The organism is Bradyrhizobium sp. BRP20 (genome assembly GCF_020194215.1).
Taxonomy (GTDB): Bacteria; Pseudomonadota; Alphaproteobacteria; order Rhizobiales; family Xanthobacteraceae; genus Bradyrhizobium; species Bradyrhizobium yuanmingense.
The window spans coordinates 1-57,671 of the sequence record NZ_JADYVY010000025.1 but is presented as its reverse complement, the minus strand read 5'-3'; the positions used below and the strand labels follow the sequence as shown (position 1 = coordinate 57,671).

35 protein-coding genes and 6 pseudogenes (1 of these 41 running past the window's edge) are annotated in these 57,671 nt (G+C 59.5%); 12 read left to right on the top strand and 29 right to left on the bottom strand.

Annotation, left to right across the window (positions count from 1 at the left end; genetic code table 11):
* The 4 genes in view from I6F33_RS34490 to I6F33_RS34475 are tightly spaced (at most 2 nt apart) and all read right to left on the bottom strand, a layout consistent with a single transcriptional unit that may run on beyond the window.
* A protein-coding gene (locus tag I6F33_RS34490) for a Wadjet anti-phage system protein JetD domain-containing protein (protein WP_225145484.1) crosses the window boundary here: on the bottom strand, positions 1–559 show its 5' end (the start). Its footprint begins 611 nt before the window's first position; only the first 559 of its 1,170 coding nucleotides appear in the window; its start codon is at positions 557–559; the stop codon falls past the left edge of the window.
* A gap of 2 nt (positions 560–561) precedes the next feature.
* Positions 562–3,996, bottom strand: coding sequence for an SbcC/MukB-like Walker B domain-containing protein (locus I6F33_RS34485; RefSeq protein WP_225145483.1), 3,435 nt, complete (start codon positions 3,994–3,996; stop codon positions 562–564).
* A complete protein-coding gene (locus I6F33_RS34480; RefSeq protein ID WP_225145482.1) occupies positions 3,993–4,631 on the bottom strand; it encodes a DUF4194 domain-containing protein in 639 nt (212 codons plus the stop codon). The genes I6F33_RS34485 and I6F33_RS34480 overlap by 4 nt, the downstream gene beginning before the upstream one ends.
* Complete coding sequence (locus tag I6F33_RS34475; RefSeq protein ID WP_225145481.1) at positions 4,621–6,150, bottom strand: Wadjet anti-phage system protein JetA family protein; 1,530 nt, start codon at positions 6,148–6,150, stop codon at positions 4,621–4,623. Before I6F33_RS34475 ends, I6F33_RS34480 begins: the two co-directional genes overlap by 11 nt.
* Positions 6,151–6,487: 337 nt before the next feature.
* Here I6F33_RS34475 and I6F33_RS34470 point away from each other — a divergent pair, with 337 nt between their 5' ends.
* The 4 genes and pseudogenes from I6F33_RS34470 to I6F33_RS34455 all read left to right on the top strand — a co-directional run bounded on the left by I6F33_RS34470 (position 6,488) and on the right by I6F33_RS34455 (position 9,892).
* The gene (locus I6F33_RS34470; RefSeq protein WP_225145480.1) at positions 6,488–7,654 is read left to right on the top strand and encodes a GSU2403 family nucleotidyltransferase fold protein; all 1,167 of its coding nucleotides are present in this window, start codon (positions 6,488–6,490) and stop codon (positions 7,652–7,654) included.
* A gap of 53 nt (positions 7,655–7,707) precedes the next feature.
* Positions 7,708–8,052, top strand: coding sequence for a hypothetical protein (locus tag I6F33_RS34465; protein ID WP_225145479.1), 345 nt, complete (start codon positions 7,708–7,710; stop codon positions 8,050–8,052).
* Between the two features lie 271 nt (positions 8,053–8,323).
* Entirely contained in the window at positions 8,324–8,575 is a 252-nt protein-coding gene (locus I6F33_RS34460) for a helix-turn-helix domain-containing protein (RefSeq protein WP_225129751.1), read from the top strand.
* Positions 8,575–9,892: pseudogene (locus tag I6F33_RS34455) on the top strand (type II toxin-antitoxin system HipA family toxin). Before I6F33_RS34460 ends, I6F33_RS34455 begins: the two are co-directional and overlap by 1 nt.
* Before the next feature lie 173 nt (positions 9,893–10,065).
* Here the strand turns inward: I6F33_RS34455 and I6F33_RS34450 are convergent.
* The 8 genes and pseudogenes from I6F33_RS34450 to I6F33_RS34415 all read right to left on the bottom strand — a co-directional run bounded on the left by I6F33_RS34450 (position 10,066) and on the right by I6F33_RS34415 (position 22,324).
* On the bottom strand, positions 10,066–11,595 hold the full coding sequence (locus I6F33_RS34450; protein ID WP_225145478.1) for a DUF87 domain-containing protein: 1,530 nt from the start codon (positions 11,593–11,595) through the stop codon (positions 10,066–10,068).
* Positions 11,592–12,005 (bottom strand): hypothetical protein, encoded by a 414-nt coding sequence (locus I6F33_RS34445; RefSeq protein ID WP_225145477.1) that lies wholly within the window; start codon positions 12,003–12,005, stop codon positions 11,592–11,594. Before I6F33_RS34445 ends, I6F33_RS34450 begins: the two co-directional genes overlap by 4 nt.
* Before the next feature lie 39 nt (positions 12,006–12,044).
* Positions 12,045–12,395: a hypothetical protein gene (locus tag I6F33_RS34440; protein ID WP_225145476.1), complete on the bottom strand. Its 351-nt coding sequence runs from the start codon at positions 12,393–12,395 to the stop codon at positions 12,045–12,047.
* A 539-nt stretch (positions 12,396–12,934) separates the two neighbouring features.
* Entirely contained in the window at positions 12,935–16,477 is a 3,543-nt protein-coding gene (locus I6F33_RS34435) for a YhaN family protein (protein WP_225145475.1), read from the bottom strand.
* A 3-nt stretch (positions 16,478–16,480) separates the two neighbouring features.
* Positions 16,481–17,752 carry a DNA repair exonuclease gene (locus I6F33_RS34430; protein ID WP_225145474.1) on the bottom strand — a complete coding sequence of 424 codons (1,272 nt, stop codon included), beginning with the start codon at positions 17,750–17,752 and terminating at the stop codon, positions 16,481–16,483.
* A gap of 1,867 nt (positions 17,753–19,619) precedes the next feature.
* Positions 19,620–20,735, bottom strand: a pseudogene (locus I6F33_RS34425) (type II toxin-antitoxin system HipA family toxin); the annotation flags it as partial.
* 73 nt (positions 20,736–20,808) lie between these two features.
* Positions 20,809–20,976, bottom strand: a pseudogene (locus tag I6F33_RS34420) (transcriptional regulator); the annotation flags it as partial.
* A 613-nt stretch (positions 20,977–21,589) separates the two neighbouring features.
* Entirely contained in the window at positions 21,590–22,324 is a 735-nt protein-coding gene (locus I6F33_RS34415) for an aspartate/glutamate racemase family protein (RefSeq protein WP_225145473.1), read from the bottom strand.
* A gap of 163 nt (positions 22,325–22,487) precedes the next feature.
* Here I6F33_RS34415 and I6F33_RS34410 point away from each other — a divergent pair, with 163 nt between their 5' ends.
* Entirely contained in the window at positions 22,488–22,952 is a 465-nt protein-coding gene (locus I6F33_RS34410) for an Lrp/AsnC family transcriptional regulator (protein ID WP_225145472.1), read from the top strand.
* A 117-nt stretch (positions 22,953–23,069) separates the two neighbouring features.
* Here I6F33_RS34410 and I6F33_RS34405 read toward each other — a convergent pair whose 3' ends face one another.
* Positions 23,070–23,543 (bottom strand): prolyl oligopeptidase family serine peptidase, encoded by a 474-nt coding sequence (locus I6F33_RS34405; protein WP_225145471.1) that lies wholly within the window; start codon positions 23,541–23,543, stop codon positions 23,070–23,072.
* A 273-nt stretch (positions 23,544–23,816) separates the two neighbouring features.
* A complete protein-coding gene (locus I6F33_RS34400) occupies positions 23,817–24,923 on the bottom strand; it encodes a hypothetical protein (RefSeq protein ID WP_346657226.1) in 1,107 nt (368 codons plus the stop codon).
* A 969-nt stretch (positions 24,924–25,892) separates the two neighbouring features.
* Here I6F33_RS34400 and I6F33_RS34395 point away from each other — a divergent pair.
* Positions 25,893–26,151, top strand: a pseudogene (locus I6F33_RS34395) (AAA family ATPase); the annotation flags it as partial.
* Between the two features lie 541 nt (positions 26,152–26,692).
* Here the strand turns inward: I6F33_RS34395 and I6F33_RS34390 are convergent.
* The 4 genes and pseudogenes from I6F33_RS34390 to I6F33_RS34375 form a co-directional block, all read right to left on the bottom strand.
* Positions 26,693–26,899: a cold-shock protein gene (locus I6F33_RS34390; protein WP_225145470.1), complete on the bottom strand. Its 207-nt coding sequence runs from the start codon at positions 26,897–26,899 to the stop codon at positions 26,693–26,695.
* Between the two features lie 741 nt (positions 26,900–27,640).
* A complete protein-coding gene (locus I6F33_RS34385; RefSeq protein WP_225145469.1) occupies positions 27,641–29,764 on the bottom strand; it encodes a prolyl oligopeptidase family protein in 2,124 nt (707 codons plus the stop codon).
* Positions 29,765–30,917: 1,153 nt separating this feature from the next.
* A pseudogene (locus I6F33_RS34380) lies at positions 30,918–32,566 on the bottom strand (trehalose-6-phosphate synthase).
* Positions 32,567–33,604: 1,038 nt separating this feature from the next.
* Positions 33,605–34,726 carry a PLP-dependent aminotransferase family protein gene (locus I6F33_RS34375; RefSeq protein WP_225145468.1) on the bottom strand — a complete coding sequence of 374 codons (1,122 nt, stop codon included), beginning with the start codon at positions 34,724–34,726 and terminating at the stop codon, positions 33,605–33,607.
* A gap of 803 nt (positions 34,727–35,529) precedes the next feature.
* On the opposite strand from I6F33_RS34375, the gene I6F33_RS34370 reads away from it, so the two are divergent.
* Positions 35,530–36,354: a class I SAM-dependent methyltransferase gene (locus I6F33_RS34370; RefSeq protein ID WP_225145467.1), complete on the top strand. Its 825-nt coding sequence runs from the start codon at positions 35,530–35,532 to the stop codon at positions 36,352–36,354.
* A 434-nt stretch (positions 36,355–36,788) separates the two neighbouring features.
* Here I6F33_RS34370 and I6F33_RS34365 read toward each other — a convergent pair whose 3' ends face one another.
* The 7 genes from I6F33_RS34365 to I6F33_RS34335 form a co-directional block, all read right to left on the bottom strand.
* Positions 36,789–37,850 carry a hypothetical protein gene (locus I6F33_RS34365; RefSeq protein WP_225145466.1) on the bottom strand — a complete coding sequence of 354 codons (1,062 nt, stop codon included), beginning with the start codon at positions 37,848–37,850 and terminating at the stop codon, positions 36,789–36,791.
* Between the two features lie 30 nt (positions 37,851–37,880).
* A complete protein-coding gene (locus tag I6F33_RS34360; protein ID WP_225145465.1) occupies positions 37,881–39,098 on the bottom strand; it encodes an extracellular solute-binding protein in 1,218 nt (405 codons plus the stop codon).
* A 164-nt stretch (positions 39,099–39,262) separates the two neighbouring features.
* Entirely contained in the window at positions 39,263–40,114 is an 852-nt protein-coding gene (locus I6F33_RS34355) for a carbohydrate ABC transporter permease (RefSeq protein ID WP_225145464.1), read from the bottom strand.
* A complete protein-coding gene (locus tag I6F33_RS34350) occupies positions 40,111–41,085 on the bottom strand; it encodes a carbohydrate ABC transporter permease (protein ID WP_225145463.1) in 975 nt (324 codons plus the stop codon). Before I6F33_RS34350 ends, I6F33_RS34355 begins: the two co-directional genes overlap by 4 nt.
* Positions 41,082–42,260: an ABC transporter ATP-binding protein gene (locus tag I6F33_RS34345; protein WP_225145462.1), complete on the bottom strand. Its 1,179-nt coding sequence runs from the start codon at positions 42,258–42,260 to the stop codon at positions 41,082–41,084. The genes I6F33_RS34350 and I6F33_RS34345 overlap by 4 nt, the downstream gene beginning before the upstream one ends.
* A gap of 906 nt (positions 42,261–43,166) precedes the next feature.
* Positions 43,167–44,651: an alkaline phosphatase family protein gene (locus tag I6F33_RS34340; protein WP_225145461.1), complete on the bottom strand. Its 1,485-nt coding sequence runs from the start codon at positions 44,649–44,651 to the stop codon at positions 43,167–43,169.
* Positions 44,651–45,796: a PLP-dependent aminotransferase family protein gene (locus I6F33_RS34335; RefSeq protein ID WP_225145460.1), complete on the bottom strand. Its 1,146-nt coding sequence runs from the start codon at positions 45,794–45,796 to the stop codon at positions 44,651–44,653. Before I6F33_RS34335 ends, I6F33_RS34340 begins: the two co-directional genes overlap by 1 nt.
* Before the next feature lie 1,672 nt (positions 45,797–47,468).
* On the opposite strand from I6F33_RS34335, the gene I6F33_RS34330 reads away from it, so the two are divergent.
* From I6F33_RS34330 to I6F33_RS38550, 3 genes are all read left to right on the top strand, one after another.
* Entirely contained in the window at positions 47,469–48,614 is a 1,146-nt protein-coding gene (locus tag I6F33_RS34330) for a pyridoxal phosphate-dependent aminotransferase (RefSeq protein ID WP_225145459.1), read from the top strand.
* Positions 48,615–48,649: 35 nt separating this feature from the next.
* Positions 48,650–49,498: an isocitrate lyase/phosphoenolpyruvate mutase family protein gene (locus I6F33_RS34325; protein ID WP_225145458.1), complete on the top strand. Its 849-nt coding sequence runs from the start codon at positions 48,650–48,652 to the stop codon at positions 49,496–49,498.
* A gap of 354 nt (positions 49,499–49,852) precedes the next feature.
* On the top strand, positions 49,853–50,206 hold the full coding sequence (locus I6F33_RS38550; protein WP_346656710.1) for a LysR family transcriptional regulator: 354 nt from the start codon (positions 49,853–49,855) through the stop codon (positions 50,204–50,206).
* An 825-nt stretch (positions 50,207–51,031) separates the two neighbouring features.
* Here I6F33_RS38550 and I6F33_RS34315 read toward each other — a convergent pair.
* Positions 51,032–52,537: a porin gene (locus I6F33_RS34315; protein WP_225145495.1), complete on the bottom strand. Its 1,506-nt coding sequence runs from the start codon at positions 52,535–52,537 to the stop codon at positions 51,032–51,034.
* Positions 52,538–53,422: 885 nt separating this feature from the next.
* Here I6F33_RS34315 and I6F33_RS34310 point away from each other — a divergent pair.
* Complete coding sequence (locus tag I6F33_RS34310) at positions 53,423–53,722, top strand: helix-turn-helix domain-containing protein (protein WP_225145457.1); 300 nt, start codon at positions 53,423–53,425, stop codon at positions 53,720–53,722.
* On the opposite strand, the pseudogene I6F33_RS34305 reads toward I6F33_RS34310, so the two are convergent.
* A pseudogene (locus tag I6F33_RS34305) lies at positions 53,680–53,937 on the bottom strand (transposase); the annotation flags it as partial. The gene I6F33_RS34310 and the pseudogene I6F33_RS34305 overlap by 43 nt on opposite strands.
* A gap of 446 nt (positions 53,938–54,383) precedes the next feature.
* Here I6F33_RS34305 and I6F33_RS34300 point away from each other — a divergent pair.
* On the top strand, positions 54,384–55,331 hold the full coding sequence (locus I6F33_RS34300) for a toll/interleukin-1 receptor domain-containing protein (protein WP_225145456.1): 948 nt from the start codon (positions 54,384–54,386) through the stop codon (positions 55,329–55,331).
* Positions 55,332–55,361: 30 nt separating this feature from the next.
* Here I6F33_RS34300 and I6F33_RS34295 read toward each other — a convergent pair whose 3' ends face one another.
* Complete coding sequence (locus I6F33_RS34295) at positions 55,362–55,604, bottom strand: hypothetical protein (RefSeq protein ID WP_225145455.1); 243 nt, start codon at positions 55,602–55,604, stop codon at positions 55,362–55,364.
* Positions 55,605–57,434: 1,830 nt separating this feature from the next.
* A partial coding sequence (locus tag I6F33_RS34290; protein ID WP_225145454.1) for a hypothetical protein occupies positions 57,435–57,671 on the bottom strand: 237 nt, incomplete at its 5' end.

The window sequence follows — 57,671 nt, the reverse complement described above, 5'->3', positions numbered from 1 at the left end:
TGCCGCTCAAAAGCCGGACCAGGGCCCCCTCGATGCGCTCGAGTATCTTGCTGTGCCCCACCGTACGTCGCGAGAAAGTTTTGTAGTCGACGTCCAGATGCTTGTTATCGAGGATCGCCTGGGCGAGAACGAATGCGTGGCGCAGCGTGTCGACGTCGGACGAGCCGAATCCGTGCCACGTCTTACCCCGCGCCCACACCTCTGCGATTTGAGAGCCGCTGTTCTTCAGGGACTCGTGCAGCGCCACTCCGGCTACAAGCCGGACGGCGGCATGCTCCGCGATGCGTGAGGCCGGGGTGCGGCCGAGATATCGGTATAAGATCTCCGCCGAGGACAGCCGCACATGTGCCACTTGGTCGCGCATGGGGCCGCGCCCCCAACCAAGGGAGACTGCGCCGGCACTTTCGGCTTCCCTGATGTGTTTCAGGAAGGCGTCCGCCGCGACGACTGATGGGAAGGCGGGGTAGTCCGGGTGGGCGATCGGGCTTGCGGCCCCGGCCTCGAAGCGGTTGAGCAGGTCGTTCAGCAGGCCGATCGCATCCGTGAAACGCCGAGCCATGGCTACTCGGCGGCCAGACGGGTGGCGAGCTCATCTTCGGACATCAGGTCGGGATCGATAGCCATCAGTTCGCGCTTGGCCTTCTCTTTCAGTTCCACCACGGTAGCCCTGGACTGCTCACCGATGCGGTCCACCTCCACGATGGTGTCCATGTGCTCGAGCACGGCGACGCGCTTCTCGAACGGCGCCGCGATCACGAACTGCAGGCCGAGGTTTTTGTAAAAGCTCATCATCTGCCGCTGGTTCTTGCCGTCCATCTTGGAGAAGGCCTCATCGAACATGGCGAGCGCGAAACCGGCGGGCTTGCCGGCACGACGCTCCGCGCTGCCGTAGACGGCGGCCAGCGAAGCGCCGATGGCAACGTAGATAGGCACCTGCTGTTCGGCGCCAGACCCGGTGCCGCGCCGCTGCTCCCAGCGGGTGGAGCGGCCGGTGGCGACATCCTCCATGTGGATCTCGAACGTGTAGAAGTTGCGGTAGTCCTCGAACTGGGTGAAATCCTTGTCGGGGTCCTCGAGCAGCGCCTCGAGTGCGACGATCGTATCCTTGTGCGGGAAGTCATCGGGCACGTCACCCCGGAACAGCATATCGAGCGCCTCCGGAGAGGTTTTGGCGATCTCGATGATCTTCAGGATGGGCTGGAATTCCACCATCTGGGTGCGGTGGAATGAGTATCGCTCGTTATGGAAGGGATGTGCGTAGAGGCTACGGTTCAACGATTGCAGCTCCCGCTCCATCTTTCCGATCCGGGCCGTGAGCGCGTTGATGAACTCGCCGCGCAGCAGGGTGGACGCCTTCTCCGCCGCTTCCCGCGCCTGCCGTTCGTACTGGCGCAGCTCATTGGATTCGATATCCGAGATGAGCTGTTCCATCCACGGCTTCACCTCCCGCAGCGGCTCGCTTTCCCCGCCGACCTGCGAACTCATCCCGAACTGGTCAAAGTAATCGTAAAGAAGCTCGCGGACCCGTCGCTCGATCCGGGCGCGCTCGTTGTCGGACGCGTTCGCATCCTTCAAGGCCTTCTCGGCGATGGCGCGGTGTTTCTCCGCGAAGCCCTTCTGGGCTGCGGCATCGAGGCGGTCGCGGTAGACGGCCCTGCCTTTCGCGGTGGAGTAGAGTGAGAAGAACTTGCGGTATATCGACCGCGCGACCCTGAGGTTGAGTTCGGAGCCGGGCACGTTCTCGCCCTCTCCGAGCCTCCTCTCCGCCGACCTGACCTCGCCGTCGTGCTCGCCAAACGCCTTCTGCTGCGTCTTTCTCTCCTCCAGCCTCTTCTCCTTCAGCTTCTGCTGCGCCCTCTTTTTGTCGCGAAGCCCGCCGTCCCCCGCGCCGTCGAGAGCATCGAGCCTGGCCTGAGCTTCAGCGATCTCAGTCTGTGCGGCCGCGAAAGCGGCCGCGCAAGCCGCGAGGTCATTACGTTCCTCGCAGATGTTCTTCAGAGCGGCAAAAGCCTGCTCCGCGGCATGGGCCTCCTTTCCCTTGTCGGTCAGAATCCGACCCAGTTCCTCGGCCTGATCCTGCAGGGAGCGCAGGGCGTTCGCCTGGGCCGCGTTTCCGATCTTATGCTGCGAGGATTCGATCCAGCGATGGCTCCGGACGAGTCCGTCGTCGTAGAGGCCGTCCTTCATGATAGCCCGGCCGGGCCTGTTGAACTGGTCGAGCGTGTCCGCGAGACGGACATTGCCGTAGCGGCGCATGATGAAGGCCATCGCGTCCGGATCCTGGCTCCGGAAGATGGAGGGAAAAGTGCCGCGCTCCGGCTTGGCCCTGAACTGCTCGAGCTTGTTTAGGCTCACTAGCGATGCATGGCGAAACTCGCGGCGACCTTCCTTGAAGATTGACGTGGCGGCGCTGATATCCGCTCTGTCCACGAACACGGCTTCCCGGTCGCGGCCGAGGAGCGCCTCGGCGGCTCCTATCCACTCGGGTTCGGCGACGTCGATGATGTCGCAGAGCACGCGCGGCACCATTCCCCTCTGCCGCAGCCTGCGGCAAAGAAGTTCAGTGTCGTCGCCGAGATAGGCGCGCGCCCCTCCGGCGGCGTGCTGTCGGATCCGTTCGAGCACCTCGTCGCGGCGGCCTCGGAGCCCGGAAAGCTCCGCGATGATCGTTTGACGCGCTTCGTCGATCTTCGGCAGCCATTTGGCGCCGCTTGCCGCGAAGGACTTCTCGGCCGCGGTGACCTCGTCGGAGACGCCCTCGATGTCCGCCCCGGCGGTGGCCGTCACAAGACGCTCAAGCGCAGGAACGAAGTCCTCGAAACCGTCCGCGCACATCGCCCTTAGCGGCTCCAGGCGACGGATGTTCTCCATGCGAGCCTTGAAGTCCGCCGAGGCGCGGTGCGCCGCCTGCCCGGCCACATCGGCGGTCTGCTGCAGGGACTTTCTGCCGGTCTTGGCATCGTGCTCGGCGATCGCGGCCATGAGGCGTTCGATCTCGTTATCGATGGCCTTGACGTCGTCGTCGATGAATTCGAGTTCTTTTGCTGCGGCGTCCCGGCGCGCCATCTCGGTACGCCGCTTGGTCTTGAAGTCCAGGTTTGTCGCGCGCGCCGCGAGCCAAGTCGCGCGTTTTGCGATCCACTCTTCCCTGAACTTGGTCTCGAGCGCCTCTTCAAGCGCGGCGAGGACGCCCCGAAGCGCCCTCAGGGCTTCGAGCCTGAGGCGCATTTTCCGGATGGTCTCGCTGATGTTGCGGTATGTCTGGATCGACTCGCGCAGCTCCTTGATGCCGATCGGACTGTCCTCGAGGATGTAGTTCCGCACGAACTGCGTCGCCGTCTGGTTGTGGTCGAGCGTCATCGCGTTGACGATTGATTTCTGCAGGGCGCTGGCGTTCTGCTCACCATAGGGCGAATGCGGCAGAAGATGGCGCATGTACTCGCGGACGTAGTCGCTCGCCCGGTCGCGATGATTGACGAAGTTGCCTTCGCCGACCGCCGCAACGATCCGGGCGCGCACGTCCTCCCACTGCGCCGGGAATTGCGACTTTCCTCGCTGCTCGATGAAGTCCTTGGAGCTCAGAACGGTCCCGAGGGCGACGAACAGTGCCAGCACAGTCTCCCTGCTGTCGGATTTGCGCGCCTCGAGCGCCATGCCGATCGTGACCGGTGGCCGGGCGCCTTCCCTATCTTCGAAACCGAGCGCGATGTAGGTGCGCGCCTCGTCGCGCCGGCGCTGGTCTTCGCCGAGCGTCCCAAGGCAATAATCGACGACGCTGCGCTTCGAGCCGCTGCGCGATTTTCCGCTATCGCCGGCGACCGCGTTCAGGCGCAAGAACCGCCGGCTCCCGCCGGTGAGGACGACCTGCGCCATGTCGAGGATCGTCGATTTGCCGGACCGGTTCTCGCCCAGCACCCCGACGTGTCCTGTCACGTCGATGTCGGCGACGTCGAACAGGTGCCAGTTCACCATCGTGAGGTGTCGCAGCTCCATCATGCCTCGTCTCCTGCGGGCTGCGGAAACCGCGCCTCCTCGCTACGGACGTAGCGCTCAAGCCGTTGGAGAGCATCGCCGCCACTGATCAGCTTGATCATCGGGCGGATCCTGATCTCGCAGTCCTGCTGCTCGTCGTCAAAATCACCGATCTCCACCAAACTGCGTTGGGCGGCCTCGCGCAGGATGTCCCGGAAGCGGGCGGGCGAGATCGCGCCACCGCCGCCGTGTTGGGCCATCTCGCGGTAGCGATCGAACAGGTCGTTCAAAGTGGCCACTACGACGGCCCGGTCCTCGACTGCTCCGACGTTCACCTCCTGCTGCCAGTATGCCGCCAGCACCAGCATCACGATGGTTTCGTCGAGCTTCATCCGGGGCAGCGGCACGTCCTCGTCCATGGCGACGATGCCGGCCCACTGCGCCTCCGGATCGCGATGGACGCGGTATCCGCAACTATCGAAGAAGCCGTCGACCACGTCGCGGAAGCGGCCATCCATGATCGTGTTGTAGACTGCCCCGGTCCGGGGGTCTCCCGCGAACACGAACTGCCGCCGTAGCAGGAAGTGCAGCGCTTTGCGGAGGTCGGCTGCCTTTTCCGCGCCGAAGGAGCGCTCGACGTTTTCGAATTCACTGAGCATGAGCCGCCCTCGCCTTCCGGAGTGCGCCCGATCGCTTGACCAGGAAGTTTGCGCAACGGAGCCATTCGCTGTCGTGTGGTGGCGTGTCGGGGTACGGTTCGAGTTCGAACCCGGCCGCGACCTGCGCCGGAATCTCGCCCGTCAACGCATATCGGCGGGCGCAATCGAAGGCGAGAAAGTCGTCCACGGTATCGATTTCCATGAAGCGGGCTTCCCTGGTCGTGAAGGGCGGCACCTGGCCCTCGAGGAATCGTCTGACATCCTCGGGACGGGGCGCGATGCGAGCGATGTACTCGAGGCGGAGCTTCTTCCGCAGTTCGTACAACGGATCCGACGGCGGCTCGGAGAGCTCCCTTGCTTCGACGGGACGGCGTGGCTGCCTGGCCGTCGCCTGATGGTGCTCCGACCAGGGGGATCGCAGCGGCTCGATGCTCCATTCGATTGTCGCCTTGTGGTGTCTGCCGTCTCGCAGTAGGGCATCCAGGCGCCGCACCAGGTCGCCGGCCCGGCCGACGAGTCCCTGCCCGCCCCGCTCGGCGTACTTAATGGTGTTGCGGACGCGGGCTTCGAGCTGCCTGCGGAAGGCCTCGATCCTATCGAACATCTCCCCAATCTGATCGAAGATGCTTTCGATGGCCAGCAGGTCGTCGGCCGCGGCCATTCGACCGTCCTCGATGTCGGCTGCCATGCTGGAAGCTGTGTACTCCTCGGCGAGGACCTGCATGGTTTCCGGGGTGTAGGAGATCCTCCGCGCGAGATCGACGATGGCGTCGCGGAAGCGGTACGGATGGTTGACAGTGAGGATGGACTCGAAATCCTTCAGCAGGAGCTGGTCGACGAACTCCTCGAAAAAGGCTTCCAGGCGGGTAGCGACTGTTTTCGACTCCATGACGGTCCGTCGGACGCGCTTCAGGTCGGCCAGAATGGCCCGCAGGCTCTTAGTGAACTGGTCGGCCTGATTGCGCGCCTCGCGGACGGCGAGCGCGGCTTCGCGCTGCTTGCGGTCGGTGATCTCGGGCCTCAGTTTTTCGACGGCCTCCAGGTTGAGGCGGATTTGCACGATCAAGCCGCCGAACCGCTGCGAGAGATCCTTGTTGAGGCTCGCGAACCGCTGGATCACGAGCAGCGGTCCCATAGCCATGTCCACGGTGACGCGAAGCCCGTATTCCTCCTCTTCAAGCCATCCCCAGGCGAGCAGCCGGGCGTACAATTGTCGGGCAAGACCGAGCGCCTTGTCGCCCTTCTCGGAAGCGAGCGCGACGTCGGCCTTCCGGATCCGGCGGCGTCCCGCGGAAATCATTTCCGGCAGGCTGCCGAAATCATCGCCCTCGTTCCAGAGGACGGGGTTGGCGCGCATGACGTCGTAGATGGCGTGGACCACCTGCTGCGGCGTCGGGAACGACGGGGCGCCTGAAAAGAAGCGTTCGTGTAGATCGAGCAGACACGCTGCGTACAGGTGCTTGTGATCGCGCGAAAAAGCTAGAAACGCGTCGTCATGCAAATGGCGGAACAAGGTCAATGACGCGGCTCCTGGGCCCGACTTCATGCTGAGATGGCGACGCTAAACGCATGATGTGCCGGACAACATTGTTATTGAGAGTGGGTCTTGAAAATACAACCGGAAGATCGGTTCTTAGTATGTTCTAATATAACTTTCCAGCTCAGTCGCTGTCGAGACTCCGAAAGTCCGATCGGAGCCTAGGAGTTCGGTCTTAAGATCCGGAACAATCCGGCCTCAAGTCATTGAATTCATTGTTGTTACCATTATGGCAAAATGGATACAAATTTGCTACCATTTTGGCAGGATGGATACAAAAACCATTGTTACCACTTCGCCAAAATGGTAACAAATACCTATGAAGCAGTTTTCCAACATCGACCAAGTCATGTTCTCCGACCTGGTTCAGAAGGCGACCGACGCGGATTTCGACGAGAACTTCCCGGAAAACGGGACCTTTCTCAAACAGAAGCGAGCCAACCGCGAATACTATTACTACAAGGCCTACGAGCCCTCCGGTGGCGAGGGACCGACGAAGACGACTCTCAAATATGTCGGTCCGGCCGATGATCCCGAGATTGCCAAACGCGCGGAAGCTTTCCAGCGCACCAAGATTGGCTATCGCGCGCGACGCGAGCTGGCAGCGAAGTTGAGGCGGGCCGGCTACCCTGCCCCTCCCCACATTGAAGGTCTCGTCGTCAACGAACTCGCGCGCGCGGGACTCTTCCGGCTTCGCGCCACGCTCGTCGGTTCGATGGCCTATCAGACATACAGCGGCGTACTCGGCGTCAAGCTGCCCGACGAGCTCGTGACGACCGAGGATCTGGACATCGCGAAATTCTACGGCATCTCGATCTCGATCGATGAAAGCATGCCCGACATCGAAGAAATCCTGAAAAAGGTGGATCCGACATTTGCGCCCTCATTCTCCCCCGATGAAACCAAGCTGTTCAGCGGTTTTGCCAATGCCACCGGCTTCAAGGTCGAATTCCTTACACCAAACCGTGGCGACGAGGACTACTCCTCCAGACTGACGCAGATGCCTTCATTGGGACCGTCTGTAGGTGCGCAGGTGTTGCGGTTCCTAGACTACCTGATCCATGAGCCCATCCGCTCTGTGGTCTTGCACGACGCCGGAGTGCCGGTCCTTGTACCGGCCCCGGAGCGCTACGCCGTCCACAAACTGATCACGGCGACCAAACGGAATGTGTTCTTTGCGGATAAGGCCAAAAAGGACATCAACCAGGCTGGCGCGCTCATTCAAGCATTCAATGCCGTCAAACGTAGTAGCGACCTAGGCTTTGGGTGGATCGAAGCTTGGGAACGCGGAGCCAGATGGCGACGACGGCTTGGTGTTGGCGCCCTGCGTCTTTCGGACGACACTTTCGACATGCTCGCGAAGGGCGTAGCCGAAGCGGCCAAACTCGACGGCAAGCCGGCAGAGGAGTACGGGCTTACGGGAGGCAAGGAAGGTCTTCTGGCGCGCGTTTCAATTGCGAAGCCGACGGCGTCGCCAACGCCGTGATGCCAATTCGGTCGACGAGGCTCTCTCGCCCATCATCGGCGACGGGCGCGCCGGTGCTGCTGCTGATCATCGGCGGCGTCGGCATGCCGAATCACGTGATTGGCTCGCTGATCATCTCGCTGCCGATGCAGCTGACCATGCCGGTGATGTGCATCATGCCGTTCGATCAGCTCGGTCTTGCCGCCGACGCGCTCGAGGCTCAGCACGAAGTAGAGCTGGATCGGAACGTGCTGGCCTGTTTGATGGCCGGTCTGCTTCTTGTCCTCGACCGTGACCGGTTTTTCGATGACGAACGGACTGACGGGCTTGTCGGGGCCACCGCCATGACCTCCGCCCTGGCCCGGATTGCCGCCCGGGTGTCTTTTTCAAAGTCGCTTTCGGCGCGGCCAGCCCCTTGACCCAAGTCTCGTCCATCCTGCGCGAAGATCCCAATCTCAACGAGGACGCCGCTGCGGCGTTGGACGACCTGATCAAGGCGACGTACGCCCGACTGACAGATACGAGCAGGGGCCCGTGATGGTTTTTTAATAATTTCAATAAGGTCGTGGGAAATCGCGGGGCTTCATACGCAATTGCGTATTATGCACAGATATACGCGGACGCGTATAATCGGCTGATATTCGCGATCGCGTATTTTGACGATATATACGCATTCGCGTATGGCAACCTATGGATACGATTGCCCGCACCCCCCAACAAGTTGGCGCCGGGATCAGGCGCTACCGGCGGCAGAAGAAGCTCACCCAGGCTGGCCTCGGTGAGAAGATGCATGCGCGTCAAGCGACGGTCTCGAAGCTGGAAGCCGGTGTACCTGCAACGCGGCTGCGCACCTTGATGGATGCGCTGGCCGCGCTCGACCTCGAGTTGGTCATCCGGCCGCGGACCAAATTGACGGCTGAAGCGATTGAGGATCTGTTCTGATGGCGCGTCGTCCTGCCCGCGCGCCGCTCAACGTCTATCTCAACGCACGGCTGGTCGGGCAGCTGCGGCGCGAGAGCAGCGGCGCAATCGATTTCCAGTATGACAAGCAGTGGCTCGCGTGGGAAAATGCCATCCCCGTTTCGGTGTCGCTGCCATTGCGGGAGGATCGTTATATCGGCGATCCCGTCGTCGCCGTTTTTGACAATCTTCTGCCCGATAATGACGACATCCGCCGACGCGTCGCCGAACGCGCGCATGCTGATGGCGCCGACGCTTACAGCCTGCTCTCCGCAATCGGCCGCGATTGCATCGGCGCGCTGCAACTCCTTCCCGACGGTGCCGCACCCGGGGGCGCCGGCGCCATTGATGGCCGCGCCGCTAGCGATCAGGATGTCGCCGCCATTCTCGGCAATCTTGCCAGCAATCCGCTCGGCATCGGCGCCGACCAGGACTTCCGCATTTCTCTCGCGGGCGCGCAGGAAAAGACAGCGCTGCTTTACTGGAAAGACAAGTGGCACGTGCCTCATGGCACGACGCAACTACGCACATTATCAAGCCGCAGATCGGGAAGTTGCCGAACGGAATCGATCTGACCGGCAGCGTTGAAACGAGCATCTGTGCCTTGAGCTGGTTGCGGCACTCGGCTTGCCCGTCGCCAAATCAAGCATCATCGATTTCGCCGGACGCCGCGTGCTCGCAGTTGAGCGGTTCGATCGCATCTGGACGCGCGACGGCCGCCTGTTGCGGCTGCCGCAGGAAGACTGCTGCCAGGCGCTGTCCGTTCCACCCGCGCGAAAGTATGAGTCCGATGGCGGACCCGGCATCCGCAAAGTCTCGGATTTGCTCAAAGGCAGCGATACGCCTGAGGACGACCAGGCCATTTTCTTCAAGGCGCAGATCGTGTTCTGGCTGCTTGCCGCCACCGATGGCCACGCGAAGAATTTTAGCATTCATTTGGCGCCGGGCGGACGTTTTCATCTGGCCCCGCTTTACGACATCATTTCGACCCAACCGAGCTTGGACGCTGGACAGATCAGTCAAAACCAAATGACGCTGGCCATGGCGATCGGCAGCAACCGGCATTACGTCGTCCACACGGTTCTCGGCCGACATTTCGTGCAGACTGCGAAAACCTGCGGTCTCCCCGACAAAACAGTCAAGGTTGTCATCCAGCAGCTCGGCGATACAGCCGCAAAAGCCATAGATCAGGTGCTGAACGCGCTTCCAAAAGGATTTCCGGAGAAGATGGCCATATCGATTGCTGATGGCGCGAAGCGCCGTGTGAATTCGCTGGCTGTGCTCAAGAGCAGTGAATGATCGCCGGTTTGCGCAAGCTGCCAGCCGTACGATGACCTCCGTGAACGGTGGCAGGAAGACCGGATCGACCAATCCAAACCTGGAAGCTGCCTATCAGAGGAGCAGCAGCGCGATCAGCAACAGGGAGCGTTGCCCGAAAGCAGCCAACCAGCGGCTCAAGAAACGGGCCCGGTTCAAGAACGGCGATTGCCGCTCAGCAGCCGCCGCACGACGGCTTGGTCGTCACCGTTGGTTAGCCGCATCGCGATGAGATTGTTGCACTGGCTGGCGACCGTGCGGTTCACTTCGGCGGGGCGTTGGCTGATCACCACCAGCCCGACGCCATATTTCCGCCCCTCCTTGGCGATGCGCTCGAAGGTAGCGATCGCATTCTCCGCGGCGCCTGAAGTCGGATCCTGTGGAATATAAAGATGTGCCTCGTCACAGAACAGGGCCACCGGATGGCGAAGCCCCTGCGCGCTCCACTGCTGCACGTGGAAGGCCATGCGCGCGACCATGCCGACGATCAGCGGCAAAATGTCGGAGGGAACTTCGGAGAAGTCGATGATCTTGACGCCACCGTGGCCGCCTTTGGCCGCCCTGCCACCGAGCAGCAGCTCAACTGCGCGATCGAGCCAATCATAGCTGTCCGCCACGCCGGACGCAGGGAATAGGAAGCCGAGGCGCCGATCGGTGCGTTTGCCCTCGAGGCGCTGGATTAGCCGGCTGAGCTTGCCGTGGAAATCGCCCTGCTTCTCCGTCCTGGCGCCCGGTACCATCTCGGCGTTGAGGCGGTTGAGCTCGCCGAGCACGGTTTCCATCCTGAAAGGCACCGGACTGTCGATCGTGAAGTTGGCGAGCACCTCGACATGACCGCCGGCTTCCAGGAAGCCCGTCTTGGCGTCGACGACCGTACGCGACATGATCATAGCCTGGTTTGGGGCGTTCTGATCGGAGCGGTCAACAAACATCGAGACAAGCGCCTCGTAGCTCATGAGCCAATAGGGCAAATGCAGCACACCATCGTTCAGCCCCTTCCCCGCTTCGATGTCGCTTGGGCCCGCGACACGAAGATGGACGAAACCGTCGCCAGCCATGGACGCATATTCTCCGTGCATGTCGAACACGATGGCATTGGCGCTGTCGAGCTCAGCGATTTGCTCGAGCAGGCGGGCGGTCGTCCACGACTTGCCCGAGCCGGTGCTGCCCACGATGAGCGCGTGACGCTGGAACAACCGATTGCCATTGACGAACGCCTGAGCGTTGGGATCGAGCGTATAGGCGCCAAGCGACAGGCGCTGCGCGCCGCCGGTCACCTCCGAAATCACGCCCATGAATCGCGTAAGGCGCTCGCCTTCGAGAGCGAAGCAGCAGGCATCGATCTCCGGGACGGTCTCAAGCGTCCGGCGGAAGACATTGGCGCGCGGTCCGTCCCGATCGAGCAGCGTGCCGATCAACATAATCCGCACCAGATTGACTTCAGGATGCGCGGCCTCGCCTAGCTCGACATCGGCGATCTTCGCTTCACCGAGCGCGGTACGGATGATCTTTTGGATCACGCCAATCAACTTGTGGCCGGCAAGGCTGCTCTGGAGCGCAACCAGCCGGTTCACCTGCAGCGCCCGCAGCGCCTCGACATCATCGACGTGGACGATTACCGTGGTCGTGTCGACCGATTGGACGCGGCCCAGCGCTTCTTCGTCCGCAAAATTCAGAATGCTCACGCGGAAACTCCTGTCATCTCATTGAGGAAGCGGTCGAGCCGCCAGATCGGTTGATCTACGTCGAACCCGTTGGGTACGTCGTGCATATAGGCGCGCGCGCCCATCGTCCCCTCCTCGATCGCGAGATAGCGCCGGCAGCGTCCGCCGCCGAGGAAGGTCCGGGCGGACGTAGTCAGCTCTTTGGTAATCACGACGAGCGGGACGGAATCGCGGTCGCAACGCTCGATCAGCTTGGTCTGAAGATGCTCGTCGTTGAAGCCATAACCAACGCAGAAATAGGCGCGGGCGTTCTCGAGCGCGGCATCGCTGCGGCCTAGGATCGTTCGGAACGGCTCGCCATGTGTCAGCCGGTATTTGTCGATGCCCGGCGTGATCATCAGCGGCGAGTATCCGGCCGGCACGTCGGGCATTCCGCGGACGCCGATGATCTGGCCGGCGGAATCCTGGAATCAGTCGAGAGAGCCATGCACTTTCCAGACGGCAACCGTACGGGTCACCTGCCGATTGACGAAAACGCGCGTGTTGGGATCGCGGGCGCGCGATTGCAGATAACCGTAGTTGAAGCCGGTGAACGTGCTTACATCGGCGGCGTCCGCGGCATATTCAGCAAGCCGGTCATAGTTAGGCGTGACGACATTAACGGTCTTGTGCGTGCTGTCGAAGAGATGGAGGTACAGGCGCGAGAGCGGCAGCGCGCGCCGGTCGGCCAGCAGCGTCTCGAGAACGCCAAGATCGTGCGGCAGCAAGAAAGCGCGGGTCTCGGTGGCGATGAACTGGGTCTGGCGTTCCGTCGGGCGCACGGCCTGGAGGCGCTTTCGAGATCATCGCCGGCCGCAAGCTGCGCGATGAACTTATCCCATTCGCTCCTCTCCTCTGCTGTCCAGCTCGTGGGCGGCTTGACAGCGGAAAGCTGCAACGCCAAGGCGCCCATGCCGGGCACACCGTGCGCAGCCGAGGCGCCGCTGCCCAGAATGATCACCGGTGCGGCGCTGAGCGCCGCCTGCGCGAATTCCTGCGCGATCTCCGGCGCGCTCTTGGCCGCCATACAGTCCCTTCCCGGCCAACGCGGACTGTACCCACGACAGCCGTCGTCATCCCTATGAGATTTAGTGAATGGATCAATTTCGGCGAGGATTGCATCCTCGCTAAATCTGAAATTAGCCCTTAGCCGATCAGGTTACGCTTGGTGTCGAGACGACGAAGGGCCTGCAGGACCGTGAACTTCCCGGATTGATTTTCCCCAAAGGAAGTCCGAGAAGCATGTCGACGCAAACTCCGCGTCGCGGACGGCTTTTGTAGTTAGAGATAATGATCTCGAGACTTGCATTCTGCAATCCATCTAAGCAACGTTCTTCATTTGATGTGGGCGAGGCTCCAGCATTGCCGTCGAAACACTCCTGTCAAACGCGGTAGAAGCCACATCAAGCAGGTGCTGGTGATGGGTGAAGAAAAGCACCTGCGTTTTCTCCGCAAGCAGTTGCAATACCCTGAAACCGGCCGAGGCGCGCGCATCGTCATAATTGATGAAAAGATCATCTGCGATAAATGGCACCGGCGCAGCATGCATCAGATACTCTTCAACGGCAGCAATGCGCAGCGCGAAAAAGAGCTGATCGGCGGCTCCTTCGCTGAGACCTGATACGGGCACCGCTCCACCGTCCCCACGCACGCCCGCCAGATGTGGCACATCTTTTTCGTCGTATTCGAGCGTAAGGCGTTGGAACGAGCCGCCGGTCAGAATAGAGAACAGCTCCCCTGCCCGTTTGAGCAATGGTGCCTGCTTTTCGCGCCTAAACCGCTCGATCGCCCACCTCAGGATGATGGTTGCGGAGCGAACGCGCGCATACTGCGCCGCCACCTCCTTCATCTCGGCCAAAGCCAGCTGACGATCACCAGCAGCTTTGGCCGCAGCGGCGTCGCCGCCGACGGCTTCGAACAAACGCTCAGCATCATTGCGACTCTGAATTGCGATCAGCTGGCGTTCCCTGGCATCGTTGAGTATTGCCTTCAGCGTTTGCTCCCGAGCCGTTGTTTGATCGAGATCGGCGCTGCGGCATTCCTCGGCGAGTTGTTCGACACCAAGCCCATCGCCATCAGCCTCAAGCGTGGTCCGCAAGCGCGATCGCTCATCCCTAAGCGCGCGTTGTAGATCGGACTGAAGAATAGCCGCTCGCAATCTGTCGATCGAATCGACGGCTGCGGCCCTCTTGAGGCGATCTATTACAGCCTCGGCGTCCGTCCTGGACTTGTCGCATTCTTCCAATTTCTTCTGCAGGCCCTGCATCGCCTCAGCTTTTTCGTCCCGGGACACGACAGTCTGCATCGCCGCATTCAATTGCGCATGGAGTTGGAGGATTGCTTCATCTGCATTCTGCCCTGAAAACCGCGGCGCGATCGCATTTACGAGCTTTTCGACATCCTCCGTAAACGCCGTGATGTCCCGCTCGATCTTTCCAATGCGCTCGTGCTTCAAATCCGCGATCTTGGCAGACGTCTCCCGCATCTGATCGATTGCTTCGATTTGCTCTTGAACGGTCTCAAGCGGGGCTTCGGGTAACAGATTGATGCCCCTCAGGGCCTCTTTCCATTGCGCGTTCCAGACATCACGCTCTTTCGCAGCGTTTTCAACAGCCACGCGCCTGCGTTCGACTTCTGTTGCGACCTTCCGTTGCTCTAGCGCGAGTTCATTCCTCTTTTGTGTGTTGCCCTCCTCCATACGGAGGCGCGCTTCGGCAGCCGCAAGAATTCCGTTCAGCGGCAGACTATCTGCCGAGGCTGCGATTGCCGTGTCCGCCATCAAGCTGGCGAGCTGTTGCTTGGCTTTTGCAATTTGCTGCTGGAGCGAGGACTCTGCATGAAGCGCGGCGTCACGCTTGGCGATTTGATCGAGCACGCCAGCCCTTGCATCGAGCCAATCCAGCATTTCGTCCGGAGAACGCGGGTTATCGGTAACCTGTTTCCACAGGATCGCCCAGGCCTCGGCCAATGCCTTCTGCTCTTCGGCTAACGAAAACAGCTCCTGCTTGGCGGATTCAAGGACGTCTTGCTCTTCAGCGATTTGCCGCGCCAGCACCATGGCCGCAGCCGTCGACTGCGCATTCTGAAAACGACGGTCCGCTGCCGTGTCGGCGTCTTCGATGGCCTTCACATAGGCATCGAGCAGCGGCTCGCCGCTTGTAAAAGCGAGCTCTTCCGACTCTGGCACCATGATCTTGTCGACATGTCTGCGCCTGATGATAGACCATCCGGCATCCCGCCGTTCGCGCAGTTTCTTCAACTCCTCAACGGCGACAATTCTTTCATCTGACACAAGACGAGCATAGGACTTTCGATTGTTTTCGACTGTACGGGTCAGCTCACGCGTCACAGCTTGCTGGCGCTGAATACGCGCCTGAAGCTCGCGGGCAGCATCGCGATGCACCCTTACCGCCTCTTCCGCCGGACTTTTCAAGGCCTGCAAACTCGTTTCACTCACGATAGGCGGATTCATATCAGCCATTTGCCGCTGACATGATCTATCGGCATCCTGATGCTCTTGATGGATACTCAGAAGACGCGCATCGAGATCGCCAAAAGCACGAATGGACTCGACGACCCCAGCCAGCGCCGAAAGGTCTTTCTGCGCTCCGAGCGCTTCAATCCGCGCCTGGATATCAGCGAGTTTTTCGTTGGCATCCTCTAGCGCTGCTTCAGCGCTATCAACGGCGGCAAATCGGCTGCCACGCGATGTCAACAGTCCGCGGACTGCTGCAACCTTGGCCCGCGGCGGAATTCTCTCGACCAGGTCGGCGACGGGACCTGTCCAACCCAATTCAATCGCCGCGCGCTTCAGGCCTTCTTCCGCTGCGGCGAGTTCGGCCCGCCGCTTCGGTAAGTCCGTCCGGGCCGAAGAGAGCTGTATGCTGCGCTTCGAGAGGCGTTCAATCTCCGTTTGGTGGAGCAGAACGCTATCGTCAACCACAAGTCCGGAAATTTCCGCGCCGATTGTTGCGATCTGTTCACGGAATGCGCTTATACGCACCTCTGCAGCAGCGTTATCGCCCGAGGCCTCCTCAAATTGCCTAGCCGCGTCGGGAGGTAATTCGACCACCGCGCCGAGGTCCACTATCTCGGTTTCGATCTCTTGAAGCCGACGCACACCGCGATATACGCGCCGGACCCGAGAAATCTTCGCAAGTTCGGAAACTTGCTCTTCGATCTCCTTCTCGATCTGATTGCAAAGCCCGCGCGCCTCTTCAAAGGCGGATTTCAATTCCTGCCATTTGCTTGCGCTCACCGTGTGTTGACGCAACGCCGCATCAGCCTCTTTAAGGCGGTCTTCCGCTTGGTAGTATTTCCGGTGTCCCGCCTTGCGGCTGGCCCAGAGCCCATCCGCCTCTGCCTGCATCGCACCCAACCGATCGCGGAGACCTGACACGCCGGCCCCTGCGGCGAACAATGCCGCGCCGATATCATCCTTGGCCTGGGTGATATCCCGTCCGCCAGCCCGCAGGCGCTCATGGTCAAGACAGAACATCCGGCAGAAAAACGCGCGGTCCATCCCGCCGAGCAAAGGAGCAAGCAGGCCATCGCCAGCCGCAATCGGCAGATCGTCCGGACCGAGAAGCGTGTCCTTGTTGCCCTTGCGACGCCGGACCGAAAGCAGCGCGCCGTCGCGTTCCAGGGCGGCGCCGATGCGCAGCGCCGCATTCTCATGCAGGAAATTACGGGATGATTGCCCGGGAATACCGAAGAGCAGATCTTCAATCGCCGACATCGTCGTCGACTTTCCAGCCTCATTCTCGCCATACACGATATGAAAGTCAGGTTCGCCTGACGGAAAATGAAGCGTCGTGCCGGTGAAATGTCCGTAACGGATCAGGTCAAGAGAACGAATACGCACGGATCAACGCCTTTCCGCGGTCAGACGTGCGCTCAGATATTCGCCAGCCTGCTCAATCACAACCGAGTATTGTTTCGCGATCACCGCTTCGAGAAGAAAATCGTCAATATCAAGTGCCGCGTCGTGAGGAAGCCTGCGGACAAGGTCGCCCAGATCGTTCGCGATTTCTGCCTGGAGATCGGAATCTCCCGCAGCCTGAGCTAGTAGGACTTTGAGATCGTTGATCGCGCTGCCCTCTGACTGGATGGAAACTGCCGTCGCAGGCACGGTCGCATTGATCACACGTTCGATCCATGCAACCTCTTCGCCAAGAGCCAGTGCTGCGGCCCTCGCTTCAGCCAACAATTGCGGCGCAGACGCCATCAGTTCGGCGTGAAGAGCCGTCGGACCAGTTAGTTTGATGCGACAAGCCAGCAGTCGGCCTTCTGCGTTCTTGGCCGCCTCGTCGATCGAACGTTTGATTTGATCTACAACATCCCCGAACCGCGCGCTACCACTGACCGGTACATCGACATGCATCCACCGCACGACATCCGTTTGGAGCAGCTCAGCGCCTTCGATCGCTCCGTCTTGGACCGTAACGAGCTGCGCCGATTTCGGGCCGGCTTCGCGGATGTGGCGCCCCTGTAGATTGCCGCAAAACACCACGTGCGGATTTTGATGCAGTACGCCGCCCTGATGCACGTGCGCGAGCGCCCAATAGTCGTACCCCTTGTTAACCAGCTCTTCGAGCGTGCAAGGGGCGTAGTTCTCGTGAGAACCACCCATTCCGCCGAGTGCAGTATGCAGCACGCCGATGTTGAAATAGCCTTTGATCGGCGCGGGATAGGCTGCTGCCAGATTTTCCGTCGTCGCCTGCAGGCGGAAGCTTTGACCGTGAAGGGCCACGCGGCAATCATCGAGCTTGAAAGTTTGGGGCTTTCGATAGCTAAACACCTCAACATTGTCAGGAAGCGTCAGCCGCTTCGTGATTTGGCTTTCGGCGTCATGATTGCCGTGCAACACGAAGGCGGTGATTTTCGCCGCCCGCAAACGACCCATCTGCCGAACGAAAAACAGGCCGGTGTGAAAATCGCGCCAATCGCCGTCGTAGAGGTCTCCGGCGATGACCACGAAAGCCGCCTGTCTATCGATTGCCTGAGTAATGAGGTCCTCAAAGGCAGTTCGGGTCGCCGTTCGAATGCGCTCGGCCGCTGGCCCCTCCTGTCCGCTCAGGCCTCTCAGGGGGCTGTCCAGATGTATGTCGCCGGTATGGATAAATTGGAAAGTGCTCACAACAGGACTCGCTTAATTCCAATCAGAACAAACTAGGAAAATCCTTTTATCGCAATCTTGAGCGGAGTGTTGTCACCAAGTATCCGCAAACGCGGAAAGGGATTGTCGATGAGGGCTCGAAGGGGCCGCCGAATTTGAGGGTGACGCGAAGATTCGGTGGCACGACCGCGGTTTATCCGCCCAGGGCCTTCGTCTCATGACGACTTTGGTCGTCGGACCGGTCCAAGACAGGCCGCTGCGACATCGACTTCGCAGTCGATACCGCCGCCCCGTCGCAACGTAAGACGCCGCCATAATGGTAAAGAGGCTCTTCACTGCGCGAGGCAGCAATCCTGACGCGCGATGGAATTATCGCTACAAACATGGACCGCCGCCGTGGCCGGAGAGTAGTAGTCGCGGGCCTTGTGGTACCAATGCAAAAGGATCGCACGGCTTTTCGGCCCCGTAGAAATCGACCCGATTACAGCCGATTCGTTGTTGTAGCCAAACGGGGCTCCGAGCTTGTGCAGTGGAAGTGCAAGCGCGAAAACGAGCCCACAATTCACGCGGCGCGTTCAAAGAATCGGAGCTGCCGCTCTGGAGACGACCAACTTTTGTCACTCGCACGGAACCCGATCGCAGCGAGCCGAATTGCCGAGGTGCCTGATCACTTCCAGTTGTCGCTCCTCGGAGAGACTTAAAGCCTTCGCGACGATCCCCCACCTTCATCTTCTGCAACTCCGGAGTCAGAAACTCTGGTGCGCAGCATCCGAAGCAGCCTCGCTGCTCGGCATCGATAGAAACCTGCTGCTGCGTGAGCTCATTCGGCTTGAGTCTTGGTCCGGACCCGGGCCCGTCGGCCGGACACCGTCCAGAACGGAAAACTTATCTCGTCACGAAGAGGAAAATTCGTCAATTTCTGCCGGGCATCGCAGATATCAAGCGAATTTTCTCATTTCGCGCTGGAGTTCATCGAAGAAATCAACTGCATCGATGTACCCATGCGGTACTGCAGATACGCCATCGCCGCCAATGATCACGCCAAATACCAATTTGGGATTTATCGATATCGGATTGGAATGGACGCGCGTGCAGGCCGATAGCGAGTCAGCGCGCCATGTTTTCAGGCGGTGATGTGCGATTCGAAGAAGTCGAACAGCGCGATACAATCGAAAAGGGGTCGCCCTTCAGCGCCCCCTTTGCCGGTTGCAATCGACTTCGGGATGAAATTCCAGCCCCGGCGACGGCCAAATTATCGGTATCTAAATGCCGAGTGAACTCCGTACAACTACGGTAGGTAGCGCTCAATTCCTCTCCGCGTCCTCGGTAGCGCGCTTAACCTTTCCACTAACGCCAAATGGACGGGACACCTATACCAAGTGCCTCACCTCACCAGGGCTGGCCGTCCTGGATTGTTTAAGCCTTTCAGCGCGACTGCGATCCATATCGCGCGAAGGCGTGCAGCTCGATATTCGTAAACGGCTCGCCTAACGCGATCAGGGGCCGGTGATCCGGCCGCGGCTGCAGAAGCGATCGCGCGTCAGCGGCCGGATCAGAGATCAGCTGGTCGTGCGCGAAGACCTCAGCACATTGGGCGGCGTTCTCCCGGGGAGCGGCGGGCCTGTTCGAGCGTCAGCGCTGATCGGACGATGATCCGCTACAGCTTCAGCCGCCCTCCAGACACGCCTCTGCGTGGTCGATTGCGCGATCGCGCCAACGATGATGGGGCTGCTGCGCCTTCCGGCGCTGGCTCCGCTTGCTTCAGGCGCTCTAGGTAGCCGCGTGCGCGCGAAATCACCGCCTCGACCACTATGTCCAGGACGGGATCGCCGCCGGCAGGCATGGCTTCGACCTCGGCCTTGGCCGCCATTGCTTGGTGCGTCACGGCCTGAGCAATCTCGGAGACGCGCCGGATCGTCTGCGCTGGAGAGAGCTTGCAGTCGGTGGCGAAGCGCTCCCAGTGGTTGCGTCCGAGCTGGTCAGCCTGCTTCTGCCCGCCGATCTTCTGCGCCATGTTGCGGGTGATCTTCGGATAGGGCGCCGCACAGACGATGTCGTAGCCTGGCGCCATGGCGGCGCCGCGCGCCGATAGCATCAGCGAGTAATTTTTGGCGTGAGAATCCGTGTTCCAAACCATCGGATTGAAGATTGCAAGATCGACGAAGCGGGCGGTCTCCTGTGCTGTCATATGGCGCTGGGTCACGCCAACCATGTCGGCCAATGATGGTCCTTTTAGGCCTCTACCGTTGTTCTGGTACTTGGCAGCTGGCGGTCGGCCCAGGGCTTGGCAAAAGTCCTCCTGATGCAGCCGCCGCCACCTCTTGCCCTCATGACGGCGGTCATAGCGCTCAACCAGCAGGTAGGTACGTTCGCCTGCCGTCCCGGTCGTCACCTTCGGCGTCGGGATTCCGATCATGCGCGCGAGCGTCAGGCAGAATGCCTCGTTCTGGACGGCGCCAGGCAAGCGCTCGTCATCGGGCTTGATGATGTGGGTCGATGGCGCGCCGTCGATCGGTATGTACAGGGTGTCGCCATCCAGAGCGACGGCGAGCTTCGTCTGCACACCGGCAAGCGACATCGACACGCCATCTTCGCCGACGAGGAAGGGCTTGTGGGGTAACTCATTGAAGATGCGCTCGAGGGAGGCCTTGTCGGGGATCTCTCGCCATTTGCCGGCGATCAGCCCGGTGCCAGGCTGTCCGACGGAGAGCGCGCCGGCGGTGTCGCGGCCCATCTCGGCAAGAAGACCGATGACATCGGCCGGCGACTTGCCGAGCATATGACCTACGGTCCCGAGAGTTGCGTTCTCCGGCAGCAGATTTGCCGCCCATGTCAGAATTACCGAGGCATCGTACGACGCCCGCGTGAGCGGCATGGTGAGCGACACAGGGAAGGCGCCGGTCAGCCCGCGCCAGGATTCGGCATAGGTGAAGCCTGACGCTTCGTCGGCGGCCGTGATCCAGCCGACCTCTCGCGTCTCAAAGTAGACCGGAAGACGGTCCATGAGGCTCCTCCTCGTCGCTGTCGGGAATGTCCGGTGTCTCGGAAGTGTTCGCGCGGCGGGCCTGGGCATCCTTGAGAACATCCTCGATGCGCAGCCCGAGCACGTTTGCCACGTGCAGGCTGCGCCCGAGCTGACAGGTGCTTTTTCCGGCCTCGAGGTCGACGATGAAGCGCTTTCCTGTCCCGCTCACCATAGCCAGCTCGTCCTGCCGGAGGCGCTGGCGTTTGCGTTCTTTCTGGATGAGGCGACCGAATGCTGCAGCAAACTCTGCGGCTTGGCGGGCGACACCGGTCTCGCCAGGAGCCTCATTTCCGCCCGAGGGGGGAGTGCCGTTTGGAGGCATGTTCATAGCTCTCTCGTCGTAAGTTACCGAACGGGAACTTTATGGGTTAAACAGCAGATGTCCAGCAAAAAGTTACCGATCAGGAACTTTTCTTACCATTCCAAGTGAAGAAGGATAAAAGTTACCGGGCGGGAACATTTGCCTCAAGCCAACGCTGAGCGGCCCAGAAAGTTACCGATCGGGAATTCTGCTGCCGAGCAACTGGGTTCATTGAAAAGGAGATCGAGACCACCGGCGGGAAAATATCCGCGCAAATCTCCGTCGAGCGAAGCATGTTCCTGAGCGTCCGCTCGATGTCGAGCGGCGCTGCCGGCCCCACAACGATCTCGGCGATCTTGTGGGCGGCGGCAGCTCATCGTGATCGGGACGCCGGTTTGATCTTGCCACAAGCTGACAATTGCCTTGCGCTACCGCGCTGCCCGCCAGGGCTAGGTGCAGCGGCGTTGGGACCCCGGCTAAGGCCGAGGTCGGCATGACCGAGGACAAGATCAAGTGTCGATCGGCGAGGCGATCATCGCCGCGCGTTTATGGAGACGGCACCAACTGACAGCTTACCCTCAGCAAAATCAGCTGCCGCTGTGGCGTGCAGCCTCGCCGAATCGAACACCGGTAATTCTGAATGTTCCGGGCCGATGAGAAGGCCAATCTCCGTGCAGCCGAGGATAACGGCGTCGGCGCCGCGTGTACGACCGCGCGCGATCATGTCGATAACTTCCTGGCGCGACAGATCAGAAACAGTGCCGCAGCACAGCTCATCGAAGATGACATTGTGGATCCGGCTCCGCTCGACCTCCGCCGGTATGACAGGTGAAAGGCCGAAGCGCTGCCGCAGGCGATCACAATAGAACGGCTGCTCCATCGTATAGCGCGTCGCAAGCAACAGTGGTCGCTTGAAGGAAGCAGCGAGAAGAGCCGCAGCGGTCACATCGACGATGTGGATGAGCGGCACACTCAGCTCGGCAGCAACAATGTCGGCAATCACATGCATCGTATTGGTGCAGATCAGGATGCAGCTGGCGCCCGCGTCAACCAACTGCCGCGCTATCCTCGTTAAATAAGCCGCGGCTTGCTTCCAATCTCCTGCGTTCTGAAGAGTGACGATATAGCCGAAGTCAACCGAGCGCAGCAAGATGTCTGCCGAGGCGAGACCGCCGCGGCGCTGACGGACGATTTCATTGATTTCCTTGTAATAGACGGCCGTGCTTTCCCAGCTCATCCCTCCGATCAGCCCAATCGTCCGCTGCACTTTGAGATCTCCACTTCATGGAAGGTGGCACAGGTTTACCGCGCTTTCGGCGGCAAAATCTCGGCGTTGTTTCGCGCAATCGCTCTGGAAAGTGCAAATCAAGGGCCTTATCTCTGCGATAGCAAAAACTCTTCTCACCGAGCTCCGAAGCCGGCTGAAAAAAATGACGTTGGACGATCGCGACCTGAAGATTCTGGACAAGTTGCAGCTCGACGCAGCAATCCCCGTCACAGCGCTTGCCGAATCGACCAATCTTTCGGTGTCCGCTTGTTGGCGGCGCATCAAGCATATGGAGGACAGTGGCCTGATCTGCCGGCGCGTCGTCCTGGTTGACAGACGCAAAGCCAACGTGCCGATGACTGTATTCATGGGTGTACGCACGTCGCGTCATTCGATGGCGTGGCTCGAGGATTTCCGCCGTGCCATTGCAGACATTCCGGAGATCGTCGAAGCCTATCGCTTGACCGGCGAAACCGATTATCTGCTCCGCCTGGTGGTGCCAGGTGTAGAGGTCTATGATGCGATCTACAAGAAGCTGATCAGTCGGCTCGACTTTGCTGACGTCAGTTCGTTCATTGGCATGGAAGAGCTGAAGTTTACGACCACGGTACCGTTGACTTATGTTTAAGGTGCGCCTTCCGGTGGCTCGGGGCAAAGCCGCCTGAATGCATAAGTCTATTCCAGAGCCAGCTGGCGCGCATGTTCGATGAGATTGGCGGCAGTGCTGTGCCCTCCATCGATGTTCTCAAAGTAAAGACAAGATTGGCCGAGCGCAGCGAGCTTCGCGGCGGCCTTGCGGCCATGCGCAGGATGCACGCGGTCGTCGTTGGTACGGCGAGTAGGTTTCGATCCACTCGCGTTGTTTGGGAATGGCCGGGTCGCCATACTCGGCGGTCCAGAACGCGCCCGCGCCCAAGTAGGTGAATCGAAGCATGTCGAACAGCAGCGCCTCTATGATCGCCGCGTTGAAAAGCTCGGCGCGCTCCGTTATTGCGGCACCGACCAGCAGGCCCCCTTGGCTGGCGCCGATCACGCCGAGCCGGCGCGGACTTGTGACTTTCCGACGGATCAGATCGTCGGCGACCGCGATAAAATCATCCCATGTCTTTTGCTTCGTTGCTCCCTGGGCAGCCCGGTGCCATGGTGGACCGAACTCGCCGCCTCCCCGCAGGTTGGCAACGACGTACGCATTGCCATGTTCGAGCCATAGTCGACCCAAAGCTCCTCCATAGAAAGGGAGAAGCGGAATCTGAAACCCGCCATAACCATAGCGAAGCGTCGGGTCGAGCCGTCAAATCTTGCCCTCCTGGGCCGCACCAGAAAGTACGGGATCCGCGTGCCATCGCGCGAAGTCGCTTCGAGCTGCTCCACGACATGCTTCGATGCGTCGAACGTCGCAAGTGCCGTCTTCAAGAGCTCGAGCCGTTTGCTTTCAGCACCAAAGTACCAAAGTGATGTTGGCGTGAGATAGTTAGAGACGGTAAACGTCATTTCATCGGAAGTGGCTGATAGGCTTACGGTCGCATTCTTCGGCAGCGGGACTGGTGTGGCATGCCAGGCACCTTGATCGTACCTGTAGGACGAACGCCTTGCTTTGAAGGTTATCAAGAATGGTCAGGACCAGGAACTTCCTGGTGCTGCCAAATCCGCTGAGTGCCTGCCGGCAGTTGGGCTGGAAAACGACAGAGGGTTTCGCACGCAGCGGATCCTGCTTCCATTCGGCCAAATCATACGAGATCATTGAGCCGGCCTTGAAGCTGGTATCGCCGGAGCGGATCCAGTCTTCGTCCAGTTTCACGAGCAGCCGGCCACTCGCGATGCCGACGATCAAGGCCTTCTTCGGCAGATCGAGCGCGATCGGCCCGGCGCGCGCGAACAGCGCATACTGCCGCTCGAAGCCGTTGATTTGACGGACCACGCCGGTTACATCCATCCACCCTTCACCAAGCACAAACGGCAAGGTCTTGAAGTCGGTGTGCTGGCAGCGAAAGACTTCGCGCGCCTGATCGAGCGGCTGAGCGCGCTTGAGTTCCTTCAATACGAAAGGGAAGCCGGACTCGGTCGTGGTCCCCTCGCCCCAATCACGTGCAACAAGGACGGTGTCACGATCAATCCAGCTGACGCTCTGCTTGCCCTCGGGCAGTTGGAATCCACCTGCAATAAAGCTTTTGGCTTCGCTGTCGAACTCGCGTATGGACACGGCGTCCTTGCCACCGTCGGAGAGTTTGACGAGGCAACGCCGCCCAAGGCAGCTGCGACCCTTGTCGACCCAGTTCTTGTTCTCGGCGAGAGCGAGCGCGTCAATGTCCAGGATGGTCTCCCATCGGGGATCCTGGCCGCGGTAGCTCTCAAGCGTGGTGCGCCGCCAGATGCCGCGCACGTGGCTTTCGTCTTGCCAGCAACTTTCGAGACCTTGCCGTTCCAGCGAAACGGACGGAATCCGGTCTTTTGCCTGGAGGATCTTCAGCGCGTCCCGGTAAAAGCGATCGTAGTGAGGATCCGACTGCAGCAAGCCGAGCGTGTTTTCGTTCTCGGCCTCTGTCCAGGCCAATGCGCGCGGCCCATCGACCTGCTCGAGCCAGAGGAACGGATCGTCCACTGGGGTCGCACCAGACTGCCCGTGGAGCAGCGCGACTGTGAAACACATCATCGAGAGCAACGCGGCGCGCAGAAGGGACTTTTCATTTGCCTTATCCTCGGACCAGGCACGCAGGCCGAGCCCACAAGTTCTTGCGAGTGGGCGAACGTAGCGAAATTCGTGTTGCGACCGTGCACGCGCTGTGTCACGCCGCCCGCAGCTCGATCTGTGCAAGCAGCATGCCGCCGACAAACAGCAGGTTTCCGCCGCATCGTGCCGCATCGCCATGCCAGTTTCCCGACATTGGCTCTGAAGCTGACAATCTGGTGTCCGCCGAGTAACGTTTCGGCATCACCCTTTGAGGCCGCCGGTTCGACCGCGGAACCGCATCAGCAGGGCGATATTGCGGCGGGGCTGCTTCTCGCTTGCGTTCGGACAGAGGGCGTGTGAGCTCTTAGCGGCCTGAGTGTTGGCGGCCTGATTTGCGAGCGGGCATCGTGCGACAAAGAAGAGCTCGTTGAGCAGTAGCCAAATCGCCGTCGGGAAAGGCCGTGTTCATGGCACACCTGCGAACTCTGATTTGACGGTACCGCAACAGGACACTACCAGCTTAATTTCACGCTGGAAGGCAATGTGAAGCGAGGGCCAAATTTATCTATCTCTTTAAGCGCAGGGATTTCGGGATGCGCTGTGCTTTTGCGCCCGAGATAAAGGACATGCGTACGCGATCCACCCGAGATAATTGCCGATCAATTCCATGTAACGGCACCCCAACGCGTGCGGTGTCGGGCCAGCCGCGCGCGTTTGTATGATGTTGACGAGTACTGGCGCGGGCGATCTCGCTCTAGATCTGCGAATTCCGATTGAAGCCTTAGAAGTTAAGTGCCGGAGTGGGGATAAGGCCTTTCCAGGCTTGCAGCTAGATCGCCGTTCTCATGACATCCAATCAGCCGATCCTGATAGTTCTGGTCGAAGGGATTCGGAGTTTGCGTGTTGGAGCGGTTCGTTGAACGTTGGGCGGAAGAAGCCCTTTCGGATACCCCGATGATCCTGATTGTAAGACCGCGCCGGGCCGGCGCGATCAGACGGTCCGCGAGGCCGCCGCCCCCGCTGGTTTGATCTGGGGCCTGGACCGAGCCATCATCATCATCGTCGAGATCCAGCGTGCGCCGGACATGCTGCTGGCGATGCAGAGACGGTCGGCGAGGACAATCGGCCAAGTTGCTCCTTGCTCACCGGCTGGGCAAGTTGCTGAGCGTGCCGCGTATCACCCATGGCTGCGCACTTTTCGTTAGGAGTTTTTCGCATGGTCCGGCTTAGCAAATATAAACTTGCGGCGCCGCATCAAGCCAATGCCGCTTTGTTTACACCGGCCCTCGAAGGCTCACGGCATCAGCGTAGCAGAAACAGACCTGCAGCCTCAGCGCAGCCGGCCAGTATGGCCATAACGTACGAACCCGGTTGTGCGAGCACCTTCATGCCGTACATGCATCACGCGTGGACAGGGGAGCACCAGCCCGGCGGCGTGCACTTCGCGGCGCGTTGGTCACGAGCGTACGGCTCGGGCCGCTCGTGGCGGGCTGGCAGGAATATCTTGCCACGCCCACACTGCGACCGGGCTCGCAACTCCTGTAACTCTGACGGCAGTGATCGATCGACGGCCTCAAGAGACAGCCTCATGGGCGGAAGAGACCGTCGAAAGGCCAAACGCCCGACGCGCCATCACAAGGCATCGCCGGACGGGTGCGAGAACACGCTTTGCAGAGAGCAGTTTCCGGAGGCGGGTCGGATCAGCCAACCCGGAGATCCTCAGCTGACATCTTACCCGAACGCCCGGCCTTGAGCTGATAACTTACCCGGGCCCCCTCTTCGAGAGTGGTGTAACCGGCCCTTTCGACGGCACCGATGTGCACGAAGACATCGGGACTTCCGTCCTCAGGCCTGATGAACCCATAACCTTTGGTCGAGTTGAACCACTTCACAATACCCATTGCCACGGCGGCATCTCCATAGTGAACCGTTGTGATCTAGCGAAGAGTCTCCCAGCCATCAAGAGGGTCCGCAAGAGACGAGTCGCTGCGCTGGTCACGTGGTTGTTTTTATCGCGTAATCTAGCTGAGGCCGCATTGTGCAAGCGACAAAAGCGGCCTGACGTCGACGACACTTCGCCTCAAGGCTTCAGCCCAGATGACGTTTTTGACCTTCGCTTCACTCGTCGCACGCGACTGGCTTACAGAAGACTTGCGGAGCCTCGAACATGCCGCGCTTATCCGGCGCCGGCGGATCGTTTTCCTCGACGTTGAACAACAGGGCGATCGTGAACTCCTTTGCGCAGCCTGGAGAAGGATTATCAATCCGCGCATGCCTATATTGAAGCTACCTGACATGCTTTCTCAAGCACAAAGACACTCCCAGAGCTGCGCTTTAGCCGTCGCGTTTAGATATTAGCCGCACGCCGGCCATATCGGACGAACAGGGGTCTGCGAGACAATCCTCAAGGAAGCGTATCTGGCAACTTACCGCCCGCTCGTCATGTTGTGCTTGGACGCCAGGAAATGCGCTCGCCACCGGTGGAGGCTGTTCAAACCGGTAACTTGGGCATCTGACGACCTTCATCGCGCCGCCGGTGGCTCATCAGCCTCTCGCCTTGGGTTCGATGAATTCAGCTGAGCACCGTGAAGACGTTGAGATAACCGATGGTCTCTATTTGTCTCCTTCGATCAGCCCGTCCACTGAATTTACTCAGAACAAAGCCGCCTGGATGCGTAGGTGTATTCAAGGGCCAGTTGACGCGCGTATTCCATGAGATTGGCCGCGGCGCTGTGTCCCCCGTCGATGTTCTCGTAATAGAAGTAAGGCTGGCCCAGCGCGGCGAGCTTCGCGGCAGCTTTGCGGCCGTGCGCCGGATGCACGCGGTCATCCTTGGTGGAGGTAAGAATTAAGGGAGCGGGATAGGTCTTGCCCGCCACCAGCTTCTGATAGGGCGAGTAGCCTTCGATCCACGCACGCTGCTGGGCAATGGCGGGATCACCGTACTCGCCGATCCAGGAGGCGCCCGCGCCCAGTTTGGTGTATCGAAGCATATCAAGCAGCGGCACCTGGATGATCGCAGCGTTGAAGAGCTCGGGACGTTGGGTGATTGCGGCGCCAACGAGCAGGCCGCCCTGGCTGCCGCCAATGACTCCTAGCCGGCGTGGACTCGTGATCTTGCGGCGGATCAGGTCCTCGCCAACGGCAATGAAATCATCCCATGTCGTCTGCTTCGTTGCCCCCTGCGCGGCTTGATGCCATTGTGGGCCAAACTCGCCGCCCCCGCGCAGGTTCGCAACCACACAGGCATTGCCCTGTTCGAGCCAGAGCCGTCCCACCGGCCCCAGATAAGAGGGCAGAAGCGGGATCTGGAACCCGCCATAGCCATGGAGAAGTGTCGGGATCGCGCCGTCAAACCTTGCGTTCTTCGGCCGCACCAGAAAATAGGGAATTGACGTGCCATCACGCGAAGTGGCTTCGAGCTGCTCCACGACATGGTTGGACGCATCGAAGGCAGAAGGTGTCTTCTTCAATTCCTCAAGGCTTTTGCTTTCGGCATCAAAATACCAGACTGACGTAGGTCTGAGATAGCTCGAGACAGCGAACATGGCCTGGTCCGCTTCATCGGAGGCGGCTGACAGGCTGACATCTGCATGTTCCGGCAGTGGGATCGGCGTCGCCGACCAAGCTCCCTGATCGTACTTATAAGCGAACGCTTTGCTCTGAACGTTCTCAAGGATCGTCATGATCAACAAATTCTTCGTGGCTGCTACCCCGCTCAGGGCCCGGCGGGGCCCAGGTTGGAAGACAAGCGAGGCTTTGGCGCGCAGCGGATCCTGTTTCCATTCGTTGAGGTCATACGAAATCAGCGATCCGGCGGCGAAGCTGACATAGCCTGGCGGCGTCCAATCTTCATCAAGTCTTACAAGCAGGTGACCACCCGCTAGTCCGATCATCGCGGCCTTCTTCGGCAGATTGAGCTTGACGGCCCCTTCGGGGCGGAAGACCACATACTCGTACTCGAAAGAGCTAATCACGCGCGTCGCGCCGGTCGCATGAATATGGCCGTCGCTGTCACGAAGCACGAAGGGGGACGTCTGGACGTCGGTGGGCTCGCCACGAAAGATCTCGCGAGCCTCACTGAGCGGCTGAGCGCGCTTGAGCTCCTTCACGACAAAGGGGTAGCCGGCTTGCGTCAAAGTGTCCTCGCCCCAGCCCCGGGCAACAAGGAGTGTGTCACGATCGACCCAGCTGACGCGCTGCTTGCCCTCTGGGAGATAAAAGCCATCCGCAACGAAGGTCTTGGCGTCGCAGTCGAACTCTCGTATGGACGCGGCATCCTTGCCGCCATCGGAAAGACTAATCAGGCAGAGGCGCTCTTCAGGCGGAAGGCCGCTGCTACCTTGAAAGATCCAATTCCTGTTCTCGGCGACCGCCAAGGCGTCCACGTCGAGAATGGTTTCCCACTGTGGGTCTTGGCTACGATAGCTCTCGAGCGTGGTGCGCCGCCAGACGCCGCGCACCTGGGTCTCGTCTTGCCAGAAATTCTCCAAGCCGCGCCGTTTCAATGAAACATATGCGATCCGATCCTTGGCCTGCAGGATGGAGAGCGCCTGTCCGTAGAAGTGCCCATAGCGAGGATCTGACTGGAGCACCCCGAGCGTCTTCTCGTTTTCGGCGCGAGCCCAAGCCACTGCGCCTGCCCCTTCAATCTCCTCGAGCCAAAGGAATGGGTCGTCAGTCACTGCCGCATCCGCTCGCTCCTGTGAAAGCGCCGTGGAGGTGATGCAGGCGCTCGAAAGTAGCTTGGCGGAGAAGAGTGATGTATTCATGGACTTGCTCCGGCGGAGGTCGAGCGGTCAGGCTCGCGGGCCCTGGCGCGTCAAGCAGAGACGGCGGAAAGCACGCAAGCGCATGACATAGCGCGGCTTGCGCTATGTCGCGGGCCGTTCATTGCAAGCTGCGTGCCGGCTGAAGAGTCGCGAGTTTCAGCCGTTCGGGGCTGCACGACCATGTTCGGTTGCCGACGTTGGTTGCCAAGCGGACATCACAGCGTGTCGGCGGACCGCATGCCAGACGAGCGCCAGCGTTTTTGATCTCAGTGGCAAAGACCCGGGACGCAGGGAAGCTGCTTTCCTCCGCATATGAGGATGCTCCTTCTCGCCGGCGTCACTGGGCAGACTTGTCGCGGGCATTATCCCGACAAAGAGCAGCGCATTGATCAGCAGCCAGGTCGACATCGGCAAGGGTGGTATGCATGGCGCGCTCCGAGTCGTTGACTGCAAGCGCTGCCGATTTGGACGAGCTTTTTCCTCGCGAAGCCCACAAGTCACGCCGATAGCTTGGTTCGTTGACTGATTGCCGGCGAGACGAGCAGAGTAAAAACGCCCTAGAAACGGCCTACGTTGCAACACGTCTTCAGATTGAGCCAACAATCAACAACAGGTACGAGCACCAGATCAGGTTCTTCGGCGCAAAACGGCGAAATGAAGCTGGGCATCAGCAGCAATTGAGGGAGCTACGGTCCAGCTTAAACGATCCTGATCCACCCGGCGGGGACCCACGCACGAGCCGTGGTCCTCATCGAAGCCCTATTACACAAACGAGATCAAGGGCGAGATTTTCGATCGAGAATGCCCGCTGCTGCCGGATCATGCGGGCTGGTTCAAGGCTAGTGCAACGCTCACTGCGAACTGTTCCGCAACGCTGCCGTTGCGGCTCAGAGCAAGCGCCGCTTTCCGGGGCAGAACGATCAACGGGCAGCAGCGCGCCGACTGGCGGCACCACCACTCGCATCAGCGTCGTTTAAAGATAGAAGATGAGTTGACCGTATCGCTCCCTTCTGATCATGGACCACTCGCATGATGTCTTGATTGCATGCGGCCCTGCGCCGCCCGCAAGAACCGCGTCAGCGCACAAAGCCTGGATTGCTCCTCTGTCCTGCTACAGAAGCCTGCCATCCGCCGTGCTATGCTTTTCGCCCGATCAGTCCTCGCGGGCATCGAACTCTTGTCCGCGATGACCATCGCGTGAAGCTGTCGGCGCCGGCAGATCCCAGAGTCTATCCTGTGTATGCTCCAGTGGGGCCGCCAAAGCCTCAAAGGCCGACTTCACGTCTTCATAGGCAGCCTCCTTCAAAGCGGCATCAGCGGGATCGATCTCGTTATAGGCGGTGAGCGCCGCGGCATAATTTTGATACAGGGGCATTTGAGCCTCGTTGGTCCAGCCGAGACCGAGATGGTGGAACTGATCAGCCGGAACGGTGATGCGGCTCTTGTCCAGCTCCCGGAGGTAGTCCGCCGACCAGTCGTGGATGGTATAGGATTCAATCTTATCCATCATCGACCGCCAGCGCCTGACACGCTCCTCAAGCGGCATATTGGCCGCTTTCGAAATAGCGGCTGCGATTTCTTTGGGATGGTTTGGATCTACCAGCAGCGCCTCGTCCTCGTTGAAGTCTTCAGCCGCCCCAGCAAACTTCGATAATACCAGAACGCCGGGATCCTTCGGATCTTGGGCAGCAACATATTCTTTCGCTACCAGATTCATGCCGTCCCGCAGCGGCGTGACGACACCTACATGTGCCGCGCGGTAAAGACGCGCGAGTGCAGCCTGGCTGAACGGGTCATTCGTGTAGTGGATCGGCCTCCACTCGTCTGTGCCATGCTCGGCATTGACATGGTTGATCGCATTCTCCACGTCCTCCTTGTACTTTCGATACTCGTCGACGTCGGCGCGTGAGGACGGCGCGATCTGCAACAGCGAGATGCTGCCGGCTCGGCCGCCAAGAGCTGGTTAAACGCTTCGACGCGTTTGTCGATACCTTTCGTATAGTCGAGCCGGTCCACGCCGATCGCAAACTTGGCGCCCTCGAAGTTTTGCAATAATGACGAGATTTTTTCTTGCTCTGCGGGCGAGAGCTCTGCCGCAAGATGCTCTGCGAATTGCCTGGGATCGATACCGATTGGGAATTTTCGAAGTCGCGTCTGGCCACGCTCCGTGGTAACGACGCCATCCTTGCTCTCCAGTCCGAAATAGGTTCGCAGGCAGGCCAAGAAATTGTTCAGATCCCGGTTCGTCTGAAAGCCGAGCAGATCGTATTCCAGCATCGACTTCATCAGTTCGCGGTGATTGGGTACGCGCTCTATCATGTCGGGCGTCGGCCATGGCGTGTGCAGAAAAAAGCCGGTCGGCCGCTCGACGCCGAGCTTATGCAGATCGGCCCCGAGCGGAAGCAAATGATAATCATGCACCCAGAATGCGTCCCGATCCCGCAAGTCGAACGCCGCACGCGCGATGAAGTTGTTCATTTGTCGACAGCTGTCGTATCCCTCTTCCGCGCGCGACATCCGGTCGGACAGGGAGTGTAATACCGGCCACAAGGTTGAATTCGAATAATCTCGATAGTAGCCCCGATGGTGCGCGGCCGGCAGATCGAGTTCGGCCACATGGCCTTCGCCAGCCTTCACGAGTGGCAGGGGCCGCTCAGTCCCGTCGCCGCGGTTCTCCGAGGAGAACATCCAGACCGCGCCGGAACGTTCGACGACTGGCTCGAGGGCTGCGGCAAGTCCGCCGGTCTGGGGTTTATTAGGGTCGAACGGCGCACCGCGGTTCGAAATGACGACCAGCTTCATGTCGGGTTGCTGGCTTACCGAGCAATGCTCCACGTCGCCCGTGGCAACAGCATGGGAAGGACCTGCACCTCTTTCTTGCTCCTGCTCCAACGGTATCTCGTCCAGATGCAGGTCGAAGGCCGCTTGGCCTATGTTTCGTCTTGCTGCCCGGCCTGTGATGTACAGCCGGAATCGAACGTTGACGTATCGAGCGCGCCATGAATGCGAACCATCTCGTAACTCCGTCTACCGATGTTTGCGTTTGGTGCAGTCGCCGATCAGCGCCGAGATATCTCTGTTTCCCCACCGTGGCAGGTGCAGCTTTCGGGAAGCTGACCAGTTGCCGGGCCAAATAGCCGCATCGATGCTTCATTCAGGACCTATGCGCGGTCGTTGCGCATGAGGCGCCGGCATGCCCGACTTCAACAGATCTGCCAGGAACGCTGGAGGCTGGTAGCCGGCATTGAGAACTTCCTGAAGATATGAACCATCGACAGCGCACCCCTGCGAGGCGGGCGGAGGGCGGCCGCCAGACTGTGAATGGTCTCAACTCAGAGTCGGCCAAGCCCTCTGAGGAGGCGCTCCGAATTCCTCGTCCATTGGTTCACACAGATGGGGTCCCTTCAGAGGAGACACTCCCAGTCAACATCCACATTACTGAACAGGTCCGGATGGATTAAACACACCGAATATCGCCGAAAGAACGTCTTTCGGGCGATTGATCGAGGTGACAGAAGCACTTCATTTGTCGAGCGATGGGCCAAGGTCGATGATAGTCGACAAATCGAAGACCAGGCACGGCTCAGGCCATCCGCTAGGGTTCGCGCGCCAGCGGGCCCCCTGAACCGGGCCGTTTCGTCTATCCTGGATGAGCACGGCATGGGCTTTCGTTCAATCGGGCAGGCATTCTACATCATCGCCTTCTCCCAGCATCTGTTGAATCGAGCCGAGCCCTGCGCTAAGTGGCGCATTTTTAGGGCGCAGAGCTTTCCTGCTCATCGTTTGCGAGAGCGATCCTGGATGTGCCGATCTCCGCAACAGTCTCCGATGATCGGAAGGCTATATATTCTCGTGCACAAGAGGCCTGAGCGCTGTCAAGGCTTCTCCAAGGCTGGCACGCGTTTCGGGGCTACCTAGGACGATGCGAATGGCCTCAGGGGAACTGTCTTCATCGACCGCGAACATGCTTCCGGACCGAACCAAGACACCGGCCTCGGCTGCGGCCGCGACAAAGCTCCGCTGGGTCCATCTGCGCGGAAGCGTCAACCACATGTGTAGTGATTCCGGTTTGGCCAGGTAGGTTGCATGAATGAACAACCTCGCGGCCAATTCCTGTCGCGCGATCGCCTCGTTGCGTACAGCGAGCAGCGCTTTCTCAGCCGTGCCATTGGCAATCCAGCTTTGAGCGACCAAAGCGGACAGGGGTGTGACATGCCACGTCGAGGTCGTCTGAAAGCGATCAAACGCGCTTGTGGCCGCCTGAGCGGAGGGCATCAACAGATAGGCAATCTTCAAACCAGGGCCAATACACTTAGCGAGGCCTGCAGCGTACCAGGTGACGTCAGGGGCCGACGCGCTGATCGGGGGCGGAGCTTCCGGTGGAAGCAGCCCGTAAACATCGTCCTCAATAATCACGACGCCATATCGCCTCGCCACATTGGCGAGCGCGAGCCGTCGTTCATGCGACATCGTGATTGTGGTTGGGTTATGGAGTGTCGGCGTAAGGAACAACGCTTTGGGACTGAGATTTCTGCACGCATCCTCGAACGCCTCTGGCGTCGCCCCGTCGTCATCCATCGCGATGCCCTTGACGGAAATGTTCAAGAAGCTGGCAATCCGCCGCAACCCGTAATAGCTCAAGCTCTCTGTCAGCAGCACATTGCCGCTTCCAACCACGTTGACCAATGTGATTAGGAGGGCACTCTGAGTACCATTCGTGACGATGATGCGGTCGATCGACGGCGCAGCCCCGAAGCGCTTCGCTAGCCAAGCCGCTCCAGCTTGACGATCAGAATCAGTTCCTCGAAAACGATGATATCTCAACAATGTCGCGACATCTCCTCGTTCAGATATCTCAAGCAGCGTTCTCGACAACGCCGCTCCCATCCATTCTGGGGTCGGCGGAGTGGTTCTTATGAGGCTGATTGGCTGTTCATGTCCACGAGTGCCAGGGATATTCATTTTGCCGGTTCCAGTTGACGTAAGCAGTGCAATGAGACAACGCTAAGCCTGCCAGTTTCAGAGGCATCCACGTTCGCGCCCGGGTGGCCGCGAGTCGCCGAGGAGCGACATCACACGATCTCGCGAAGGCGAGTATGGTCCAAGAGACCTTCATGACCCACCGAAGTGATTTGTGGCCTCCTCTCGCCCGCTCTCGGTCCCCAGCCACGCTGCTCAGCAACACCAAGATCAATTTGTTCTCGTCTCCTCAAGAGCACCGCGGCCGCCGGCCTCTCTCAACCAGGTGCGAACCACTGCAAAGACAGCGTTGATCCACCAAGATGATTTGATCGACAGGGTTGCCGGCCGAACGTGAGCGGCACTTCGCTGGCGCGCTTGGTCGAAACTCGCCATAAATGAAGCAGCTCCCGATCCAATCAACTACCAATGTCGGTAGTTGATAAAAATCAGAGTAGGTGAACGATTGAGACGACGAAAGCTGTGGCTCTGGAAGAGACAAATTGCCCCTTCCGCATTCGACGCAACTCTGCTGTCGCGCGATGCGCTTGTGATAAAACGAGGACGCTCTTCATGTGTCGCCCCCGGCGAGAACAAGCAACTCTCCGTAGAACGCGGTTTCTAACAGCCGTCCGGCTTCGGCGAGCGATGAATTCACACCCCGAGACCCGAGACAACCGGATCGGGCTCGCACATCCAAGTACCGTAGCCGTTCTAAACGGCGCCTAGGGACGTGCTCGCAGGATCTGCGGGGCGCCTATCCAAGTGGGGTTTCCTCGTTCCGCAACAAGCGATCGGAGTGAACGATGCCAAGTCAATCGGTAGATGCGCACTCTGCCTACACTGGGCTTGCTGATGCGTATGACAGCTATCGGCCGCATTATCCGGATGAACTAGTGAGTTTCATTGCCGAGCGCGTGATGCCTGCGGGACTTTGTGCTCTCTCTGTGCTTGACGTCGGAAGTGGTACAGGACTTTTTACAAGGCAACTGGCGAGCCTGTTACCCCCTTCTGCTAGCATTACGGGCCTCGAGCCGAACGCCGATATGCGTCGGAATGCCATCTGCGGATCTGCCGGCATCTTGAATATCAAGCATATGCCAGGCAGGGCGGAACGGCTTCCAGCTGAGAGCGGTACCATTTCTCTTGTGACAGCAGCGAGCGCGGCGACGTGGTTTGATCGACCCAAGTTCTACACGGAGGCAAACCGGGTCCTCACCCCATCAGGGCTTATCGCGGTGCTCATGATCCGACGGGATCTGGATAGAAGCGAGATGCTTCGAGATTACGAGCGTTACCACGAGCGTTACATTCGTGGCTTTGTGATCGGCGGCTTTGAGGACAGCGACGGACGCTACGCACCCGTCAATTTCGTGCATGAACTCAAATCATCGCCTCTGTTTCGCAAGGTCCGCCATTTTGCGCTCTATTGGGACGACTTTTTAACATGGGAGCAGTTCGAGGGCCTGAGTTTATCCCGTAGCGACACCAAGAAGATTATTGAGATCAACGGCCTGGAAGATACGATGAGGTGGCACCGCCTGCTCTTTGAGCGATATGCTGCAATGGATGGAACGGTGGAATTTCCTTGGTCAGCAGAGGTGACAATCGCGCTACCCGTTGCTCAGTGATCTTATGCGCATACCAGCAGCCTCAGAAATCGGGAAATTGCAGCGGATCGCTTGAAGCCGCGCTTTGCCGATGCTGGCTGCTCTCGTTTTGTCGCTCAATCACCCCCGATCGCTGCCATCACAGAAGCCATCGTTGCCACCAAGCAAAGGGATCCCTTCTTTCGATTTTCGTACCTCGCTGTAGTCCCTCATTCTGAATGCCAGCAAGCGCCTTCGTTCCATCATTGCGGCAAATGAATGCAGATTGACAAACACCGCTTATAGACGTCAGCGTTAACCCACTTGAAAGTTCGCCGACGCAAAACCGTGCTCGCTACTCGATGGTTTGCATCGACAGCAGCAACTGCGAATCGAGATTGAGAGAACGCTCCCCCGCCGCTTCCGCTCGAACATTGACGCGAATTCCAACGCGCGGGCTACGCTCAAACTGATCTTTACGAGCAGCATTTCAGTTCCACCTCGACAGCGAGCGTCTCGGCATGAAGTGCAAGAATTGCCTGCGCTGCGGCGCGGGCTCCCTTCGCGCCAACAAAGAAGAAGTGCCCGCCAACGGCCTCTCGCGACAAGCGCTTCGGCAGCGACTCGACAAGTGACCGGACCTTGTTTAGAGCACTGGGAGCAAATGACGCGGCGCGAGCCGCGATCACGTGGGCATTGAAGAATGACCAGTTGGCCTGATCCGTTAACAGATGGTGCCTATCACTCGATGCAGTCGGAATGATGGCTGCGCACAGCGGAGCACCTTGAAATTCCATAGCCAGCACATCTTTCGCCGCATCCGACAGCGAATGTTGCATCCGCCCATTGCGCCAGCGGAGAGCTTCACCATGCAGATTCAACGGCGAGCTACCAACGAACTCTCTAAAGTACACCTCAGAAGGAATAATTGATCTCCCCTCTAGGCGATCCTGTTCCGATAGAGAAGCCAGCCAGGACCGGTTGAGCGGCGTGAACTCTCCCTCGGATGGAGCAAGGAAGGATCGAAAGCCATGCGCGGACAGGGGTGTTTCCCTAAGATTCACCGGCGAGAGGCCTGGAAGCGGAGGCGTTGCCGCAAGGCTTACGAATGCCTCTATGGCGATGTTTCTGCTGGAAGCCGTCGCGACCAGACGTGAAATAAATCTACCGGCCATACTCCAGCCAACGACCAGGACACGCGGCTTTAGCTTCCATGCATGCAGCTTCGCCGCCACCAGATCGATCAAGACTTCTGACCAGGTTGTGACATCCAATTCAGAAACAGGAGAGTTGAACACAGGGTGTTCGATCGGAGGTGATGGCACAACTAAATTGTACCCCATCGACGTTAGCCAATAGGCGAGAAAATCCCTGGGATCGCCGTCAGGATAACCATAAGAAATCCGCCCCAGATGACCACCGCCGGTCAAGAAAAGCACCAAGGCGCACTCTTTTCTCCCCGGACGGCTCCATTCTATATATGGGATGGCGCAAGCCATCCCATATCTTTCATCTGGATAAAGGCCTGCATTGACCATCGCTACTGCTCGCTAGCTAGCCTCAAACACTCATTTAAGGCCGAGAAGCTTTCGCGCCTGCGACGCCATTGCTTGGAGTGCCCCTTCAGGCGGCTTCTGGAGTGTGATGACAGAGCGCATACCGTCCACGATGACCTTGGTGACTTTTGCCGCGTTCTCTCCTGGAAAAGCGTACCAGCCGCGAAGAATTGGTAGCTGATCGAGGCTCGCCTTATAGTTGGCATTCTTTGCAAAGTGGCCGGAGAGCTCTGTTGAATCGCGGGTAGCGAAGTCGTTCGCCGGCAGCCATCCGGATTTGAGCGCTACAATTTTCTGTCCGGCTGGACCGCTCGCAAACTTCATGAACTCCCAGGCGAGCTTCTGTTGCTCGGGTTTGGTCGCAAACATCATTGCGATCGATCCGGCTGCGGGAAGCGTCCCGTTCGGTGCCATCAGCGGAAACCTGCCGACCGCAAGCCTGAATTTATCCTTGCTATCCTCTTCGAAGCGCCGCTGATTTGAATTTGAGTCGAAGATTATGCCGACCTTTCCGGCGGCAAACAGAGACCGAGCCTGGTCTTTCGACATATCAACTGAAGCTTGTCCCGATTCTCCGATCCGTTTTATAATTTCCAAAGCCTGCAGGCCTTCCGGGCCATCAAAAGCTATCTTGCTTTCATCAGAATTCATCATCGTCGCATTTTGACTAAAGAGCAGTGCGTCCCAGAAAAAGTCCTCACTATCGTATTGAAAAATAAGTCCGACATTCCCTTCGCCCAGCTTCGTGATACTCGAACCAAGTCTGATGATCTCGTCCCATGTCGTCGGGAGATGAGAAGGATCGCCGCCACCTTTGGCGAGGAGGTCGAGATTGTAGAAGACGACAGGCTCGGCGATGCCGAAGCCTAGCGCATAGCTATCCCCCTTGGATGCTCCAATTTTTGCAACCGCAGGAGAAAGTGCTTTTCGGTTGTCACTCGTGTCCGTATTCAGGAATTGGCCGAGCGGAACGGCAAGGTTTCGATCCGTGTAAATCCGCAGACGATTGGCGCCCTGGAATGACACGTCCGGCAACGAACCTGTGAGCGATGCGCGCAGAGTTGCCTGAACGAGATCGTCATAACCTCTGGTCGAATTGTCCAGCTCGACTTTGACTCCGGGATGTTCCTTCTCGAAAGTTCTCGCGAGTTCGACCCACATCGCGTTAAGGTCAGAGGACGCTGCAGTTACCCTTAACGTTCTGCCGTCCTCTGCGCTCGCCGGACTCATGATGGCTCCGACAAGAGCAGTAGCGACGACAACTATTTTCAAACAGGGCCGCATCTGGCTTTCTCCGTTTTGGGGAATATTCTGTATTTCTCGCCGCAGCGGATCCTGCGGTCGCACGCTACGTTTTGAGGCGGTGTTCGGCGACTTCAGCGAGGTTTTTACCGTTACTTGATCGCCCCTTCCGCCAAGCCTTCGACGAACCAACGCTGTGCGGCCAGGAATGCGACGATGAGAGGCAGAACGACAAGGGTTGCTGCGGCCATGAGCGGGCCGTAGTCGGTGCCCGCCTCCTCGCTCTTGAAGACCATGATTCCGAGCGGCGGCGGCATCAGCGATTGATCGTGCACCGCGATCAGCGGCCAGAACAGATCGTTCCAATGCGAGACGATCGAGAAAATTGCGAACGCGATCACGGCGGGCAATGCCATTGGTACCATGATTTTCCACACGATTGCAATTTCGGAGAGACCATCGAGCCGCGCGGCGTGAACGACGTCGTCTGGAATGGTCTTAAAGAACTGCCGGAATAGGAAGATGCCGAAGGGCGAGACCACATAGGGAAAGACGAGCGCCGCGTAGGTATTGAGGATGCCGAGCTGATAACCGAGAATGAAGAGCGGCAGCGAAAGTACCTGATGCGGCAGGAGGAGCCCGATCAGCACCAAGCCGAAGAGAGTATCACGACCGGCAAAGCTTAGTTTGGCGAGTGCGTAGGCGCACGGCGCACAGATAAGGATCTGTAGCGCCAGGATCAATGCGCAGATCATGACGCCGTTGCCGAGATAGCGTGGCAACGGCACCTGAGTCGCTGCCTTTGTATAGTTCTCGACGCCATAGAACTGGACGGGCCAGAAGGAAAAGCTCGTCTGGAAGATCTCTCCAGGTGGCTTGATTGACAGCGACACCATCCAGACGAAAGGCACGAGGATGAGCGCACCGGTGGCGAGCAGAACGGCATGCCGGAAGAGCGCAGCGGGAGACAACAACAGGCAAGCGCGAAGCGCTCTGGTGCTCATTGGTAGTGCACTTTCCGATCCATGAGGTGGGCCTGAACGAGGGTGAGGGTCACGACGATGGCCAGAAAGACGACAGCGATTGCCGCGCCATATCCGGTGCGCAGATACTCGAAACTCTCTCGGTAGAGCGAGTAGAGCAGCATTTCGGAGGCGTGGCCGGGGCCGCCCTGGGTAAGCACTTTTACTGTGTCGAACGAAGCGAACGCTCTCAGCGCCACAACGATGACAACGAACATCGAGACCGGGCCGAGCATTGGCAGCGTGACGGTACGCAGGCGGTCCAGCCACAGGTCAGCACCGTCGACGTCGGCTGCACTGTAGATGTCCTGAGGGATGCTCTTGAGACCCGCGAGGAACAGCACCATCGCGAAGCCCAGATTCTGCCATATGCCTATTGCGGCGAGCGCCGGCAGAACAGTGTGCTCGTCGCGCAGCCAGTTGGCGGCCGGCATGCCGATCGCAGACAATGTCTGATTGACAAGGCCGATGGTCGGATGCAGCAGCGCTTCCCAGGCAATCGCCATGGCAGACATCGTCGCCATAAAGGGCAGAAAGTGAACGGCGCGGTAGAAGGAGCGGCAGGACTTGCAGCCTTCGATCAGGAGAGCGATCAAAAGTCCGAGGCTGACAGTGCCCGGAACGACGACCAGCAAGTAGATGGCTGTGTTGCGAAGTGAGGACCTAAAGCCCTCGTCTGCAATGACCTCGCGGAAGTTGTCGAGGCCGACGAAGGAGAGCGTCGCCGCGCCGAACTGCCAGTCGGTGAATGCGATAACGAAAACGCCGATCACGGGCAGGCAGTAAAGCATGAGCAGAAAGAAGAGTGACGGCCCGGCCAAAATCCAAGCCGCCAGGGCTTCGCGAAGACCTCGTCCGGACGCCTTGGACGCGGCGGGACATCGAAACATCGACGCACCACGTCTTGAGGAGAGTTCGTGGCGGGCGCCGGAGATCGCACGAAGCCCCCTCATCGAGCGGCCTCGCGAAGCGGCGTAACCGATGACCGGCTAAGTTCGACTTGCCCGCGCAAACGCCGTCCATCGGGGGTAAAGAGAAGCACCCGCTCCGGCCTGATACCGACGTGCAAAGTCTGGCCGGGGGTGATACGAGGCCCGTATTCGGCCGGAAGTCTGGCGACCAGCGGCTGGTTGGGGCCTGCTAGATCGAGACGGACGAACAGATCGGAGCCCATATGCTCGATCATGCGAACCGAACCAGTCAGCGTGCCCTGACCGCCCTGGTCGGCGAGATGAAGAGCCTCCGGGCGGATTCCGAGGCTCAGATGCATACCGGGGAGTGCAGCGGCATCGATCTTGAGAGTCGATCCGGCCACGTCGATGAGCCCGCGTTCGCGCATCACGCCCTCGAGTATGTTGATCTTGGGCGAGCCGATGAATTCTGCGACGCGCCGATCGCTAGGATCGCCATAAATGTCCTGCGGCGGAGCGACCTGCAGCAACTCGCCATCGAGCATCACCGCGACGCGGTCCGACAGCGTCATGGCCTCGGCCTGATCATGGGTGACGTAGACGAAGGTTCCCCCGAGCCGCTGGTGCAGCTCCTTGATCTCCGCGCGCATCTGCACGCGCAGCTTGCTGTCCAGGTTGGACAGAGGCTCGTCCATTAGAAAGACAGCCGGATGGCGAACCATCGCCCGGCCGACTGCCACGCGCTGGCGTTGGCCGCCGGAGAGCTGTCCCGGTTTGCGGCTCAATAGATGGCAGATATCGAGGGACTTGGCGGTGCGGGTGACTTCCATCTCGATTTCGGCAGCGATCCGCGCCCTTCCTGGAACCAGACGGCCGACAAGGGGAAGCCTCTGGACGGCCGTGAGCCGCCGCATCCGGAGCGGCAGCGCAATGTTGGCGGCGACCGTCATATGCGGATAGAGGGCGTAAGACTGGAACACCATCGCCACATCCCGCCGCTTCGGCCTGAGGCCATCGACCACCCGTCCACCAATTAGAATCGACCCGGCGTCCTGCATCTCGAGCCCTGCCAGCACGCGTAAGAGCGTTGACTTGCCACACCCGGAAGGTCCGAGCAGCGTCAGGAACTCACCATCTGCTATCGAGAGTGAGACATCACGCAAGACAGGCATCGGGCCATAGTTCTTCACGATCCTATCAATCGATACCGATGCCATCGCCGTTACTCCCACATCATGAACGTGTTGCTGAGCACGGCACTGAGATCGCTTAATCCCGTTTGGGCGTGTCCGCCGTTGTGTGAGACGTTAAAAGATCGGACTGCTACAGCCGGATGACGACCATCGAATAATTCGATGTAAGCTTGCCCGAATGCGATGACGTCCGATGCTCGGTTAAGAGAATGTGTCTAAGAAGCAACGCGTGAAGCGCTGCGGGCCTTGGTGCGACCGCAATTGAGCAAGGCGTGACATGCTCGTCAGGGCATAGCTCGCGATGCTAGAATTGGACTCGGCCAAATACGCCCGAGGCGCGGCAACAACAACGAACTGACCGCATATTGCGAGCGTCCGCGCAACCAAACGCAAGCGGCGCGCTGCCCCTGCGGAGCGCTCACGGTCCACGTCTAAGCGCACTTCGGACCTTCAGGTATTATCCGAGTGGGCAGGATCCATTGATGTCCATACCCTCGATGCCTGCTCGGCGTCGGCATACCCGACCGATTGCCAACTTATATTTTGGTACGCGCTTTTTGTTCCTTCGAACATTGATTGTGATCAACCGGTCTGCATCGGCGCCACAACACTGCTGGCCTGGACTGATGGTGCTACGGCCGATCCGGCTGTCGACGGCGGATTGCAAACCAGACGAGCTCCCACCGCCCACACAGCACGAATCTGACAAGACCCGCGAATCCAAGACATCGCGCGTTGCGGCAATGAGACGGATACGCTGAACTCGATTGAAGTCCCGAGGCCGGCGCCTTGGCACCTCAAAGGCCGACACCATCGCGGACTTGTTCGTGTTGATCGCATCGATCTTTTCTCAACAAATGAGCGACATGATCTGACAGATGCACATGATCCGCGATGGGCGCTTGGCGTTAAACCGTTGGGCCTCGCACTTCAATAGGAATTCCAACCGCCGGCAATGTAACAGGCGTGGCCGACATGCTCGCGCCGGAGCAACTGTCTATAGCCTCCAAGGCGCGTCTCGAAGCTTTCCTCGCGTACAGGACTCTCGAAGGCCTCGAACGGCCGGAGCAGTTCATGGAGCACCCGTCCGCTCATCGTCTGGGGTGCTTCAATGCCAAGCAGATCCAGAATTGTCGGTGCGATGTCGCAAATACCTGACGCAACGAAAGATGCGCATCCGGCATTCGGGAACGCTAATCCTGCGACGAGGCCGACTGCTGCGAGCTCCTTCGGATGGAGACCGCCGTGAACGCCGAGACCCGCCCGGCGGTCGTTGTCATAGAAGGTGCCGCCTAGGAGGCCGAACGGGTCGATGGTATCGTCGGCACGGAAGGAAAACGTGACGTCCGGGGCGCGGGGATGATCCGCAAAAATCAGGCGATTTGAGAGGCTCCCGGCGGCGATGCCGTTGACGTCGTCTTTCGCACGCGTGAACAGCGGACCGCACCACGGCTCGGATGTCATGGCCGTAACCAGCCGCGCGACGTTTGCCTCCTCTGGATTGGCAAGATAGAGAGCACCAACTTGGCCAGGCACCACCACCACGTCAACATCGGCAGACGGCGCCGTACCGGGGTTGAACCCTGCCGCACGCAGACTATTGGTGACTGAGACCCGCGTATGGCCGGTGATATGGCCGTGGTCCGAGACCGCGAAGATCTGAACCCCAGCCTGCTTTCCCTCGGCCTGCCACCAGTCGAGCACGCGACCGAACTGGTGGTCGCAATGAGCGATGATGGAGCGCGTCGCCTCGGCACCGGTGCCGTGAAAATGCGAGGTGACGTCCGGCTCACCATAGGAAAGGATCGTCACGTCGGGACGATATTTCGGCCAAACGACGTCGAGAAAGGCGGATGTAATCCAATCCTGTCCAGTGCGATCGGGCTCCGTTTTCGGTGGAGCTGGAGGCAATGGGCCGAAACGCCTTTCGATCTCGGTGAGCACATCGTGTGGCGTACAGGCCTCGCGAAAATGACCGGACAGACGGATTTGCCCGAAATCCTCCGCCTTGTGGTGGAACAGCCTGGTGGTACCCGCTGTATTGGTGGCGAGGACAGCGAGGCTGCGCCCCTTCGCCGCCAAGATCTCGCCGAGCGATGGCGCCGAATAAAGCCGGCCACAGCTCTCGACATCGAGCCGGCGTAGCAGAACCGCATCGGACGTGTCGATATAGCGCGGCGGGGTCACGGCTCGATCGAGATATTTGTTACCGACCATGCCATGGCGGTCGGCCGTGGCGCCGGTGACAAGGCTCGGGAAAGCGGATCGGGTTTCGCTCGGATAAATGGTGCGATGCTTCGCAAGCGTCACCCCAGCCGCCTTCATACGCCAAAGATGAGGGGTCAATTGCGGGCTAATGAGGTCGGGGCGCAAACCATCAAAGCTCGCGATAATAAAACGGTGATCGCGAGACATCAGCGAACGCCCGCCATAGCCCCTAGATTTCGAGCCTCTTGGAGAACACCTCCCACCACAGCCATAGCCGCCTCCAACTCATCGCGGCTCTCAGGGCTGCCGATGACAAGACGGACGTGATTTAGAGGCAACTTCGGATCAGTTGCAAAAATCCGCCCAGGACGGATAGTGATATGTCTTGAAGCGCATTGGGCAACCAGCTCGTCCTGATCAATGATCTCGCCAAGATCGACCCAAAGGAAAAGCGCATCCGGCCGGGTGCGAAATGAGATGCCACTGAGCCATTGCGTGGCAATCCTCTGTCTGGCGGCCGCCTCTTCTCTGACGCCGGCTACGATCTCTTCCATTGAACCACGGGCGAGCCAGAAGTTCACCAGTTCGACAGAGAAAGGGGCGGCAAACCAGGTCGACATGCCATAGAAGCGGTCAAGCGTTGTTTGCGCCGCCTTGCCATGAGGCGCAACGAGATAGCCAACCCGAACACCAGGGCCGACGCATTTGGCAAAACTTGTGATATGCCATGTCATCTCGGGCGCCAATGCGCCAAAGGGAGCTGGAACGCTCTCCGCGAGCACTCCATACACATCATCTTCGATGATGCTCACTCCATATTGCCTCGCGATTTGAACGATTCGTTGCCGCCGCTGGAGCGACATGACGATCGTTGTCGGGTTGTGGATAGTCGGCATCAGAAAAAGTGCTTTTGGCGCAAACATGCGGCATGCTGTCTCGAACGACTCGGGTTCGGCGCCATCGTTATCCATCGCTATTGTTTCGGTTCGGATGCCCTGAAGATGCGCATGCTTGCGAAAACCGTAATAGGTGAGCTCCTCCGTTAAGATGGTGTCGCCCGGCGCAGCGACTGATGCGAGGGCAAGAACCATCGCGCTCTGGGCCCCATTGGTGAGGATGATCCGTTGCGGATCGACAGCCCGCTCAAAGCGCAATGCCAGCCACTTGGCGGCATGACCTTTGTCCACCTCTGTTCCGGAAAACCGATGTTGTCTCACGCCTTTTTGGATCTCCGTTGAATCACTGAGTGCACGAAGGCTCTCTCTGACTGTCTCTTTCAGGTTCGCACAAGCCGGTGGAGTTGACCGTTCAAGGCTAATAGGCGCCGTTCGGGCCTGATGATCTCTAGACATGTGCTGGTTCCGTCGTTGGTGATTGGATGTTTCGTGATACGAGGCTCAAGGGTGTCGGGCCATGTAGTGCATCAGAAATCGCTGGGAACGATCGCCGGGGAACAGTAAAGCCCGTCACCATCTTCCTGCGTCACGATGCAGGATTTGCAGATGCGCTCGCCCGCAGGTTTATGGCCCTGCGTGGAGTTAATGAGAGCCTCGAACATCACGATCCGGCGCGCGCCCCTCAATGGAGGACTCGCATTTGCGGCCCACGGCCTTGCCAGCACTTCTTGGCGTAAGCGCGCTGGGCTCACACTTGCGCGGCGTCCAAAGACATGAATGCCTGGCCCGCAACGTGCGGCAACAAAAGCGGATGCCGGCCCGGGTCGGGGCAGGATGAGCATCGCAGTCGACAGCCCGATGGCCCGTGAGATCAACATCGCGATCCGAGCTTGCCGACTGAAGAGACATACGAGCCGCGCAGTCGAACAGCTGCTGCCTACGAATCTAGGTTCCAATCGAGCCCTTCCATATCGTCGCGAAAAGTCGCAGCGAACGAGAACCATTGCACTTCTCTCATCTCATCGGCCGCCGATGGTTAGGAGCTTCAAAACCCGGCTTGCTACAGTTGGATGACAGTCAGCGAATACTTCGATGCAAACCAACCAAATATGCGATACATCCCAGACGAGATGTCGAAGGGCGAAGTAACGTGTTCCTTTCTGAGAGATTGGCCGCGAAGAGAGTACGCGCTTGCTGCGAATGGCCCGGGCACATGCTCGTTTAGATCCGGCGCAGCGCCCTATCTCGCTCGAAGCCGATCACCCGCGCAGTCGCAACAATGCACTGTCTACGTCCGTCAGCCCCTCGCCGGGTTGCCGTTGAGGCCCCGCAGACGCTCGTCAACTGCTGAGCGCTGGCTGCTTCGACAAGGTGGATGCGAACTGCTCGCCCGTCACGCCCCATTTACGATTGTTATCCGAGGTTCGTTCAAGATCTCCAATCGTTCCCGTCGAGTGGGATAGAACTGCAAACCAACTCATCAGCTCACCATGGATGTACACGACCACTCGTCATTTGAAGCACAGGTCAATGCGAGCCTTTGCTGATGTCCTTCAGACCATTGGGGCATCTACGACTTGGCGGAATCTGATCGGCCTGGATGCAGCGCAATCGCCACCAGCGGCTTGCGTGCTGCTAGTACGCTCTATCCATCGTTACCCGTTGCTCTAGCCGGGCGCGCCTTCCCGCAGATCCGTCGCGAACATACAGAGCGAGGAACCGAGCCGGCATGCGGTGGTGCAAAAAGATCGATCACGTCGACTGATGGCATTCAAGCCTCAACCGTCGCCGCGCAGACTGTTCACCCGACACGCTTCCGCGGCGGTTCCTCGCCGTACGCAGAGGCGTGGGGCTGACAGGCGGTATCAAGTGCCGAACCGAGGCCGGCGCCCGCGAGCCTTCCATCGCCGTCTGCAGGGTCCGCAGATGCGGCGGGTCCGGCGGAGACGGCAATTAAGCATCGTCACTTTCGATTGTTTCATGTAAAAACCTGATTGTGCGATTGGCTCGACTCTTTGGGAGCGGGTAGGAACTGCCAAGAAATGGTCATTGCAAGTCCGAAGGTCCTCTTATCTTGTCTCTTATTGCAGGGCGCCTCCGCGCCGTCCGCCCCTCTGAAACCAAAGCCATGACAGCGCGTGCCGCCGAACTGCGCGAGCAAGGCATCGATGTGATTACGCTCAGCCAGGGCGAACCGGATTTCGAGACGCCAGCGGCTGTTTGCGAAGCCGGCATCCGGGCAATCCGCGGCGGCCGGACGAAGTACACTGCGGTCGCCGGGATCAAGCCGTTACGTCAAGCGATCCGCGAGAGCTTCAGCCGTGACCACGGGCTCGATTACGCTCTGGACCAGATCACGGTCGGCTGTGGTGCCAAGCAGGTTGTGTTCAACGCGCTCTTTGCCAGCCTCAATCCGGGCGACGAGGTTGTGATCCCGACGCCGTGCTGGGTCTCCTATCCCGATATGGTGGCGCTCGCCGGCGGCAAGCCGGTTCTTGTCGCCTGCGATGAGCTCGATGGTTTCAAGCTCCGTCCCGAGGCGCTGGAGGCAGCGATCACGCCGCAAACTAAGTGGTTGATGCTGAATTCGCCATGCAACCCAACCGGTGCAGTCTACAGCCGAAGCGAGTTGCTTGCGCTCGCCGCGGTGCTGCGGCGACATGCGCAAATTCACGTGCTGTCGGACGACATTTATGAAAAGCTCACCTATGAGGCCGACTTTGCGACCATGGCCGCCGTCGCGCCCGACCTCTATGAGCGCACTTTGACCGTCAACGGCGTGTCCAAGGCCGATGCAATGACTGGATGGCGCGTCGGTTACGGTGCGGGGCCTCTCCCATTGATTAAGGCCATGAACCTCATCCAAGGCCAGACGTCGTCACACACCAGCTCGGTTTCGCAATACGCCGCCATTGAGGCATTGTCTGGCGGACGGGACCATATCGATGAATTCCTGCGCGCCTTTCTGGAGCGCCGCGACCTCGTGATTAGCAAGCTGAACCAGGCCGAGGGCTTATCGTGCCGGGTGCCGGACGGAGCCTTTTACGTTTTTCCCTCCTGCGCGGGCGTCATCGGCAAGCGCACGCCCGGCGGCAAGGTGATCGAAACCGATGCCGATTTCGCCATGTATTTGCTCGACGCATTCGCCGTAGCCGTCGTGCCCGGCAGCGGCTTTATGGCCTCGCCCTATATCCGTATTTCATATGCCTCTTCACTCGAGGACCTCACCCGCGCCTGTGATCGCATCATCGCCGCCTGCGCGGCCCTGTCCTGAAAGATCTGCCGATGCCCCCGGCCAAATGCCTCCGCATGCGCCTATCCGAAACCAGCCTCCTCCACATCATGGCTGCCCATAGTCCTCTTTCAGCTATTCTCGCCGAAGAAGCGGGATTTGATGGCCTGTGGGCCTCCGGCTTCGAGCTGTCGGCGCTTTACGGGCTGGCGGATATGAGCCTGATTTCGATGACGCAGCATCTGGATACGCTGCGGGCGATCGCCGGCCGCACGACGCTGCCAATCATCGCGGACATCGACACGGGCTACGGCAACGCAATCAATGTCATCCATGCTATCGGCGAATATGAGTGCGCCGGCGCCAGCGCCGTCGTCATCGAGGACAAGACTTTTCCAAAGGTCACGAGCCTTGCGGCCGATGGGCGCCAGGAACTGCTGCGGATTGAGGAATTCCAGGGCAAGATCGAGGCTGCCATCGCGACAAGACGGGACCCGGATTTCCTCGTGATCGCGCGCACCGAGGCCTTGATCGCTGGCCTCGGCAAAGCTGAAGCTCTGCAGCGCGCCCACGCCTATGTGGACGCCGGCGCCGACATGATCCTGATCCACTCGAAAAAGCGGGATCCATCCGAGATCGAAAGCTTTTCGCGCGCCTGGACCGGACCGGTGCCGCTGGTGATCGTGCCGAACGCCTATCCAGATCTCGACGCCGAAAGGGTCAAGGCGCTGGGCAATGTCCGTATGATGATCTATGGCAATTACGGTATCCGCGCTGCTGCAACTGCCATGCAGGAGACTTTCCGCCGGATCATTGCTGACGGTGGCGTCCAGAACGTCCACAAGGATATTCTGCCGGTGGAGGAGATTTTCAGGCTCCAGAAGATGCACGAGGTCAACGCCGCTGAAGCTCGCTTCCTTCGCTAAACGCGGTGTTTTGATGCCTCCGCAACTCACGCGATCTTGAGGCAATACTTCGCGACCAAGCACCGTTCAGGCCCCATCCGCAGCTTTGGGACGATTTTGGTAAGACGGCTTTATCCTCCAGCGAGCCGCGTACTATCGACGGCGAGACCAGTGATCACGCCGCCCCAACGGCTGCCATCTGAAAACGCGACCGCCGCCGATCAATCAAATCCGCAAAATCAGATCGTACGAAGCGTACTGAAACGCGACTTTTCCCCTCGACAGACTGTCGACAGGCAGTACTCCGGCTGCACACATCGAAGAGTGTGATGGGGCACTCCTCGTCTCGTCGTTTGGCAATGGCCTGCCCAGCAGATGATGGCTGCCGAACACGATGAAGTGCCCCTCAATGCAATCCGGGCGTTTGTGACCATTGCCCGCGAAGGAAGCGTGACACGCGCAGCCAGGACATCGGGAACGACACAGAGCTCGATCAGCCGCTACCGGGCTGTGCTACAAAACTATCTCGGTACTGACCTTGTGGAACGGTGTCCCCGCCGACGTCCTCCGACGATTTCGACATCTCATTACCCGCGACTCATTGAACCGGCAGACGACTGGGAAATCTATAATGAGGCGATCGTATGCGTCGGCTCTCCAAATCACGTCGCGGGAAGAGCCGTCTCAATCGCGTTCAATGCCACTTCTCAACATCAAGTTTCGGCCTGACATACTGCCGACATGGCTGAGGGCGATGGACCTGATATCGATATGATCACAATTACCTTGCTCTGCCCGCGGTCATAGCCGGCAAATGCCTTCTGGTGGCGCAGAGATTCTTATCGGCGATCTCGTGGCGTCCTGCAGGTGATACTCGGATCGCGCACTCCCAGTGGCATGCAATATGGGCCTATGCAGTCGATCATAGTGGGCAATCCTAAAATTGCCCGCGCCTTTTGCCGGTGGGTCGCTCGGCTCTGCAAGAAGGCCGCAGTTTTGGAAGCAGGCTAACGTCGCAGGGAGCTTATGACTGGGGCGACGGCGTCACTTTCGACTGGCGAAACCGCATCCAGCATCGGCGCGTTCACGCGACCTAGCGCGACATTGCCGCACATGGCGCTCAGGTCCCGTCGATGTCCATCAGATACCAAGCGCGCGACCAATGCGATCGCCGCGCACGACCTGGTCCAGCATCCGACGCGAGCGACGTTGTAAGCATTCGGTGTACCGGGCGAGCATCAATTCGATTGGATGTACGGCGGCATTGACGGTTTCATGCTGCGAACGCTTTCGCGGCGCATGGTAGCGACGCTGCATGCAACGGTTGGCGAGAAGGTACTGTGACAACCTCGATTGGACCACGACACCTTCTGATCCGCTATCTCGAGCGGCAACAATATGCTGAGTGGAGCTTGGTTGTACGGAAGGCGGCCGACGCGCGCGTCGGCCGCCTTCCCAATGATGTTAGCACCGAGCTAGCCGCCCGATCGAGGACGGTCGCCTCGAGCCTTGTGAACTCTTCTGGAGCATATTTCCGCCCGCCGAAGCGACGACCTACCAATTGCGCTGGACGCGCAGGAGCATACTGAACGCGCTCTGGTTCTTGAGTTCATATACTGCGGCAGGTTTGGCGACTGTCGTAACTGCCGGCGCCGCCATAGTGCCAGAATATTTCTGATCGAGGAATGTGGCGAACAGATCCGCGGAGAACGTCAGGTTTCTGACCGGCGTCCAGCGCGTAACCGTGCCGACCGCAGCAATATTGAAGTCGGGGTTGCAGACGCCTTTCAACCCGAGTGCGGCCATGCCAGCGCTGCCGCAAATCTGAGCCTTGGCCGCATCGGTGTAGCGAATAGCGGCCCACCCGCCATAAACCGCAGTGTTCCAATAGGGACCCCAGTTATGAATGTAACCACCGTTGAAGCCGTACGTCGTGGTCAGCTGAAAAGCCGTGCTAGTTGCCGCTGTCGAGCCGGAATAGATGGCATCAGCAACGCCGGCGAAACCAAGGCTCTGATACGCACCGGCTCGGCTAGTGCCCCCGTACATCGCCCACGCGGTCGGGATGTTTTCCTGGATGCTAAAGCTGCTGGCACCCTTGGTGTAAGCGGCCTGCAAATTGATCGTGTCTCCCGCGCCGGTCGGAATATTCTTGATCGATAGCGCCAGCTGACCGGCCCAACCCCACTTATCGTCGGCGTGTCCTGTGACTTCGCTCGCACCATAGTACGCCGCATGGTTGTTGTGCGCCGCGGCCGATGCCTGGAAGAGCCCCCAAGCCTGGTCGATCCGCATCATGCCGACAATATCGGGAGCCACGGTGCCGCCGTAACTCTGCGATCCGTAAGCACCCGTCACGATGCCGGCGGCCGTGGCATTCGTCGTATTCCAGATATTGGTCTGGTAATAGGCCGTTGGATCCTGCGCAGAAACGGTCGCCGTAATCCCCTGACCGAAGTCAGCCGTATAGCTGAGCTGGTTAACACCCGAGGCATCGCCACCGCCGCCCGGCAGACCATCGAAGAAGTTGTTGGCCGGATAGTTGGTCCAAGGAGCGCTGAACTGGGAGACCGCCTTTCCCATCGTAAAGCCCGCGAATTGGATGAAGGCATACCAGATGCTAAGGGTCCCGAGCCCGACGCCATCCCCTGAATACGCTGTTGCGCCCGATCCGGCCGCACTCGTCGAGCCCGTCTTCCAGGTAAAGTTCCCCTCAAAGAAGGTGCGGACCACGCCATATTCGCTTGCTGTACGCGTGTCGATGCTGAGGTCTGCGCGAGACCGAGCGGTGTAGGCATTGCTTAGGCGATTGTGCGCAGCACCGACACCGGAAACCGGGTTCAGAACAAAACTATTGCTGCCCAGCATCACATCGGCGCGAAGGAAACCACCCAGCTTGATGCAGGTGTCCGTGCCTGGGATGTAATAGAATCCGGCACCATACGAGGAGCACACCTTCACGTACTCGATCGCTTTGGCTTTGACTGGAAAATCGGCCGCCTGCACCCCGCCCGAGGCGATCAGGCCTGCCGCTGAAGCCAGCACAACCTTCTTAACAATCGTGGTCGAACAGAGCGCGAGCTCCTCAGCGCTCGCCTTAATCTCGACAGAGGGTGGCTTGCTCTCGGCCACTCCGGTCAACAAGCCCCGACGCTCCTCGCGACGGCGCTGCAACGACCGGAAGGATATTATAGAATAGCGGGTTGGCCCAACCGATCTTAGTCCGAAGATGTCTTTCAGCACCGAAGTTCTCCACTCAAAAGTACGCAAACATAGACCCCTATGTTTCTCACGTAGGAAAATACAAACCCGTCGATATCGGTGTTCGCCCCTGGCGTGCGCGACACCAAGCTAATGAGAAGCGAGCGCGCTACACATCAGGTGCTCGTGCTCGGCGCGACCGGACAACGCCAGCAACTCGCTGCGTGCAGGACATTCTCTGCGTGTTACAAAACGCTCGCCTCCAAACCTCAACTCAGCGCGCGCCACATACGCGGCAAGAAGACGAAATCGGGGCGCACGTGAACTGATCTTGGCGCGACTGCCAAGCAGGCGCGCACGACGCTCCATCGGAGCGCTCGCGATTCGATGAGGAAGCACAATGCCGGCCGTCGACTTGGCTTGCGCAAAGTCGCAAGGATGTATGCTAGCGAACTCAGTTGAACATTCCACGCATCTGTCTCCAGGACCGCGCTCGTTTCGCCGAGGCACTATCGTGTGGAAGCGATGGTCAGGTGACAGGCATCAACTAATGCGATGGACAGCCCTGAATTAGAGATGGGTTTGTTCGGAGGGCTCTAGGGGCTCCTCAAGCGAGGCGATGCCGCCCTTTCCCCGACCAAATGTGTGCGACAGTCCAGCGCCAGCGCAGACTCCGCTCATCCGTATCAGGAACAAACGTGCTGTAATATTTAGGTTTTATCCCGTGTTTTGATGATCTAACAAATGGCTGTTTTGGCGCATGAGAGCTCGTGCGCTGGTAGCCTGAATGTGCGCCGGATCCGCTTGGATCGCGGCATTCCGCAAGAGCAACTCGCTTACGATGCAGGCATCGACAACTCCTATATGAGCTGTCTGGAGCTCGGCAAGGCGAACCCGACGATTGATCTTCTCGAGCTTGCCGCCGAAACATTAGGCGTTCTCCTGTCTGACTTGCTTGTTCGGCCAGAGAAGGGGGCGACAGTTCCGAAGACCTTGCCGTACGCGTCGATTTCGCTGCTCGGCCAGCCGTTGGCGACACGCTGAAGCGTTAGGCTAAGCCAGGCGAACGGATCGACGTTGTTCATTTTGGCCGCCTGCAGCAGGGTTGCGATGATCGCCCAGGTTCGTCCGCCCCCGTCGCTGCTCGCGAAGAGGCTATTCTTTCTTGTAATTGTCTGTGGTCTGATGGCGCGCTCGACGATGTTGGAGTCGAGCTCAATGCGGCCATCGGTCAGGAAGCGTTCGAAGAGGGCACGGCGCACGCACGCCCCCAAAGCTCCCAAAAAGGAATCTCGTTCGCTCAAGCATCTGCCGAACCGCTGCCGGCCCAATTGGCGCCAACGAGGTGGCGAGACCTACGTCAGCACGTGGCGGAGACGCTCGCTGCCCACCTTTGCGCCAGCGGTGAACCCGGCCGATCGATCGTAAACAATCGATCGGACTTGAACTCGGCGTTTGTGCCTCCTATTTGAGGTCAATTCGATAATGACGTTGTTTAAGGAGCTTGCAATGCCGCGGCCGATCACGTGGTCCTGTTTGAATTGCGGAAACCGCTTCAACTCCGAAGAGCTCACGCCCGACGAGGTCCAGGAAGCTAGGCGGCGGAGGCAGCCTTTGTCGAAGATACATTGCCCGAGGTGCAATCGGACGGATCTCAGGCGCGAGAGCTAGATGCTCGGCACTTTCCGAAGCTGGAGTTGATAAGTTGACCACCGTATTTTTCTCATATTCCCACAGGGACGAAGACCTGCGGGACCGGCTGGAGATACATCTCTCTATGCTGAAGAAGCAAGGACTCATCGATGCTTGGCATGATAGGCGCATCAAGGCCGGCGACGAGGTCGATCACAGCATTGACTCCAACCTAAATGCAGCCGGCGTGATCCTTCTGTTGGTTTCACCCGATTTTCTGGCGTCCTCATACTGCTATGACGTCGAGATGCAGCGCGCGATGGAGCGCCACGAGGCCGGCGAGGCCCGGGTGATTCCGGTCATTCTGAGACACTGCGATTGGCACTCCGCGCCGTTCGGCAAGCTTCTGGCTGCACCGAAGGACGGGAAGCCGATCAAAGCATGGTCCGATATCGACGAGGCGTTTCTCGACGTCGTGAAGCAAATCCGAGCCGCCCTGCCCGCCAAGCTGGCCGCTAATTCGAAGGCGTCGAAAGCTTCTCCAGCTCCAATGTCGCCGCCCCTCTCGAACGCCAAACCGCGGTCCAGTAATCTGCGGCTGAAGAAAACGTTCACTGAAGCTGATCGAGATCGCTTCCTTCACGCAAGTTTCGACTTCATGGCTAATTTCTTCGAGGCCTCTTTGGTAGAGTTGGCCGAGCGGAACGAAGGTATCGAAGGCAACTTCCGCCGCATCGATGCCGATCGCTTCACCGCGGCCGTGTACAGGTACGGAAAGGCAATCGCGCGCTGCAAAATCAGCTTCGGCGGGGCATTCGGGCGCGGCATTTTGTTTGCATACAACGATCAGGCAGGCGACGGAACTATGAACGAGAGCCTCTCAGTTGAGGCGGCGGACGACGCTCTCTTTCTGAAGGCTCTCGGCATGGCGTCGTATGGTTCGATGGAAGACCGCAAGCTCTCGCAGGAAGCGGCTGCCGAGTATTACTGGTCCCTGTTCATCGAACCGCTCCAGCGGTAACACGAGTTCAAGGAAATCGCCGCACCGGGCTTAGGCGCCGGCTCCGCTGCTTTTGGCGCCGGGGTCATCGGCGCGCCGGCGATCGACGATCGACATCCCTTCCTCATGGATCAAAACGAAGGCGCCCGCAGCGGCGATCGCTCCGGGGGAGGACGAGTCTTGCTCAGGCGCTCTTCTCGCCCGCTTCCTCCCCGTCGACTCCACCATCTTCCTCCGATGCTCGATCGGGATGAACACCGCAACCAAGGCACAAGCAGCACCGATGGCAAGCATGCCAAGCCTCCGGAGAAGCTCGAGGTCGTTGCACGTAATCGGCGGTATACTGCCGCGCGATGCGTATGGGACGGCGTGGAGGGACAACGGCGAACGCCCGAGGGCAGCATGACCGGATCTCCTCCGGGACCAGGGAGCGTTGGTCCGGCCCGTTCGTGAAATGGGATGACCAGCCCGAGACGGTACCAGCCGCTGTCAAATCCATTATCGGCGCCTCGATGATGACCCGTACCGCTCCGTCGGCTCCCGTGTATGTCTGTCTCGACGTGGCGCTCCAGGAAGACGAGATTGCCCGAGCCCCGGCAGTCGCCCCCCTGAGCCGTTATCCTCAGCCGCGCGAACCCGTCGCCGGCGAAGCCCACGTCAAGAAGCACTTTCGCTGATCTGAGTCGAGCGAGCTTGTTGTGGTCCCGGTCGGCCGTTACGAAAGGGCGGACCAAGCCTGGAAGAACCGCATCACGTTCGTCGAAGCCGTCGGCGCGCGCGTCATCTGCGACTTGAAGTGCGGCGCAGGATTCCCGAGCCCTCATCCGGCATTTTTGGCCGTGCCAGCGCAGTATTTCGGCGCGTCCGCCATTGGAGGCCCTTGAAGCGGTAGATGCTATCGTCAGTCTGGATTGGCCGGATCTTGCCGGAGCTCTCGGTCATCGTCGTGATCGGAGGCGAAACGCCAAGATCATCTCGATTTCTCCCGACGAGCGGCTACACAACGGATAGTCGTTCGATCACTTCGGCTTGCCGGAGCTGACGCTCAAGCTTTCGGTACGCCCGCAATCGTTCGTGTCGTCTGCCGTCGCTCTACTTGGCTATGCGAGCAACGGCGCCACTCCGTCGCCTCGTCCGTTCTCGCACGTCGACATGAAAACGCTCCCCTTGACTGATCTGGCCTTGGCATTCGAAGGCGCCCGCGGGAAGACCCCCATCTGCATCTCGCGCCTGCCCTTCGGTTGACCGGAAGGGCCCACTCGGTTCGACGATCCCTAGCCTTCTTGGGCTACGACGGGGCGGCGGCAGCGGATCAACCCCCAGCATCACAGTAGGCGCGGCGGGACGGGTACGAACGAAAACCTGTGGCGATCAGAAACCCGACTATCGCGGCTCTGCTGGCGGCGACCGATGCGAAGATGGATTCAGAAGCGGCGCTTCCCGGCGCCGTCGACATGTTGCACAACGCTGGCATCTCAACTGCGCGCCTCCCTCCCAGGATTTCGGGGTCAGGCTACAATGGAGCCCAACTCGCGCGAAACTGGGGAAATCCCCGGCAAACTGCCTCGAGGCGCTACCCGCAATCCCCTGCAATTGTGCGCAGGACATGACGGCACCTACGGTCGGTCCCACAGACCTATTCGACGGAATCGTCCATAAAGGGTACGCCTATTTCGCTCCGCCGCCGGCTCGTCCGGAGGATCCGGCCGAGGCTTTGCGGGCAGGCTGCAGTAACCGCGTCAACGGCGCCGGCCACTCTCTCAATGAGCCGAGTGCAAAATACCGTCGTGAGCAGAGGATTCCGGCGCTCGCTGTGCCATCCGGATAGAACGCTCCCGGCCGGGTCGGGTCGTGCTCGCTGAGGCATGACACCAGCAGTGCGGAGCTGGCGGCGTCCTGGCAGTAAAGGTGGCCTGACTTATGGTGCCGGTTCCCGTCAGCGGGTCGACTGAGCATTGAGCGAAGACGCTAACGCGGCTCCAGCTCATTCTAAGCCAGTACGGCAATCTCCTCGTGGCCGGCGAAGGCATCGCTGAGATGGTTCCGTCGGGACATGCCTGTGATTGGGTGGGTTCGATAACGGCCGTTATCAGCAGATTAGAGGCCCTAAGGCTGCGTGCGGAACTACAGCGTGTGCTCATAAACGTCAGCTTGCCAGCGTAAAGCGGAAGTCTCCCACCTTTTGTGTGATCGCGCCTTGGACCCGAAGCCGAAATTGCCGATTGGAGCCCAAGCTGACCTTGCCCCCATATGTGGAACGGCCCGCGAGGCAAGAGCTTTTTCAGTCGATTTCACACATTGGGACGGTGCGGTCATATGTCCGGCCTTTGCGCGCGGCACAATATGGCCGCTGGCCTCGAT

Coding starts and splice junctions, on each gene's coding strand:
- I6F33_RS34485 (WP_225145483.1), bottom strand. CDS start 3,996: ATGATGGAGCTGCGACACCTCACGATGGTGAACTGGCACCTGTTCGAC.
- I6F33_RS34480 (WP_225145482.1), bottom strand. CDS start 4,631: ATGCTCAGTGAATTCGAAAACGTCGAGCGCTCCTTCGGCGCGGAAAAG.
- I6F33_RS34470 (WP_225145480.1), top strand. CDS start 6,488: ATGAAGCAGTTTTCCAACATCGACCAAGTCATGTTCTCCGACCTGGTT.
- I6F33_RS34460 (WP_225129751.1), top strand. CDS start 8,324: ATGGATACGATTGCCCGCACCCCCCAACAAGTTGGCGCCGGGATCAGG.
- I6F33_RS34445 (WP_225145477.1), bottom strand. CDS start 12,005: ATGCCCGACGTGCCGGCCGGATACTCGCCGCTGATGATCACGCCGGGC.
- I6F33_RS34410 (WP_225145472.1), top strand. CDS start 22,488: ATGACGTTGGACGATCGCGACCTGAAGATTCTGGACAAGTTGCAGCTC.
- I6F33_RS34385 (WP_225145469.1), bottom strand. CDS start 29,764: ATGAATACATCACTCTTCTCCGCCAAGCTACTTTCGAGCGCCTGCATC.
- I6F33_RS34375 (WP_225145468.1), bottom strand. CDS start 34,726: ATGAATATCCCTGGCACTCGTGGACATGAACAGCCAATCAGCCTCATA.
- I6F33_RS34370 (WP_225145467.1), top strand. CDS start 35,530: ATGCCAAGTCAATCGGTAGATGCGCACTCTGCCTACACTGGGCTTGCT.
- I6F33_RS34365 (WP_225145466.1), bottom strand. CDS start 37,850: ATGGTCAATGCAGGCCTTTATCCAGATGAAAGATATGGGATGGCTTGC.
- I6F33_RS34360 (WP_225145465.1), bottom strand. CDS start 39,098: ATGAGTCCGGCGAGCGCAGAGGACGGCAGAACGTTAAGGGTAACTGCA.
- I6F33_RS34355 (WP_225145464.1), bottom strand. CDS start 40,114: ATGAGCACCAGAGCGCTTCGCGCTTGCCTGTTGTTGTCTCCCGCTGCG.
- I6F33_RS34350 (WP_225145463.1), bottom strand. CDS start 41,085: ATGAGGGGGCTTCGTGCGATCTCCGGCGCCCGCCACGAACTCTCCTCA.
- I6F33_RS34345 (WP_225145462.1), bottom strand. CDS start 42,260: ATGGCATCGGTATCGATTGATAGGATCGTGAAGAACTATGGCCCGATG.
- I6F33_RS34340 (WP_225145461.1), bottom strand. CDS start 44,651: ATGTCTCGCGATCACCGTTTTATTATCGCGAGCTTTGATGGTTTGCGC.
- I6F33_RS34335 (WP_225145460.1), bottom strand. CDS start 45,796: ATGTCTAGAGATCATCAGGCCCGAACGGCGCCTATTAGCCTTGAACGG.
- I6F33_RS34330 (WP_225145459.1), top strand. CDS start 47,469: ATGACAGCGCGTGCCGCCGAACTGCGCGAGCAAGGCATCGATGTGATT.
- I6F33_RS34325 (WP_225145458.1), top strand. CDS start 48,650: ATGCGCCTATCCGAAACCAGCCTCCTCCACATCATGGCTGCCCATAGT.
- I6F33_RS38550 (WP_346656710.1), top strand. CDS start 49,853: ATGATGGCTGCCGAACACGATGAAGTGCCCCTCAATGCAATCCGGGCG.
- I6F33_RS34310 (WP_225145457.1), top strand. CDS start 53,423: ATGGCTGTTTTGGCGCATGAGAGCTCGTGCGCTGGTAGCCTGAATGTG.
- I6F33_RS34295 (WP_225145455.1), bottom strand. CDS start 55,604: ATGCTTGCCATCGGTGCTGCTTGTGCCTTGGTTGCGGTGTTCATCCCG.